Source organism: Stenotrophomonas sp. YJH_SMC_101-4 (assembly GCF_059370395.1).
The window spans coordinates 675,138-731,568 of sequence record NZ_JCAFTP010000003.1 but is presented as its reverse complement, the minus strand read 5'-3'; the positions used below and the strand labels follow the sequence as shown (position 1 = coordinate 731,568).

Below are 56,431 nucleotides of genomic sequence, written 5' to 3'. Positions count from 1 at the left end.
CACGATCACCTGGAAGTACAGCTGGCGATAGATCGGCAACGGCTTTGCAGGCACCGGTGCTGCGGTCGGGATGTGCATGGCGGACTCCGGAAGGGGCGTTTTCAGGCACGTACGGCCCCGGGACTGCACGGGAACCGTAACCGTGGAAACTGATCGCAGGCCCTGTGCTGCACGCGCAGGGGGTGCGACCAATGGACGCCTTTGTACGCGCCGGGCACGCTGGCGCAGATAACCTATTGGTACTAGCCCCCCGGTTCAGGTGGCCGCGATGCCTACACTGGCGCCGCACCGCCCGATCACGGGGAGGCCGGTGGCCCGGGCTGAACGGCCGGGCGCGTCATTGCGAAAGTTCCGGCCCTTGCGGCCGTTGTTGTCCTGTCCACACGCAATCTGAGAGAGCCGCACCCAACATGCGCCCGATTCCCACCTTGCTGGCCCTGTCGCTGGCCGCCCTTCCCGCCTTCGCCTCGGCTGCCGATTTCGACAACTGGCCGACCAAGTACACCTTCGGCGACGGCACCGAGCTGGCCGCCACCGCCAACATCGCCTACGACTACAACGATTTTTCCTCGGGCAGCGGTCTTGAGGACGACGACGCCGTGCGCCGCAAGGAATTCGGTGCGACGCTGAAGAAGAAGGGCGTCTATGACGCGATGGTCTACTACGACTTCCAGTCCGACACCTGGCTGGACGTGTTCGTGCGCTTCGAAAGCAAGGCCTTCTTCGGCCGCGACATCGGCCGCTTCCGCTTCGGCTACATGAAGACCCCGGTTGGCCTGGACGCGAACACGTCTTCGCGCGCCGGCAGCTTCCTGGAAACCGCACTGCCCGTGCAGGCCTTCTACGCCGGCCGCCGCACGGGTGTGGAATGGGTGCTGGAGCGCCCGCAGTACCTGCTGCAGGCCGGCGCCTATGGCGGCAAGGACCTGCAGGGTGACAACCCCGGCACCACCCAGGCCGTGCGTGCGGTGTGGACCCCGGTGAAGGCGCCGGGTGATGTAATCCACCTGGGCCTGGCCTACTCGCAGGAAAATCCGCGTGGCTACAGCGATGGCCGCGACGTGCACCACGAGGCCAGCGCGCGCCTGCGCGCACGCCCGGAGGCCGGCCTGACCGACATCCGCTATGTCGATTCCGGCGCGCTGGTCACCGCCGACCAGATCCGCCGCACCGGCCTGGAAGGCATCTGGATCCGCGGCCCGTTCTCGCTGCAGGCCGAAGCCCTGCGCGCCACGGTCACCCGTCATGACGGCAAGCCCGACTACACCGGCAGCGGCCAGTACGCGATGGCCAGCTGGGTGTTGACCGGCGAATCGCGCCCGTACAACGCAGGTGCCGTGGCCAACATCAAGCCGGCGCACGACTACGGCGCGGTGGAACTGGTGGCCCGCTACAGCCGCATGGACCTCGACGATGGCAGCATCCTCGGCGGACGCCAGCACGACCTGACCCTGGGTGCGAACTGGTACCTGACCAGCCACTTCAAGTTCCAGGCCAACTACGTCAAGGTCGACGCCAGCCGTCGTGGCGTGCACAGCACGCCGGAGATCTTCGAACTGCGCGCGCAGATGCACTTCTGACCCCTTCCACGTCAGATCCCGGCGGGCGTGCACGCCACGCCCGCCGGCCCTGCGTAGACTGCCGCCATGTACTGGCTCAGCCGCCACCGGATGCTGTTGCTGACCATCCTGGTGATGGTCGGTGGCACCGTGCTGTGTGCGGTCGCCGCCGGCCACTACGCCTGGCGGCGTGCTCTGGGCGAGGAAAGCAGCCAGGTACAACGCCAGCTGCAGTTGTATGGACAGGGCCTGCAGCAGCGCATCGACCGCTTCGGCACGTTGCCGCAGGTGCTGGCGCTGGATCCGGATCTTCTGCACGCCCTGCGCGTACCGCCCTCGCCTGCCGAACGGCAGCGGCTGAACCTCAAGCTGCAACGCGCCAATGAGGTCACCCGCGCCTCGACCCTGACCCTGGTGGGCCACGACGGCGTGGCAGTGGCAGCCAGCAACTGGGACCAGCCGACCACCAATGTCGGCGAGAACTACAGCTACCGCCCCTACTACCGCCAGGCACTGGCGCAGGGCCGCGGCCGCTTCTACGGCATCGGCATGACCACCGGCGTGCCCGGCTACTACCTGTCGCAGGCCATCGAGGAAGACGGCAAGCGGCTGGGCGTGGTGGTGATCAAGGTCGAGCTGTCCGCCCTGGAACAGGAATGGTTGAGCAGCCCCGACGTGGTGCTGGCCAGTGACGACCACGACGTGGTCTTCCTGGCCAACCGAGACAACTGGCGCTACCGCCTGCTGCGCCCATTGGGCGCCGACGAACGCCGCGAGATGCTCGATGCCCGCCAGTACGCCGACCGCGCCCTGCAGCCATTGCGTGCACGTACCGAGGACGTGCTGGCCGACGGCGGCCGCATGGTGCGACTGCTGGATCCGGCACTGCCGCAGCCGATGCTGTGGCAGAGCCTGGCGCTGCCTGCCGAAGACTGGAACCTGCATCTGCTGCACGATGCCAGTGCGGCCACCTCTGCGGGTCGCGCGGCCGCGCTTACCGGCGGTGCGGCGTGGCTTGCACTGGGCTTCCTGGTGCTGTTCGTGCAGCAGCGCCGGCGCCTGGCCAAGCACCGCCTGCGCAGCCGCCGCGAACTGGAAACCCTGCTCAAGCAGCATGCCCAAGAACTGCGCACCGCACAGGATGGCCTGCTGCAGGCTGCAACCGACGCTGACAGCGGCCTCAGCCGCAGCCTGGCGCACCTGCCGCAGGGCGTGGTGGTGATCGACCGCGAACTGCGGCTGGTGGCATGGAATGCACGCTATCTGGAACTGTTCCGGTTCCCGGCAGACCTGGTGCGCGTGGGCCGGCCGATCGAGGAACTGTTTCGCTTCAACGCGCGCCGCGGCCTGCTCGGACCCGGCCCAGTGGACGAGGCCATCGAGCGTCGCCTGAACCACCTTCGCAGCGGCCGCCCGCACATGCGCGAGAGCGAGAAGGACGACGGCACGGTGCTGGAGATCCGCGGCAATCCCCTGCCTGATGGCGGCTTCGTCACCAGCTACGCCGACATCACCAGCTACAAGAACGCGGCGCGCGAACTGCGTTCGCTGGCCGACGCGCTGGAGCACCGTATCGCCGAGCGCACCCATGATCTGGATGAGGCACGCCGCGAAGCCGAGCAGGCCAACCGCTACAAGACCCGTTTCGTCGCCTCGGCGGTGCACGACCTGCTGCAGCCACTCAACGCAGCGCGCATGTTCGTCTCGGTGCTGCGCGGCAAGCTGAGTGATCCGGCGCAGCAGCAGACCAGTGACCACATCGACGCCGCACTGGCCGCGCAGGACGCGATCCTCAACAGCCTGCTGGATATCTCGCGACTGGAATCAGGATCGTTGCAGATCCGCGTACGCACGTTCGCACTTTCTCCGCTGCTAGAGACGCTGGCGCGCGAGTTCGGCATCGCCGCCCAGAGCCGTGGCCTGCAGCTTGACTGGGTGGATACCCGCGCAGTGGTGGTCAGCGACGAAGCCCTGCTGCGGCGGATCCTGCAGAATTTTCTGTCCAACGCGTTGCGCTACACCCCACGTGGGCGCGTGCTGATCGGCTGCCGGCGTGCAGGCGATCAACTGCGCATCGAAGTGCATGACCAGGGCCCGGGCATTCCGGAAAGCCTGCAGGGTGAGATTTTCGAGGAGTTCCGCCGGCTGAACGACGGCGTGGAACAGGAACGTGGCGCCGGCCTGGGCCTGGCCATCGTCGAACGCATCGGCCGCCTGCTCGGCCACCGCATCAGCCTGCGCTCTACACTGGGCAAGGGCAGCGTCTTCGCCGTGAGCGTAGCACTCGGGCGCGCCGACGATGTGATCGCACCTGCCGCAGCGCCGGTCATCGCGAGCGAACCCTCCGACGACAGCCCACTGCGAAAGTGCCGGGTGTGGAGCATCGACGATGATCCCCACGTCTGTGCGGCGACCCGTGCGCTGCTGGAGCGCTGGGGTTGCCAGGTGGAACTTGCCGACGGTCCGCAGGGGGCACTGGAAATCGCCAGTGCATTGAACGCACCGCAGTTGCTGCTGCTGGACGTGCGCATGGGGCAATGGCACGGACCGGACCTGTATGAAACGCTGTGCACGCTGTGGAAGGCGCGCCCGCCGGTGATCCTGGTGACCGCCGAGCGTGACGAGGCACTGAAAGCGCATGCCGCCGAGAACGGCTGGGGCTTCCTGCTCAAGCCGGTGCGGCCGCCCGCGTTGCGGGCATTGATGACGCAGATGCTGTTGCGGCATCGGGGGTAGGACGGCTCGGCCACGCGGGCGTCGCGTTGCCGGCGCACGGCTGGCTTTGCTCCTCGTTGATTCCGTACCGAATCCCCAAACCTCTTCGCGCGACAGCCACGGCCAAGAAGGAAATGGATGCGCCGCGTCATTGCGTAGGGCATGGAGAAATTCCGAGTGGAGAGAGAGCAGTCTCCTGACTGACCGGCGCTGCTGAGGATCAGTAGATTTCAATGTTCGGCTGATCGGCAGATCGTACTGAAGACAGCCACAGCCTACGGCCAAGGATCCAGCATGCCCTGCCATCACCTATCTATCGCCCCTCTCCGATACCTCCATCGAATCACAGCAATGCTCTTCTGCCTGTCCTGCGCGGGATGCATCGCTGACAGCACACCAGATCCGGACGTCAGCCTCAGGAGGGCCGCGACAGAAGCACAGGTTCCTCCAGCCATATCGAACGCGGACGCCTCACCGAACCCCGGCGTTCCGACAGCGTCCACGCATCGCGCAGCATCGTCGCTCGCGCTGCTTCGGTCAGAATCCGCACTCATGTTCAAGGACGGCATCTCGATCCTGGCCGCCGAGGACCTCCTGCAGTCAAGCAGAAAAATGTCGGATGCGATCAACCGCATGACACAGGATGCGGCTTCCAGCCCCGAGGCGCAGGACCTGACCCGGCACTATCGATCATCACTTGAACGTGCAATGGGTCAAGAAGGTGTACTTGAACGCTTTTCGTGTGGCCTGAGCATCTGCATCGGTATCGCCCGGACCCGAAGCAGCGCGGATCATGAGGCGTGGGGTCACAGGTTTGCGTCAGATGCATCCTCTCCCACTTACAGCTATGCCGAAGCGTCTGAGCATTCTTGGATGGGATACGAGAACAGGTTCATCTTCTCGACCGACCCGGAGATGAGTTCGATCAGCGGCAACTGACGCGCCAGACTCCGTTTTCGCGTTTGCGCAGTTGTTTCGAGCAGCTCAGAATGCTCTCGCCGGAGCCAAGTGCCCTGCCCAGGTCATCCATCCATCCCTGCCCGCGGGTCGCCTTCCGGCTCCAGCGCCTTCACCAGCACCGCGGCCTGTGTGCGGCTATGGCATTCGAGCTTCTTCAGGATTGCAGTGACGTGCACCTTCACCGTGTTCTCGGCCAGACCCAGCTCGTAGGCGATCTGCTTGTTGAGCAGGCCATCGGCCAGGCACAGCAGCACGCGGAACTGCTGCGGGGTCAGCTGGGCCAGGCGGCTGGCCAGCAGTGCGTCGGCCTCCGAACGCTCGGCCGCCATCGCCGGGAACCACAGGCCGCCATCCAGCACTGCCTGCACGGCCTCGCCAATGGTCTCGGCCGGGGCCGACTTCGGGATGAAGCCGGCGGCGCCGAACTGCTGCGCGCGGCGGATCACCCGCGGATGATCGTTGGACGAGAGGATTACCACCGGGATGTCCGGATGCGAGCCGCGCACATGCAGCAGCGCGGAGAAACCGTGTGCGCCTGGCATGGTCAGGTCGAGCAGCACCAGGTCCACATCCGGGTGCGCGTCGAGTGCTTCGGCCAATGCCTCGGCGCTGGCGACCTCGCGCACCTGCGCCAGCGGCAGGCTCTGCCGCAATGACTGCACCACCGCCGAACGCAGCAGCGGGTGGTCATCGGCGATCAGGATGGTGTATTCGCTCATGCGGCCATTGTACGGGCAGGCCGGAGCCTCAGCGCCCTGCCGGTTCCACGCTGCTGCGCCAGGCATCGAGGAACTGGCGGCGCTTGAGCGCGTCCAGATACACCAGCAGGCCCGGACCCAGCTGGATCGGGCGGCGGCTGCGGCCCGGCGCATCATCGCCGCGCGCGTTGCCGGTCACGATCGGCATCAGCCGTGCCTCGCGCGACAGCACCTGCTGGCCGCGTGGCGACAGCAGGTAGTCGAGGAAGCGCCGGGCTTCTTCCGGGTGCGGGCCGGTGCGCGGAATCACTGCGGTGCGCAGCACCACCAGCGTGTAGTCCTCGGGCTCCACAATGCCCAGCGGCGCGCCGGCATCAACGCGCGCCTGCGCGTAGGAGCCGAGCACGTTGTAGACCAGCGACAGCTGTCCGCTGGCCACCTTGTCCAGCAGCACGCCGGTGCGCTCCTCGCGCACCACGTCGTTGTCGCCCAGCGCGCCCAGCAACGCACCGGCGATGCTGCCACGCTGCGCATCCTGGGTAGACAGCAGGTAGCCGACGCTGCTGCGCTCGATGTCATAGGTGCCGACCCTGCCGCGCAGCGGTGCTCCCTCGGCGCGCAGCCGGTCCAGCAGCTGCCGACGCGTGTGCGGCACCTTCGCGGCCGGCAACATGCGGGTGTTGTAGACCATCACCACCGGCTCGTAGCTGATGCCGAAGGCCTCGTTGCGCCACTGTGCCCAGGCCGGCAGTGCAGCGGTCTGCGCCGAACGGTGTGGCAGCGCGTGGCCATCGTTGACCAGCTTGGTCTGCAGATCCATGCCGCTGGAGATCAGCAGGTCCGGCGATGCCGGCCCGCCGCGGTCGTGCAGGTAACGCGCGTACAGGTCCTGGGTGATGATGTCCTCGTACACCACCTCGGTGCCGGGATGCAGGCGCTGGTAATCGGCGATCACCACCGCGAACACTTCGATGTCGGTGGTGCCGTGAATGCGCAGCTGCGCAGTGGCCTTTGCCTGGGCCGGGAAACGGCGTACGTCGCCGGGCGCGGCCAGTACCGGCAGGGCCAGCAGCAAGGCAACGGCAGCAGCGAACAGGCGGATCATGGACTGCTCCGTGGCAGGCGGATGGTGGCGATCAGCCCGCCCTGCGGGCGGTTGCTGAGGTCGATGCGGCCGCCATGGCTGTCGACCACGCGCTTGACGATGGCCAGGCCCAGACCGGCGCCGCCGGACGGCGCGCCTTCGCCACGGGCGAAGCGCTCGAACACGCGTTCTGCATCAGCGGGGGCGATGCCTGCGCCATGGTCGGCAATGGTCAGCACCGCCTGACCGCCTTCCACGGTCAGCGCGATCTGCAACGGGCCCTCGCCGCCGTACTTCAGTGCGTTGTCGACCAGGTTCTTGATCGCCTCGCGCAGCAGCAGCGCGTCGCCGTGCACCTGCACCGGCTCGGCGGTCATCGCAAGTTGCACGCGCGGTGCCGGGCCGGCCTGCGGCAGGGCTTCATGCAGGGCCTGGTGCACGGTCTCGGCCAGGTCCACCGCCGCAAAGCGCTGCAGGTGCGAGCGATGGATCACGCTGGCATCGCTGAGCAGCTGGTTCAGCAACCGGCTCATGTGGGTGGCATTGCGCTCGATCGCCTGCAGGCTGCGCCGCATGTCTTCGGGGTCGTCGTCGTCCAGCGCAAGCTGTGCCTGCGCGCGCAGGGCAGCCAACGGCGTGCGCATCTGGTGCGCGGCCTCGGCCATGAATGCGCGCAGTGTCTCGTTGCTGCTGGACAGGCGTTCCATGAAGCGGTTCAACGCCGCCACCATCTGGTCCATCTCGCGCGGCACGCGCGCGTCGAGGGGCTTCAGGTCGGACGGTTCGCGGCGCGACAGCTCGCGTTCCACCCGCACCAGTGGGCGGAACGCGCGGTGCACGCCAAACGCCACCAGCGCCAGCAGCAGGCCGGACAGCACGCCGATCGCCAGCAGTGCGCGATTGACCATGTCCTGCGCCACGGCTTCGCGGGCACGCCGGGTCTGGCCCACCTGCACCTGCACCTCGCCCTGCGCCGAGGCCGCGGCGAAACTGCGGCCGACCACCACGAAGCGCACCGTTTCGCCGCTGTAGGCGGCGTCGAACAGCTGCGGTTGCGTGCCCTGACGGCGCGGCGGCGACGGCAGATCGCCATAACCTGTGATCAGGTTGCCGCGGCTGTCGGCCACCCGATAGAACACGCGGTCTTCCGGGGCCATCGCCAGCAGGTCCAGCGCGGCATAGGGCAGATCGACCTGCCACTGGCCGTCGACCAGCGCCACCGAATCGGCGATGGACAGCGCCGAAGACACCAGCAGGTGATCGTAGGAACGGTTCGCCGCACGCTGGCCATAGTCGCGCGCGGCGAACAGCAGCGCCACCGCGAACACCGCCAGCAGCGCGCCGAGGTAGAGCAGCAGCGTTCGCCGCAGCGAACCTGGCGCCGCGTTCGCAGCGCGTGCGTCAGCCATCGGCGTCGGCGCTGCCATCGCTGGCTTCCAGCAGGTAGCCGACACCGCGCACCGTGGTGATGCGCAGCGGTGCGCCGGCCAGCTTTCTCCGCAGGCGACCGACGTACAGCTCGATCGCATTCGGGCCGGCTTCGTCGTCGAAGCCGAACAGGCAGTTGCCGATCTCGTCCTTGCCGACCACCTGACCGAGGCGGCCGACCAGAATCTCCAGCAGCCGGTACTCGCGGTTGGGTAGCTCGATAGTCTCGCCGTCGAGACTGACCCGATGCGCGGCATTATCGAACTGGAAGCCGCCGATCTGCACCACTTCGCTGGCCTGGCCACGTGCACGCCGCAGCAGCACGCGGCAGCGCGCTTCGAACTCGCGGAAATCGAACGGTTTGCCCAGGTAGTCGTCGGCGCCGACATCCAGGGCCTGCACGCGGTCTTCAATGCCATCGCGCGCGGTCAGCATCAGTACCGGTGTGCTGTCGCCGCGCTCGCGCATGCCGGCCAGCACGCGCAGGCCATCGAGCTTGGGCAGGCCGATATCCAGTACCACCAGGTCGAAGCTCTGGTAACGCAGCACGCTGGCCGCCGCCAGGCCATCGGCCTGCCAGTCCACGGCGTGCCCACTGCGGCGCATGCGGCGGATGATCGCATCGGCCAGATCCGGGTTGTCTTCGACCAGCAGCAGGCGCATGGGCACACGTGTAGGAGCGGAACCAAATGCTACCGCATGCCGCCGGGTCCGCCCGCCGGTCATGGACCGGCGCTACCGGGATACGCCGCATGGGTAGCACAGGGTCGTGCCCGGCGGTGTTTTACGCTGCACCGCACAATCCGTTGACAGGACGATGACAGCTTGCCCGACCCAGACTGCGGCCGCGCACCGTCCGGTGCCCACGATTGCCGCGCGCCTGGCGCGCACCTGGGAGGGTTTGTGGAATTCACGTTTGCCTGGCGGCGTCCTGCCGCCATGATGGCGCTGGCTGCCCTGTCGGCGCCGGCCTTCGCTGCCGAAGACGACCGTCCGGTCACCGCCACCTTGGGTGGCCGCCTGCATCTGGACTTCGCTACCTTCGACAACGACAACCGCGGCACCCCGAACAAGGACGACACCGAAATCCGCCGCGCGTGGGTTGACGTATCCGGCAAGTTCTTCGTGGTCGACTACAAGCTGGAGGCCGATTTCTCCGGCGACCGCGTCGAGGCCAAGGACGTGTACCTGGCGCGCAGCTTCGGCAAGGCCGGCAAGCTCACCGTCGGCCAGTTCAAGCAGTACTTCTCGCTGGATGACCGCACCAGTTCCAACTACGGCAGCTTCCTGGAGCGCGGCAACGCCGGCACCACGCTGGCGCCGCTGTACCGCCTGGGCGCTTCGTGGCAGGCCAACCCGGGTGACTTCACCTGGGCCGCCAGCATCTACAGCCTGGAAAGCATCGACGCCTGGCAGGTGAAGGGGCGTGCTGCCGGTGGCCGTGTCACCTGGGCGCCCTCGCCCGCCGATGGCGACGTGCTGCACCTGGGCCTGTCGCTGGCCCGCGAGGCCTATGACAACCCCGGCGCGAACGGCGTTCCGGGCCTGAAGATCCGACCACGCCCGGCCGGCCACCTGTCCGATGAAAGCCGCCTGACCCTTGTCGACTTCTCCGCCGGCCGCGATACCGACGTCAACAAGTGGTCGCTGGAATACGCGCAGGTGCGCGGCCCGCTGTCGTGGCAGGGCGAGTTCAGTGGCGCCACCTTCGATGACGGTGCGCAGCGTGGCGACGTGATGGCCGCCTACGGCATGGTCAGCTGGTTCGTCACTGGCGAAAGCCGTGCCTACGACCGCAAGACCGGCCGCTTTGCGCGGGTGAAGGACATCCGCCACAAGGCCGGCGCGTTCGAAGTAGCGCTGCGCTACGACCAGATGTGGGGCGCGCAGCATCTCGATGGTGCGCCGGACCTGCGCCGCGGCAGCACCGAGGCGTGGACGCTGGGTGGCAACTGGTACCTGCGCGACAACCTGCGCTTCATGCTCAACGTGATCGAAAGCCGCAACCGCGACCGCTTGGCCGGGGTGACGGTGGACCGCACGCGCGCGGTCACCGGACGCCTGCAGTACGACTTCTAAGCCCGAATTCCCGGGCATGCCGCCCGGGCCCCTTCCACTCCCCCACGTCCTGTATTCGCAAGGAGTCCGCAGATGATGCTGAGCATCCTCGGCTTTGGCATGGTCATTACGTTCATGTACTTGATCATGAGCAAACGCCTGTCGCCGCTCGTCGCCCTGATCACCATTCCCATCCTGTTCGCGCTGATCGGCGGCTTCGGCGCCGGCATCGACGAGATGATGCTGGAAGGCATCAAGAAGATCGCACCGACCGGCGTGATGCTGATGTTCGCGATCCTCTACTTCGGGGTGATGATCGATGCCGGCCTGTTCGACCCGCTGGTGCGGGTGATCCTGCGCTTCGTCAAGGGCGATCCGATGAAGATCGTGCTCGGCACCGCGGTGCTGGCGATGCTGATCTCGCTTGATGGCGATGGCTCGACCACCTACATGATCACCGTCTCGGCGATGCTGCCGCTGTACCAGCGTCTCGGCATGAACGCGCTGAACATGACCTGCGTGACCATCCTGGCCGGCGGCGTGATGAACCTGACCCCGTGGGGCGGCCCGACCGCACGCGCGGCCACCGCGCTGCACGTGGACCCGGCCGATGTGTTCGTGCCGCTGATCCCGTCGATGGTGATCGCCTGCGCCGGCGTGCTGCTGCTGGCCTGGTACCTGGGCCTGAAGGAACGCCGTCGCCTGGGTGTTGTGACCCTGCCCAAGGGCGGCAGCTGGATGGACAACAGCGTGTCCGACGACAGCAACGCGCTGCCGACCGTGGAAGATGCCGAAGACATCAAGCGGCCGAAGCTGCTGTGGGTGAACCTGGCACTGACCGTGGCGCTGATGACCGCGCTGATCATCGGCGTGCTGCCGATGCCGGTGCTGTTCATGGTCGGCTTCGCCATCGCCCTGGTCATCAACTACCCGAACCTGGCCGAGCAGCGCCGCCGTGTGGTCAACCACGCCGGCAACGTGCTGTCGGTGGTGTCGCTGATCTTCGCCGCGGGCATCTTCACCGGCATCCTCAACAACACCGGCATGGTCGAAGCGATGTCGCACAGCTTCCTGGCGGTGATTCCGGAGTCGTGGGGCCCGTACCTGGCGGTGATCACGGCGGTGGCGTCGATGCCGTTCACCTTCTTCATGTCCAACGACGCGTTCTACTTCGGCGTGCTGCCGATCCTGTCCGAGGCGGCCAGCAACTACGGCATCACCCCGGTGGAAATGGCGCGCGCCTCGCTGGCCGGCCAGCCGGTGCACCTGCTCAGCCCGCTGGTGCCCTCCACCTACCTGCTGGTGGGCCTGGCCAAGGTCGAGTTCGCCGACCACCAGAAGTTCACCCTGAAGTGGGCCATCGCCATCTCGATGCTGCTGATGATCGGCAGCCTGCTGTTCGGCCTGTATCCCCTCGCCGCCTGACCCTTTGCCAAGGAGCCTTCTGCAATGACGCTTCGAATCGCTTACGTCACCAGTGGAATGGGCAGTGTCGGCACTGCCATCTGCCAGAGCCTGGCCCGCAGTGGCCACACCGTGGTCGCCGGTTGCGCGCCGAACTCGCCGCGCAAGGCCAACTGGCTGCGCGAGCAGCGCGAACAGGGCTTCGATTTCATCGCCTCGGAAGGCAACGCCACCGACTGGGCTTCGACCAGCGCCGCGTTTGCCAAGGTGCGAGCGGAAGTGGGCGAGGTCGATGTGCTGGTCAACAACTCCGGCGGCAGCCGTGATCTGCTGTTCCGGCAGATGACGGTGGAAGACTGGAACGCGGTGATCGCCTCCAACCTCAATGCGCTGTTCAACCTTACCAAGCAGGTGGTGGACGGCATGGCCACGCGTGGCTGGGGCCGCATCATCAACATCGGTTCGGTCAGCGCCCACAAGGGCCAGATCGGGCAGGTGAACTACGCCACCGCCAAGGCCGCGATGCACGGTTTCAGCCGTGCACTGGCTGCCGAAGTGGCCTCGCGCGGCGTCACCGTCAACACGCTGTCGCCGGGCTACATCGCCAGCCAGGCGATCAGCAGCTTCCCGCCGGATGTGCTGGACCGGCTGGCGGCGTCGGTACCGGTGCGTCGCCTGGGCCGCCCCGAGGAAGTGGCCGGCCTGTGCGCCTGGCTGGCCTCGGATGAAGCCTCGTATGTGACCGGTGCCGACTATCCGGTCAACGGCGGTCTGTACATGGGTTGAGCCCGTCTCCACGCAAGGCGTGGACCGCCTCCCCCACGGAGTGCGCGGGGCCGGTGAACCTTCGCTTGCGAGGGGGATCCGGCCCCTTTTTGTTTCTGCATTTTCGGGACGTATTGCCCGATACATCGGCAGAACCGGTGCTATACCTGCCAACGCTCGCCGAGCCCGATGGATGAACGGCCGGAATCGCGGATCAAGGAGGTTGGCATGCGTGCATTGCTGATTGCGCTTCTCGTGGTCGCCACCCCGCCACTGGCGGCCACCCCACCTGCTGCCACTGCGGATGAGGCGGATGCAACCTGGCGGCTCGTGGAACGCTGGTCCTTGCAGCTGGCACGCTCTGACCTTGTCGCGCAGCTATCACCCCTGGCTCCGGCCGGCTCGCGTTCGGAAGCAAGAATGGGCCGGGGCGACAGCGCCACCATCGATCTGGCGCCATTCGTGGTCGCTGGGAGGATCAAGGGGCCCTCTGGCCAGATCTACACCGACGCGTCGGGGCGAATCATCAAAGGCATTACGCTGCGGCTGAGCGGCGCCTGCATCTCGCGAAAGCAGATGGGTCGTCGCTACCCCGACTTCAATGTCCTTTCCGTGCCGTCAGGGCATAGCCTGGACGAGTCGACGGTGTTCGGCACAGTAGTGAACGGCATCCAGATCGGGTTCTCATTCTCCGAACATGACCGCGACTGCATGGACCAGCTCAAATTGAGCTGGCCTGGGGAGCGCTTCTGATTCCCACCGGCCTACCACCATGACGAACATGTTGCAGGACACGCACCACTGCCCTGCATCGTTCGTTGGTTTTTCGTAAAGAAGGTTTCATGTTCCGTTCGCATAGTGGCCATGCACCGCGCACGCGTGCCGGTGACCACCCCCAATGCAACGGACCACCATGCAGACCCGACACCTGACGATCGCCGTGGCGATCGCGCTCTCCGCCGCCGCCAGCGCCCATGCCGCCACCGCCGCCGATACCGGCGCCAGCACCGATGCCGCGCTGAGCGCGCAGACGCTGGATACCGTCTCCGTGATCGGCCAGGGCGAGACCCGCCAGGTGCAGCGCATCACCACCGTCGACAAGCAGGTGCTGCCGCCGGGCACCAGCGGCCAGAAGATCCTCGACCGCCTGCCGGGCGTGTCGGTGCAGTCCAACGACGCCTTCGGTGCCAACGAAGAATCGCAGACCATCAGCCTGCGCGGCTTCGACAAGAGCCGCCTCGGCTATACGCTGGACGGCATTCCGCTGGGTGACAACAGCTACGGCAACTACAACGGCCTGAGCATTGCCCGCGCGATCATCGCCGAGAACCTGGCCGGCGCAGAGTTGTCGCAGGGCATCGGCTCGCTGGGCGTAGCGTCGACGAGCAACCTGGGCGGCACCATCCAGTACTTCTCGATGGACCCGTCCACCGAATTCGGTGGACGCGCCAGCGTCACCGTGGGTGACAACAACCAGCGTCGCGGCTACCTGCGCGTGGATACAGGCGACATCAATGGTTTCTCGGCCTACGTGTCCGGCGTGCACCAGGACCAGGACATGTGGGCCGCGCCGTACCAGAACCAGACCACCCGCCAGTTCAACGCCAAGGCCGTGTGGAATGTCGGCGACCACCGCTTCGGTGCGTTCGTGGCGACCTCGCGCGCCAGCCAGGCCAACTACGCCTACCTGTCCAAGGACATGCTGGCACGTGGCCTGGGCTACGACTGGAACATCTATGCACCGGACTGGGATCGCGCTGTCGCTGCCGCGTACTGCGCACCGGGCACCTACAACAAGGCACGCTGCAAGTTCAGCGGCGGCGTCAACAGCATCGACGATGCCTACTACCAGAGCCGCGCGCTGCGCGACGACAACCTCTATTCGGTCGATGCCGACCTGCGCCTGGGCGAGCAGGGCCGCCTGAAGCTGCTGGCCTACCACCACGACAACCGTGGCCAGGGCCACTGGTGGGCACCGGGCCAGCCGTCCTACCCGGGTACCGACAAGATGCTGCCGATCTCGATCCGCAGCACCAACTACACGATCAACCGCGATGGCCTGACCGCCGCGCTGTCGTGGACGGTGGGCATCCACGAACTGGAAGCCGGCCTGTGGTACGAGCAGAACGACCATAACGTGTCGCGCAACTTCTACTACATCAGCGGCCCGTTCCTGGACGACCTGTACCTGAAGAACCCGGACCGCCTGCTGTTCAACCAGGACTTCGACATCCGCACGCGCCAGTTCTACGTGCAGGACCGCATGCGCTTCCTGGACCAGCGCCTGACCGTGGATGTCGGTATCAAGAGCCCGAACACCCGCATGCGCGCCATCGCCCAGCCGGGCGTGGAAACCCGCATCGCCTCGGGCACGCTGACCGCCAAGAAGTCGGTGCTGCCGCAGGTGGGCCTGGGCTTCAAGCTCAACGCCAACAACGAGCTGTTCGCTTCGTACGCAGAGAACATCGCCGCCTTCGTCGGTGGCGGCAGCGGTGGCCCGTTGCAGGTGTCGCCGGAATCGTTCGCGGCCAGCGCCGGCCTGGAGCCGGAGAAGTCCAAGAGCCTTGAAGCCGGCTTCCGTACCTTCGGCGAGAAGTACCAGGCCTCGATCGCCGCCTACAACGTGAAGTTCGACAACCGCCTGCTGTCGCTGAACCCGTGCTCGAGCATCGAAGTCGGCACGCGTCCGGAGTGCGTGACGCGCTTCATCAACGTCGGTTCGGTGAAGAGCCACGGTGCGGAGCTGACCTTCATCCTCAAGCCGATCGACGGCCTGCAGTGGTACAACGCGCTGTCCTGGAACAAGACCACCTACGAGGATGACTACACCTCGGGCGGCGCGATCGTGCCGGTGGCCGGCAAGATCACGGTGGATACGCCGCAGCGCATGGCCTCCAGCGAGATCAGCTGGAACCGCGATGGCTTCTTCGCCAGCCTGCGTGCCAAGTACACCGGCAAGCGCTACTACACCTACACCAACGACCAGTCGGTGCCGGGCGTGACCACCTTCGACGCCGGTGCGGGCTACGACTTCGGCCCGGGCCTTGGCCTGCGCAACGTGCGGGTGTCGTTGAACGCGACCAACCTGACCAACAAGCGCTATGCCGGCCAGCTGAGTTCGTTCGCGCCGACCGATCCGAAGGGCACGCGGTATGCGATCCACGCGAGCGCGCCGCGGCAGCTGTTCATGACGGTGGCGGCGGAGTTCTAAGTCAAAAGCGGGCGCTGCGGCGCGTTGATTGTTCCTGCATGGCGCGGGTAGGCAGGCCCATGCAGGACACGCCGTAAACCCATCCATGGGGGCTCGATCGGCGCATCCATGCGCCTCACGGTCCTGCATGGGCCTGCCTACCCCCGCTGGACAGTTCCCCGCGCCGGCGCGGAGGGAATGGAAAGCAAGAGCAACAGCAAAAGCAAAGAGCCGGGCAATGCCCGGCTCTTTGCTTTTCAAGCGCAATCCCTCTGGTGGACCTGCTGCCGCGCCCGCAGGAAATTGTCTGGAGGAGGCGGGGCACCCTGGTCAGGACCGTTGGCGCCATGGATGGCGCCATCGAGCACCATGGAGGGGCTTTTGCGTGTCCTGACCAGGGTGCCCCGCCTCCTCCCAGCCGATAGCAGGCAGGCGCAGGAGGATCCGCCAACGCATTTCATTCCGGCGCCAGCTGGTCCATCCGTATCCGGTTGGCGAACAGCGAGAACGCCAGCATGCCGGCCAGGCCGTTCGCCCGGCTCACCCAGTGCGGCAGCCAGCGCGGCGGCTTCAGCACACCCGCTTCGAACAGCGGCGCGAACGCGATCGCATCGGCCAGGCTCATCTTGCCGGCGAACAACCAGCGGCAGACCTGCAGGCGGTCCTCGGCCAGCATGTGGCGGAAGAAGGTATGCACCGACACCAGGCCGCGCAGGTACACCGTGTCCTTGGTGAAGGCCAGGCCGCCACTCGGCGGCACCCCACGGAACACGCGCTGTGCCGACGCAAAGCTCTCTTCGGCGTTCTGCCCGGCATCGCAGAAGTAGCGGAACACCTCGATGAAGTCGGCGCCTTCGCGGGCCATCGCGATCGCTTCGGTGCGCAGACTGATGCGCTTCAGGCGCTCGATGTCGATGCTGCCGGTGATCTGTTCGGCGAAGGTAGCCAGCCCTTCCTGGGTGGCCGTCACCCGCGGCGAGGACAACGCCAGGCTGGGCAGCACCGGTTGTTCGCGGCCATTCAAGGCGGTCAGCGAATGCACCAGCGCTTCGTGGTGGAACAGCTGCGCGCGGTCGTAGGCACTGAAGCGCGCACTGGTGCGCAGGCGGATGCGGGTCGGTCCGGCAGCGGCCTTGGACACCAGCTCTGGATCGAGCTGCACCTGGATGATGCGCGATTCGAAGAACGCATCCAGGTCATTCTGCAGCTGCAGCTGCAGGGCAATGGCCGAGACCGGCACCTGCTCTTCCGGCGCCAGCAGTTCGTGATCGAGTTCGGCAGCAATCTGGATGAAATGACGCGCCGCCTCGCGCGTGCTTGGGCCATTGCCCGGCAGTGGCTGCTCGGGGGCGCCGAACAGCTGCACCGAACAGGTATCGACCGCCGCCGTGCCCAGCCCTTCCAGCAGCTGTGCGGCCAGGTCCCAGCTCTGCGCCGACTGGCGCACGTAGTGGCCCAGCGGATGAGTGTCATCGCAGTCGGCGGCGATCGCAGCCAGTGCGCGGCGCTCCTCGCTGAAATCCAGCCTCGGGTAATCCACCTTCGGCAGCACCGGTTGCCCACGTGCCACGCTGTCCAGGAACGGTGCCTGCAGCGTGGCCGGCCAGCTGGTCAGGCCCAGCAGGCGGATGCCCCCCACGGCCTCGACCAGGCGCGCATCGAGCGCTGCATGGTGGGCCACGTCACGGTCCAGCGTCGCGGTCGGTTCCATGGGCGGACTATAGCGCCCTGCTGTGTCCGGCGCAGCGCGCCGCCGCCCGAGCATCGGCTCGGGCGCTACAGGAAATGACTCCGCCGCGGACCCACTGTAGAGCCGAGCCCACGCTCGGCTGCTGTGCTACCGCCGGCGGTTCTTGCTCGCCGGGCGGAACTGCTGGCCCTTGCCCTTCCTGCCACCACGCTCCTGCGCGGTCTCGGCCTGGCGAACAGCCAGCTTGGCGGCGGCGGCGGCCACTTCTTCCTTCAGCTTGAAGTAGTTCAGCAGTCGGCTCTCTTCGATCTCGCCGGCCTCGATCGCGGCACGTACCGCACAGCCCGGTTCCTGCTGGTGCTTGCAGTCGTTGAAACGGCACTGTGCGGCCAACGCTTCGATATCGGCGAAGCCACCTTCCGACAGCGTCTCTTCACCGGTCGGCTTCAACTCGCGCATGCCGGGGGTGTCGATCAGGCAGGCGCCCGTCGGCAGCGGCATCAGCGCGCGATGGGTGGTGGTGTGGCGTCCGCGCGAATCGTTGGCACGCACCGCGTTGGTCTTCATCCGCTGCTCGCCGAGCAGCGTGTTGGTCAACGTGGACTTGCCGGCACCGGACGAGCCCACCAGCACCACGGTGCGGCCCGGGCCCAGCCACGGTTGCAGCACGGCAACGCTGTCGGCATCCAGGCCGTTGATCGCATGCAGCGCGATGCCCTGCATCTCCAGCTCTTCCAGCACCGCCAGCGCATCCTCGCTGTATTCGGTCTGGTCGGCCTTGGTCAGCACCACCACCGGTTCGGCACCGCCACCGCCGACCAGCAGCAGGTAGCGCTCGATGCGGCGCGGATTGAAGTCAGCGTCCAGGCCACAGACGATGAACACCGTATCGATGTTGGCCGCGATCACCTGCTGGTGGTAGTGCTCACCCGCGGCACCACGCTTGATCGCGGTGCGCCGTGGCAGCAGGGCGACGATGCGGATGCCATCGAGCAGCACCCAGTCGCCCACCGCCGGCCGCTCATGGCTAGGGAAGCGCGGGCGCTGCCATTCGGGCAGCGACTCGGCCTTGATCGATGCATCCGGGCCATCGGCCACCACGTAGTGGGTGCGGTGCTGTTCGATCACCCGTGCCGGGCGGGCCTGCGGGTGCGCGGCCATCGCGGCCTGCCAGTCGGCCTGCTGTGGCGGGCCCGGCCAGGGCCAGCCGATGGTCTGCAGGGCGATGAAATCGGGGGTCTGGGTCATCGCCGCCATTCTACCTGTGCCAGCGCCCTGCCAGCCCAGCAGTGACGGGCCCGGAGCCCTTGCCATGCAGTGCAGCAATTCCGGTAGGATGGAAGCCCCATGCCTTTTGACGGCCCAGCTCCCATGTCCACCACCTCGCCCAAGCCCCTGGCCATCCGCGAGCGCCTTTCCGAAGTGCGCTACGAAATCCGCGGAGAACTGGCGCGGCGAGCCCGAGAGCTGGAGGCGCAGGGCCGCAAGCTGATCAAGCTCAACATCGGAAACCCGGGCGCTTTCGGCTTCCGCGCGCCGGAGCACCTGCAACGCGCGATCGCCGACGACATGGGCCGCACCGACCCATACACCCACCAGCAGGGCCTGCCGGTGGCGCGCGAAGCCATCGCCAGCTACTACGCCCGCCGTGGCGCGCCCGATGCGCACCCGGACCGCGTCTTCCTCGGCAACGGCGTCAGCGAGCTGATCGACCTGTCGCTGCGTGCGCTGCTCAACCCGGGCGACGAAGTGCTGGTGCCCTCGCCCGACTACCCGCTGTGGTCGGCTTCGACCATCCTCAACGATGGCCGCCCGGTGTACTACCGCTGCGCGCCGGAGAACGGCTTCCAGCCGGACCCGAGCGAGATCGAGACGCTGGTCTCTTCGCGCACCCGCGCCATCGTGCTGATCAATCCGAACAATCCCAGCGGCGCCAGCTACCCGCGCGAACTGCTGGAGCGCGTGGTGGAAATCGCGCGCCGCCACAACCTGCTGCTGCTGGTCGATGAGATCTACGACCAGATCCTGTACGACGACGCGGTGTTCCAGCCGGTCGCGCCGCTGGCCGGTGATCATCCGTGCCTGACCTTCAGTGGCCTGAGCAAGGTGCACCGCGCCTGCGGCTGGCGTGTGGGCTGGGCCCACCTCAGCGGTGACGATGCCCGCCTGGGCGACTTCCGCGCCGCGCTGGACCTGTTGGGCGCACTGCGCCTGTGCGCCAACGTGCCGGGCCAGTACGCCATCGAGGCGGCGGTGAACGGTCCGGACACCATCTCCGAGCTGTGCACGCCGGGCGGCCGCCTGTATGAAACCCGCCGCGCGGTGATCGAGGCCTGCGAAGCCAGCGAGCACCTGTCACTGGTCGCGCCGGCCGGCGCGCTGTATGCGTTCCCGGCCGTGGTCGGTGCCGCTGCGAAGGGCTTCGACGACCACGATTTCGCGCTGGACCTGATGAACAACGAAGGCGTGCTGGTGGTGCCGGGCTCAAGCTTCAACGTGCCCTACCGCCATCATTTCCGCGTGACCCTGATGCCGGAAGCTTCGGTGATGCGCGATGTGTTCGCCCGCATCGACCGCGTGCTGGCGCGGCGTGCCGAGGATGCGACCAAGGTCGTGCCCCTGAAGCCGCGCCGTTCGGTGGCCTGAGCCGTGGCATTGTCCTACCTGGCGCTGGGCGATTCGTACACCATCGGTGAAGCGGTTGCAGTCGAAGGCCGCTGGCCGCACCAGCTGGCCGCCGCCCTGCGTGCGCAGGGCATCGACCTGTCCAACCCGCAGACCATTGCGACCACCGGCTGGACCACTGACGAGCTCGATGCGGGTATCGACGCGACCGCACCGCAGGGTCCGTTCGATTTCGTCAGCCTGCTGATCGGCGTCAACAACCAGTACCGCGGGCGTCCTCTGGACGAATACCGCAGCCAGTTCCAGGCCCTGCTGCAGCGGGCGATCGGCTTCGCCGGCGGTGATGCCGGCCGCGTGCTGGTGCTGTCCTTCCCCGATTGGGGTGCCACCCCGTTCGGTGCCGGCAGTGGCCGCGACCTGGCCGCGATCGAGATCCAGACCGACGAGTTCAATGCCGCCGCCGAGGTGATCAGTACCCGGCACGGCGTGGCCTTCGTCGACATCACCGACATCAGCCGCGCACAGGGCGAAGACCCGACGATGATTGCCGAGGACGGCCTGCATCCTTCAGCGCGGATGTACGCGCTGTGGAGCGCACGCGCCCTTCCGGTGGCCACGCATCTGCTTGGCGGCACGGACTGAAGCGATGGACGGCACGCCACGGAACGGCCCGCCCCTGCCCTGTACTCCCCTGACGTCCCCGCAGGCGCGCTTGATCGCCGAAGCGTTCCGCCCGGCGCAGGCCTGGGGCAGCCGCCGCGACTACTACTACACCCGTAGCAAGCTCGGCAGCGATCCGCTGTACGACGGCGTGCTGCAGCATCTGCCTGAGGACGGGCAGCCGGTGCTGGACCTCGGCTGCGGGTTGGGCCTGTTCGCCCATGTACTGCGCCAGCGCGGCGGCACCCAACGCTACCTGGGCGTGGATGTGGATGCGGGCAAGATCACCCGCGCGCAACGTGCTGCCGTCGAACTGCATGACGTGCGCTTCGACTGCGTGGATGTGCAGGCGCCACTACCGGCGCAGGCCGGGCACGTCCTGCTGCTGGACGTGCTGCAGTACCTGGACGCGGGCCCGCAGCAGGCACTGCTGCGCGCGGCCAGTGCGCGGGTGGCCCCCGGCGGCTGCCTGCTGCTGCGCACGCCGCTGGCCACCGGCGATGGCCGCGACCGCACCACGCGGGTGGCGGACCGGCTGGCCTGGCTGGTCGGCTGGATGGGCACGCGCCCGCGCCACTACCCCGATCCAGAGGTGCTGCAGACGACGCTTGCCGAAGCGGGATTGCAGGTGACCGCCCCCCGGCCGCTGCATGGGCGTACGCCGTTCAACAGCTGGCTGCTGGTGGCACGCCGGAACCTGTAGCGCCGGGCCATGCCCGGCGAGCGCAGCGGCACCTGTGGCATCCGCCGGGCATGGCCCGGCGCTACCGCATACGTATCAGCCGGTAGGCAGCTGCGCCTTCAAGCCGCGCTCTTCCAACGCCTGCAGCACGCGCTCGATGATCACCAGATTGTGGCCGTGGGCGGCGCCTTCGTGCAGCAGCACGATGGCTCCTGGCCGCAGGTCGGGCAGCAAACGCGCCAGCACGCCCTCCGGCGTGCAGCCGACGCCGTCGTAACCGCGTGCACTCCAGCCCACGCGCACCAGGCCGAGCGCCTTCAACACCGGCGCCACGAACGGGTTGGTCATGCCCACCACCGAGCGATACCAGCGCACCGGATGCCCGCTCAGGGCCTGCAATGCATGCTGGCAGCCTTCGATCTCGGCCCGCATCGCCGCTGGGCCCAGGCGCCAGAAGCGGGCCTGCGGGTGGCTGTGGCTGTGATTGCCGAGGTCGTGGCCACGGCGCAGGATCTCGGCCACCAGTTCCGGCTGCGCCAGCGCACGGTCCCCCACCAGGAAGAAGGTCGCACGCGCCTGGTGGCGGTCCAGGAGGTCGAGCACGGCACGGGTTTCCGGGCCGGGGCCGTCATCGATCGTCAGCCAGACACTGTTGCCAGCGTCCGGCACCCGGCTCAATACCGGCGCGTAGAAACGGCTGTTGGGCAGGAATATCGGCACCATGAACAGCGCGTGGCTGGCCACCATCAGCGGCAGGGCCCAGTGCCAGCCTGCCAGTACCCATACCAGGATCACGGCCAACTGCGACGCCACCAGCCAGGGCAGCCAGCGCCAGGGCCGGGTCGGGATGCGATGCAATGTTCCTGCGTTGCTCATCCCCCATGATGCCATGGGGGTAGAATTGATGATTCGAATTCCCGGAACCCCGACGTCCATGTCCCTCGATCCCGCCCTGCGTTCGCGCATCGAATCCATCCTCAACGCCAACCGCGTCGTGCTGTTCATGAAGGGCCAGCCGTCGATGCCGCAGTGTGGCTTCTCGGCCAAGGCCGTGGGCGCGCTGCAGGACCTCGGTGTCGAGTTCGCCCACGTCAACGTGCTGGCCGACCAGGAAATCCGTGAAGGCATCAAGGCCTACGGCGACTGGCCGACCATCCCGCAGCTGTACATCGACGGCGAACTGGTCGGCGGCAGCGACATCGTGCTGCAGATGGCCGCCAGCGGCGAACTGAGCAGCGTGCTGGGCCTGGCCGCACCGGACCGCACCCCGCCGAGCATCACCGTCACCCCGGCCGCTGTGGAAATGCTCAAGGGCGCGCTGGCCGACGCCCCGGGCGCTGCCCTGCAGCTGACCATCGACGCCGGCTTCCAGCCGAACTTCCAGCTGGCCCCGCATGACGAAGGCGCGATCGCTGCCGAGTCCAATGGCCTGCGCGTGCAGTTCGACCTGTCCAGCGCCCGGCGCGCCAACGGCATCACCATCGACTGGGTGGACGACATCCGCGGCAAGGGCCTGGCCATCGACAACCCGAACGCGCCGAAGCCGGTACAGGAAATCAGCGTGCGTGATGCCGATGACATGGTGCGTGCCGGCAACATCACCCTGGTGGACGTGCGCCCGGCCGACGAGCGTGAGATCGCCGCCGTGGGCGTTCCGTTCAAGACCTTCGACGGCAACGGACGTGCCGAGCTGGAAGCCCTGCCCAAGGACACCGCACTGGCCTTCATGTGCCACCACGGTGGCCGCAGCGCGCAGGCCGCCGAGCAGTTCCGCGCCCTCGGCTTCACCAAGGTGTTCAACGTCACCGGCGGCATCAACGCCTGGTCCGAAGACGTCGACAACGGCGTGCCGAAGTACTGATCGGCACTGAAAAAGGGGACGGAGGGGATTAAGTCGTTTGTGCCATAAACGTCTTAATCCCCTCCGTCCCCATTTTCTTAGCCGGCAAACCCGCCTTCGGCCAGGTAATCCAGCTCTTCCGCCGTGGGCAAGCGACCGAGCACGGCATTGCGATGCGGGAAGCGCCCGAAGCGGCGGATGATGTCGCGGTGCAGTTCGGCGTACTGCAGGTATTCCTTGTCACCCAGCACGTCGAACATCGCCACCGAACGATCCTGGTCCAGCGGATCCTCGGAGTGCTCGAACGGCAGGTAGATGAAGGCGCGCAGCTTCGGCACCAGCTGCAGGTCCAGGCCTTCCTCGATGGCGCGCATGGCGTAATGCCGAGCCAGGCCATCGGTGGCGTAGGAGTGGGCGGTACCGCGGAAGCAGTTGCGCGGGAACTGGTCCAGCAGCAGCATCAGGGCCAGCGCCCCTTCGGCACTGCCCAGCCAATGCTCACGCCCGCGCGAAGCGGCGGCGAAATGCTCATCCAGAAACAACTGGCGGAACTGCGCGTCGAACGCATCATCGCGGGCGAACCACTTTGCAGGGCCCGCCTCGTTCCAGAATTCCACCACTTGCGCGGCAACGTCCATTACCTACTCCCAGGCCCGGACGCCCCGCGCCCGGCCTTCATCATCATTCGTCGAAGCGCAGGTGGCGGACCGACTTGCCGTTGCGCCGGATAAGCTTAAGCGCCTCGATACCGATCTGGATATGGTTTTCCACGAACTGGGAGCTGACCTTGGCATCGGAGGCTTCGGTCTTGACCCCGTCGGGGATCATCGGCTGGTCCGAGACCAGCAGCAGCGCGCCACTGGGGATGTGGTTGGCGAAGCCGGCGGCGAACACCGTGGCCGTTTCCATGTCGATGGCCATGCAGCGCATCGCCCGCAGCCGTTCCTTGAAGGCCTCGTCGTGTTCCCAGACCCGGCGGTTGGTGGTGTAGACCGTGCCGGTCCAGTAGTCGTGGCCGAGGTCGCGGATCATGGTCGAAACCGCACGCTGCAGCGCGAAGGCCGGCAGGGCCGGGACTTCCGGCGGCAGGTAATCGCCCGAGGTACCCTCGCCACGGATCGCAGCGATCGGCAGCACCAGGTCACCCAGCTGGTTCTTGCGCTTGAGGCCACCGCACTTGCCCAGGAACAGCACCGCCTTGGGCATCACCGCCGACAGCAGGTCCATGATGATCGCGGCATTGGGGCTGCCCATGCCGAAGTTGATCATGGTGATGCCATCAATGGTGGCACTGGCCATCGGCCGGTCCAGGCCGATGACCGGCGCGCCGGTCAGCTCGGAGAACGTATGCAGGTAGCCCCCGAAGTTGGTCAGCAGGATGTGCTGGCCGAACTGGTCCAAGGGCACGCCGGTATACCGGGGCAGCCAGTTGTCGACGATTTCCTGCTTGCTCTTCATGGGCGGTCCGGTACGGCGGGGGACCGGGTATTTTCAGCCACCCGGCCGGTGCCGTCGAGCTACCGTCGGCAGGCCTGTGAAGAAGGTCACTTGGCAAGCCCGCCGCCTCCGGGCTAGCGTCGGCGGTTGGACCAGGCTGCAAGGGGAACTGCATGGCATCGACGTTGTTGCGCGCTGGGGTAGCCCTGGCACTGCTTTCATTGAGCACGGCTCCGGCGGTGGGCGCCTCGCGCTTCGTCGCCGATCCCTACTCCAGCACCTACCAGGCCCATCCTGATGCGCCGATACTGATCCAGAACGCCACGGTGCTGACCGGTACCGGCCAGCGCCTGGACAACGCCGACGTGCTGCTGCGCGACGGCCGCATCGTCGCCGTCGGCCGCCAGCTGCAGGCCGATGCCGGTGTCACCCGCATCGATGCGCAGGGCAAGTGGGTCACCCCCGGCCTGATCGACGTGCATTCGCATCTGGGCGTGTACCCCAGCCCCGGCGTCGGCGCGCACAGCGACGGCAACGAGATGACCGCACCGGTCACCGCCAACGTCTGGGCCGAACACTCGGTGTGGCCGCAGGACCCAGGCTTCGCCACGGCACTGGCCGGCGGCGTGACCAGCATGCAGGTGCTGCCGGGCTCGGCCAACCTGGTGGGTGGCCGCGGCGTGACCCTGAAGAACGTCCCGGCCATCACCTACCAGGCGATGAAGTTCCCCGGCGCACCGTGGGGCCTGAAGATGGCCTGCGGCGAGAACCCCAAGCGGGTCTATGGCGAAGGCAAGGGCGTCACACCGGCCACGCGCATGGGCAACGTGGCCGGCTACCGTGCCGCCTTCATCGATGCCGCGGACTACATCGCCAAGAACAAGCCCAAGCCGGCCAAGCGCAAGGGCTGGTTCGGCAGCGACAAGGGCGACAGCGCCGGGGATGCAGGCGGCAAGCGCGATCTCAAGCTGGACACGCTGGCCGGCGCCATCGAAGGCGACATCCGCGTGCACATCCACTGCTACCGCGCCGACGAGATGGCCACCATGCTCGATCTGGCCAAGGAATTCGGCTTCAAGGTGGCCGCTTTCCACCACGGCGTGGAGGCCTACAAGCTGGCCGACCGGCTGGCCGCCGACGGCGTCTGCGGCGCACTCTGGGCCGACTGGTGGGGCTTCAAGATGGAAGCCTTCGACGGCATTCCCGAGAACATCGCGCTGGTCGACCGGCCGAAGAACAGCTGTGCCATCGTCCATTCCGATTCACCCGAAGGCATCCAGCGCCTGAACCAGGAAGCGGCCAAGGTAATGGCGTCCGCGCGCCGCGCGCGCATGCCGGAGATCACGCCCGAGCACGCCATCACCTGGATGACCGCCAACGCCGCCAAGGCGCTGGGCATCGAGGGCCAGACCGGCACCCTGGAGGCCGGCAAGATGGCCGATGTGGTGGTGTGGAACGGCAACCCCTTCAGTTCGTATGCACTGGCTGAGCAGGTCTTCATTGATGGCCGCAGGTTGTACGACCGCAGTGCACCGGCAGCGACGCCGCGTTCTGATTTCCAGCTTGGCCAGGAGGTGCGCTGATGGTGGTGCTCAAGCAGTTGACGCAGTCTGCCGCGAAGGGCAGCCGAGCATGGTTCGGCGCTACTGTCATGGTGCTGGCCTGCATCTCCGCATCCGCACAGGCACAGGACCTGCTGGTGCGCAACGCGACGGTGCATACGGCCAGCGCGCGCGGCAGCCTGCAGAACGCGGACGTGCTGGTGCAGGGCGGCATCATCCGCGCGGTGGGCAACGGCCTGTCAGCGCCTGCCGGCGCCACCGTGATCGAGGCCAATGGCCGCCCCCTGACGCCGGCGCTGTTCGGCGGTATCACCGAAACCGGCATCGAAGAGGTCTCGGGTGAATCGAGCACGGTGGACAGTTCGTTGAAGCTCGGCGAGCAACCACTGCGTCCGGAATTCGACGTCACCCTCGCCTACAACCCGGCCTCGGTGCTGATTCCGGTCACGCGCCTGGAAGGCATCGGCTTCACTGCGTTGGGCGCTGCCACCGGCGGTGGTTTCGTGGCTGGCCAGGGCGGCGTGATGCGGTTGGACGGCAGCGCCGACCCGATCGGCCCGCGCGCCCTGTTCCTGCGCATTGGCGCAGCGGCATCCGAGCTGACCGGGCATTCGCGCGCCGCGCAATGGATGCTGCTGCAGCAGATGGTCGACGAAGCACGCGGACAGGTGGCTGCGGACTCGCCGCATGCGCTGCTGACCCCGGCCGGGCGCCGCACGCTCAGCCGCTATCTGGCCGGCCAAGGCCGCATCGTGGTGGAGGTCGATCGTGCCTCGGACATCCGCCAGCTGCTGCGCTGGGCCGCGCGCGAGAAGGTGAAGATCGCCATCGCTGGTGCCAGCGAAGCGTGGCAGGTGGCGCCGGAGTTGGCCGCCGCACAGGTGCCGGTGTTCGTCGACGTGCTGGCCAACCTGCCGGCCAGCTTCGACCAGATCGGCGCCACCCTGGAAAATGCCGCACGCCTGCAACGCGCCGGCGTGCCGGTGTCGTTCGTGCAGCGCGGCGACGCCACCCACAACGCGCGCAAGATGCGCCAGCTGGCCGGCAACGCGGTGGCCAACGGTTTGCCGTGGGCCGATGGCCTGGCCGGGCTGACCCGGGTGCCGGCGCAGGCGTTCGGGGTGGCCGACCAGATCGGCAGCATCGAGCCTGGAAAACGCGCCGACCTGGTGCTGTGGGAAGGCGACCCGCTGGACGTGGCGCACTATGCCGAGCAGGTCTGGCTGGGCGGCCGTGCGATGCCGATGCGCTCGCGCCAGACCGACCTGCGCGACCGCTACCTGCAGCGCAACGCGCAGCCCTGACCGCACACGAGGACACACCGATGGCGACACTGCGCTGGTACTTCGACTTCGTTTCGCCCTACTCCTACCTGCACTGGCAGAAGCTGAAGCAGCTGCCGCAGTTCGCGCAGATCCAGACCGTGCCGATCGCCTTCGGTGCGGTGCTGCATCACCTGGGCAACCTCGGGCCGGCCGAGATTCCGGCCAAGCGCCGCTTCATCTACCGCCAGCTGCTGTGGACCGCACAGGCCGAGGGCACACCACTGCGGTTCCCGCCCGGCCATCCGTTCAACCCGCTGTCCGCCCTGCGCCTGTGCCTGGCCGCCGGCGCCAGCGTGCAGGCCGTGGACGTGCTGTTCGACTGGATCTGGCGCGACGGCAACGCGGCCGACAGCGCCGAAGCCCTGCGCGAACCCGGCGCACGGCTGGGCATCGAGGATGTCGCATCCGCCATCGCCGACCCGGCGGTGAAGGAGCAGCTGCGGCGCAACACAGAGGCCGCGATCGCGGCCGGCGTGTTCGGGGTACCCACCCTGGCCATCGGCGACGAGCTGTTCTGGGGCAACGACGCGCACCCGCTGATGGCAGCGGTGCTGGCCGATCCGGGCCTGCTGCGGCAGCCCGAATGGCAGCGCTTGGCCAACCTGCCGGTGGCGGTGCAGCGCAGTCGCTGAACAGGGCGTGGCGCGTTTCCCTCGCGCGCCGCGCTGGGATTTGAGATAGATTTCACGTTTCCGAACCTACAACCGCCCTGGAGGGGGAGCCGCGGATGCGCATCGGAATCGTCGTCGACTCGGCCTGCGACCTGCCGCCGGACTTCATCGCCACACACAACATCGTGCTGCTGCCGATCACCGTACGGATCGGCGAAGCCGTGCTGGCCGATCATCGCGATGAGCAGGCCACCCTGAGTTTCCTGCACGCGCATGTGGCCGAACATGGCGCCGAGGCGGAGACCATCCCCTTCAGCGTCAACCAGATCCGCGACCTGTTCCTGCAGCAGCTGGTGATCGATTACGACCACGTGTTCTGCATGACCATCACCAAGACCCGCAGCCCGATCCACGACAACGCACTGCAGGCCAGCTTCGCCATCCTCAACGACTACAAGCCGGTGCGTCAGGCAGCGGGCTACAACTCGCCGTTCGCGCTGCGCGTGCTCGACACCCAGAACCTGTTCGCTGCCCAGGCGGTAACGGCGGTGGAAGCGGTGCGCCTGCGCGACAGCAACGCCAGCGTGCAGCAGATCCGCGAACGATTGGAGGAACTGGCGGGCAACGTGCATGGCTACATGGTTACCCGCGACCTGTACTACATGCGCGCACGTGCGCGGCACAAGGGTGACCGCAGTGTCGGCCTGCTCAGTGCAGCGCTGGGCAGCGCACTGGACATCAAGCCGGTGCTGCATGGCTACCGCGGCGAGACCGGGCCGGTGGCCAAGATCAAGGGCTTCGACAACGCCGTGCAGAAGCTTTTCGCGGTGGTCGGCCAACGTGTGCGTGCCGGGCTGATGACACCGACGGTGTGCGTCAGCTACGGCGGTGAGCTGGACGAGCTGCGCACCCTGCCCGGCTACGCCCAGTTGAAGGAGGTCTGCGCCACCCATGGCGTGGCCGTGTACGAATCGGTGATGAGCCTGACCGGCATGGTCAATGTCGGCAAGGGCGCGGTCACCGTGGGCTTTGCCGATGGGCCACATCGGTTTGAATGAAGGCCAACCGTGGCGGGAATCTGCACATCGATTCCACCAAGACTGTGCCAGCCTTGCCGCACTTCAAGGAGAACTCCATGCCTGCGCAGTACCACATCAGCCTGCCCGATCCCTCCAAGGCCCGCGGCAACGACCCTGACCTGTCCTTCCATTCGCAGGGCGCCGCCGGTTTCGCCGAAGAGCTGCAGGACGCCCTGCGCAGCGGCACGCTGTTCGAGCGCTGGAAGGCCAAGCAGCCCGACCCGGATGCGGTGGAACCGCAGTGGGGCGTGACCGATCCGGATGCCACCGTAACCGGCGAACAGAAGGATCTGCGCATCAACCTGGTGGCGACCACCCGCATCGACAGCGACGTGTTCAAGCAGCGCCTGCGCCTGCTGGCCGGCAGCCATTGGGAACTGCGCGACGTGCGTTGAGGCACCCGCCCGCCGGGCATGGCCCGGCGCTACCGCCGCGATGGGTAGCGCTGGGCCATGCCCGGCGTTTCCATTGCCCTACCAGCCACCGCCCAGCGCGCGGTACAGCTCCACCCGCGCGATTGCCGCCGTAGCCTGGCTGTTGGCCAGTGCGGCCTGGTTGTCCAGTGCGATGCGCTGGGTGGTCAGCACGTCCAGCATGTCGACCACGCCGGCCTGGTACTGCCGGCGCGCCGCACCGAGCGCGGTCTCGGTTTCGTCCACCGCCACGTGCAGCTGCACGGTGCGCTGCTGTTCGGCGGCGTAGCCATCGATGGCGTCGTCCACTTCATGCCAGGCCTGCAGCACCGTGCGCTGGAACTGCAGCGACGACTGTTGCTGCTGCAGCTTGCTCAACGCGAGGTTGGCCTTGAGCCTGCCGCCCTGGAAGATCGGCAGGCTGATCGACGGCCCGATGCTGAAACGGTGTGCGTTCCAGCCATCCAGATCATCCAGCTGCTTGGCCTGGAAGCCAGCGTCGCCATTCAAGGTGATACGCGGCAGGAAACTGGCCTTGGCCACGCCGATGCCGGCCGTTGCGGCATGCAACGCCGCTTCGGCGCGACGGATGTCAGGGCGACGCTCGGCCAGTTCGCTGGGCAGCCCCACCGCCACGGCCGGCAGTGCGGGCCAGTCACGGCATGCATTCTGCAGCTGCGCATCCAGTGCCTGCGGAGGCTGCGCCAGCAGGAACGCCAGTGCATTGCGCAGCTGCGATTCACGATGCCGCAGCGGCGCGATGCGTGCCTGCAGCGATGCCACCTGCGCGGACGCGCTGGACACCTGCAGCGTGCTGGCCACGCCCTGGCGTTGGCGTGCTTCGGTCAGGCGCTTGATGTCGTGGGCGATGCCGAGGTTGTCCTCGGTGATCGCCAGCAGCTGCCGCGTCGCGCGCAGCTGCAGATAATCACGCGCGGTTTCCGCCAGCAGCGCGATGCGCACTGCGTGTGCATCCTCCTCGGCCATCTGCACGCGTGCATCGGCGGCTTCCACCTGGCGGCGCACCCGTCCCCACAGATCCAGTTCCCAGCTCAGGCCGATGCCGGCCTGGAACAGCCCATAGTCATCACGACCGCCGTTGCCGGACGGATCGTTCAAGCCCACCTCGCTGTTGCGTGCGCGTGCGCCGCTGGCGGTTGCGCTGACGCTGGGCAGACGGTTGGCGGCGCTGATGCCACGCGCGGCGCGGCTCTGCTGCACGCGGTTGGCCGCCAGCTGCAGGTCCAGGTTGGCCTCCAGCACCTGGCTGGCCAGCTGTCCGAGCAGTGGGTCGTCGAAGCCGGCCCACCAGGCGGCGTCCTGATCGATCGCGTTGCCCGCGACGGCCTCGCCCCGCCAGTGACTGGGCAGTTCCGCCTGAGGACGTACGAAGTCCGGACCCATCGTGCAGGCAGCCAGGGCCGTGCACAGGCTGGCCGCAACGAAGGTGCTGCGGAACAAGGCAACTGCGCTCATGCGCCCTCCCCGGCCGCATGGCCCGGACTGTGCTTCACGCTCTGCGCGCGCGCGCGGCTGCCCAGGTCGACACTGGCTTCCACCGACATGCCGGCACGCAGCTGGTCCAGCAGCGGCTGGCCCGGCTCCAGCACGATCTTCACCGGAATACGCTGCACCACCTTGGTGAAGTTGCCGGTGGCATTCTCCGGTGCGACAGCGGCGAAGGTGACGCCGGTGGCCGGCGCGATGCTGTCGATGTGCCCGCGCAGTGGCTTGCCCGGGAACACGTCCACCTTCAGTTCGACCTGCTGGCCGGACTGCATGCGGGTCATCTGTGTTTCCTGGAAGTTGGCGACCACGAAGGCACGCTTCAGCGGCACCACCGCGGCCACCGGTGTACCCGGGGTCAGGTAGGCACCTACGCGCACTGCTCGACGACCGACCACGCCGTCGATCGGTGCACGCAGCACGGTGTGCGACAGATCCAGTTCTGCGCGGGCCTGCGCCGCTTCCGCGCGTTGCACCGCGGCCTGCGCAGCCTGCACACCGGCGGTCAGGATGTCGGTGCGCTGGCGCGCGGTCGACAGCGCCGCCTGGCCCTGCTGCAGGTGGGCACTGGCCACGGCCTGCTTCGACTGCGCCTGCTGCGCGTTCTGCACGGTTCCGGCGCCGTCACGGGCCAGTTCGCGGTAGCGCTGCTGGTCGGCACTGGCGAGGGTCAGTTCGGAACGGCTGACATCCACACTGGCCCTGGCCTGCGCGATCAGCGAATCCTGCTGGACCAGTGCGGCCTGTGCGTTGGCGAGCTGTGCGCGGGCATTGGCAAGGTCGGCACGGGCCGCCTGCAGGGCGACCTGGTAGTCACGGTCGTCGATGCGGGCCAGCACGTCGCCGGCCTTCACCGACTGGTTGTCCTCCACCTCCACGGCACTGACGAAGCCGGGAATTTTCGGAGCCACCAGGGTGTAGTCGGCCACCACGTACGCATTGTTGGTGCTCTGGTGGCCAGAGTCGCGCAGCAGCAGCCAGGCGCCGATGGCCAGGGCCAGTACGCCCAGGCCCAGGCCGGTGTGGAGAGTGGTTCGATTGATCGTCATGAGGGGTTCCTGCGAAAGGTTCAGGCCACGGCACGTGGCGGGTGGATGCGGGTGGGCATCCAGGCAATGAGGGGAATGAAGGCCAGCGCCACCAGCGCGACCACCCAGTAAAGGTCGGCCGAGGTCAGCGCCTGCACCTGTGCATGCAGGCGCGCGCCGAGCTGCGGGCCATCGGCCAGCCACGGTTGCTCGCCCAGGCGGTCGACCAGCACGGTGGAATGGAAATGACGGCGGCCCTGGGCGACGGCATCCAGTACGCCGCTGGCAAGCACCGCGGCGAAACCCTTGACCGTGTTGAACCACGCCGAGGCGAAGGGGCCGTCCTGCGGCGCAAGGCCACCGGTGGCCAGCATCAGCAGCGGCAGCACTGCCATGGGTTGTGCGAACACCTGCAGCAGCTGCACCCACAGGAAGTTGTCACGGATCCAGGCCACGTCCAGGTGCGAGCCCAGCCAGCAGGCCAGGGCCAGCATCGCCAGGCCGGTGGCCTGCACCCAGCGGCAATCCACCGCGCGGATGTTCAACAGGGCCGCCACCAGCGGCAGCGCGATCACCTGGGGCAGCGCCACCCACAGCAGCATCGGTGCGGTCTGCAGCGGCCGGTAACCCTGCACGCTGGCCAGGAACCCTGACGGGATCGAGATCACCGCCAGCAGCACGAACAGCACGCCGCCCAGCGTCACCAGCGAGTAGCTGAGATTGCGGTTGGCCAGCAGTTGCAGCTTGAAGAACGGCAAGGGGTGGAACCATTCATTGATCATGAACAGCACCATCAGGCCGGCGCCCCCCCCGATCATCAGCGTGATCATCGGCGAGTCGAACCAGTTCAGGCGCGGGCCCTGCACCAGGCCCAGCACCAGCAGCACCAGCGCTGGCAGGCCCAGCAGCAGGCCGACCGTATCGAACTGGGCGAAGCGTTCCAGCCTCAGCGGGTCCTGTGGCAGACCCCAGCTGACCATCGCCATGGCGGCCAGGCAGTACGGCACGATCTGCCAGAACGCCCAGTGCCAGCCCACCTGCTCGACCCAGAACGCGGCCAGCGGCGTGCCCATGCTCGGGCCGAACGTCGCCGTCAGAGCGTAGCCGGCCAGGCCGTACAGCTTGATGCCCGGCGGCAGGAAGCGCAGCGCCACGCTCATCAGCAACGGCGGCAGTGCACCACCGCACAGGCCCTGCAATGCACGCAGCAGCAGGAACACCTGCAGGTTCGGGGCGAGCGGGCACAGCACGCCCAGCACCATGAAGCCACCGATCATCGCCAGCGCGAAACGACGCAGCGAGAAGGTGGCGGCACACCACGGCGCAAAGGCCATTGCGCTGACCGACATCGCGCTGTAGAGGGCGACGATCCAGCTGCCGTCATCGACGCTGAAACCCATCGCGCCACGGATGTCGGCCAATGCGACCTTGGTGATGTTCTCGTTGAAGCCCGACACCAGCACCGCCAGCAGCACGCCACACAGGCCGACCAGAATGCGGCGATCGAGCCCGGGGGCGGCGGCAGGACGGGGCGCTGCGGCGGCCGGGACAGCGGCGGCCGGCGTACTCATCGCCGGGCACCGATCCGTGCAGTGCACGGCATGTTGGGGGTCATTGGAATGCGCTCAGTGAAACTCCGGGGAGCGCAGTCTAGGGAGCCGGTACCCTGTAAAAAATGGCGTCGCCGGCATCCCAGGCGTGCGCCGGGCGCACGCATGCAGATGTCAGCGCGAGGCCTCCCCTGCGCTTTCGCACATGGTCTTGATCGAGCGCCGCAGCCACTGGTGCGCGGCGTCGTTGTCCAGGCGCGGATGCCAGGCCTGCACGATGGCCGCGGTCCGCACCGGAATCGGCAGCGGGAACAGGCGCAACGGCAGGCGCATGTTGACGATCCGCTCCAGCATCACGCTTGGCATCTGCGGCAGGATCAGGTCCGATTCGGCCGCCGCGAAGATCGCACCGTGGAAGGTCGGGCTGATCAGCGCCACGCGACGCTGCAGGCCGAGCGTGGCCAGGTCATCATCGATCGGCCCACGTGGCAGGCCACGGCGCGACACCGCGATGTGGTCGCACGCGGCAAAGCGCTCGGCACTGATCTCCTCGTCGAACAGTGGATGGTCTTCGCGCGCTGCGCCCATGAACGAGGTACTGAACAGGTTCTGCACCTTGGTATCGGGCGCATGCTTGCCGGCCGTGCTGATGTACAGGTCGATCCGGCCCTGTGCCATCGCATCGTCGTCGGTATCGCCCTCGGGCACGAAGCGCAGCACTGCGCGCGGCGCCTGCTGGCGGAACAGCTCGCGCAGGCGTCCGCCGAAACCACCGACGAACACATCATTGGCACGCACGCTGAAGGTTCGCTCGAGCACGCGCATGTCTACTTCGCGACCGGCGTTGAAGACGCGGTGGGCCTGCTCGATCACATCGCGGACCTGCTCGCGCAGCTGCAGGGCGCGGGGTGTGGGCGCCAGACCGCGGCCTGCACGCACCAGCACCGGGTCGCCCAGCGCAGTGCGGATCCGGCCCAGGGTGCGGCTCATTGCCGGCGCGCTCAGGTTCATCCGGCGCGCGGCGGCGGCCACGCTGCATTCGTCAATCAGCACGTCCAGTGCCAGCAACAGGTTCAGGTCCGGCAGGGCCATGACAGTCTCCGGTAAATCAGATGACTCTACGGCACTTGCAACCACCATGGATTGCGTTCTACGCATTCATTGACTGCCGCGCACGGCATGGGTGCGCGCGATGACATCGGCGACCATCCCCGGCCTGCAAAGGAGACATCCATGTTCAATACCCTGCTGGTCGCCCTGGACGGTGGCCCCCAGCACGCGCGCGTGCTGGACCTGGCCGCGGCCATTGCCGGCCCCCGCAGCCGCCTGCACCTGCTGTGCGTGCTCGACCCCGAATTCGCGCTGGCGGCCGATGCCAGCGAAGCCGACCGTATCGAGTACCCGGAAGCCGCCCGCCAGCGCTCCCGCGCCGAGGCGGTGCTGGCCGAAGCCCTGGCCGAGCTGCGCGAGCGCGGCGTCGATGCCATCGCGCAGATCCCCTCCGGCGACCCCGGCGAAGTCATCAGCGACCAGGCCAGGCGCCTGAAGTGCGACCTGATCGTGATCGGCCACCGCCACCTGTCCCGGCTGGAGCGCCTGTTCGAACCCTCGATCGGGCAATGGACCATCGATCACGCCCCCTGCCCCGTGCTGGTGGAAACCCGCGACCCACAACCCTAGCTGCCATGGCCTCCCGTTCCCCCTTGTTTCCCACCCGGGTCAGCTACCGTGCCTTCGGCCGCCAGTTCGGCCGTGGCGAGCAGGCGCTGCTGGCGGCGATACGCCAGCTGCGTGACCCCGATCTCGTAGCCGATGGACTCGCACAGCTGCGCGGCCTCGGCCTTGATCCTGAAGGCTGCGACGCGTTCATCAACCTGCTGCCGCTGCTGGCCGCGCCGACGGCACCGATCGACCTGTTGCCCGCCGGCTCTCCGTTCATTGCCGCCAGCGAACTGGACCTGCTGGTCTGCCTGCTGCGCATCGCACAATGGCGGCATGCGCGCCCGCGCGAAGACGACACGCTGGCACCGTTGCGCCAGCAGCTGGCGCGCTGTGCGATAGCCGTGCAGGCGGCAAAACTGCCGTTGCGACAGCGCTCGTTGTCACCGGTCGGGCTGAGGCTGCTCGATCCCACCGGCTGGCTGCGGCAGCGATGACCCGGCCGCGCCGACCGTGCGCAATCGCGCACAGGGAGCGGCTACCTGGCGCGCTCAGCAATCCATCCTGCCGTGCGCACTGCCTTCGTCGTCGAGCACGTGCGCATGCAGGATCACCTGGTTGCGACCGGCGCGCTTGGCGGCATACAGGCCGGCATCGGCGTCCGCCAGCAACTGATCGGCACTGGCCAGGGCCGGCGGATGCAGGTAGCCCACTCCGATGCTGATACTGACCGACCCTTCCGGCAGTGGCAGCGCTGCCACCGCCTCGCGCAGGCGCTCGGCCAGCGCCAGCACGCCCGAGAGCGGGCTTCCCGGCACGATCACGGCGAATTCCTCGCCGCCATAGCGAGCAACGCTGTCACCACCGCGACCGGCTATGGTCTTCAGCACCCCGGCCACCGCCTGCAGGCAACGATCACCAGCCGGATGGCCGTGCTGGTCGTTGAAGGCCTTGAAGTGGTCGATATCCACCAGCAGCAGGCCCAGCTCGGTGCCGCTGCGCCGTGCGCGATTCCACTCGGACATCAGCCGTGCGTCGAATTCGCGACGGTTGGCCACGCCGGTCAGGCCATCCTGCCGCGCAAGTTGATCCAGTGCTGCCTGGCGTTCCAGAAGATCCGCCTGGAGCAACACGCTGCGCAGGCCGAAACCAAGGGTAGCTACGACGAAGCCCGCGACCGCCAACGGCCGCGCATGATCGACCACCAACGTGCCGACCACCAGCAGCAGCAATGGCAGGATGATCGGGCCGGCGGCCTGCACCGTCCGCGCCAGCCTCGGGTGTGCCGTGGTGCCTGTGTCCGGCGCCGTGTCCAGCGCCAAGCAGGCAATCAGCAGAAAAGGTACGTCGATCAGCAGATCGTTGAACGCACCGAATGCATCATCGGATGTGTAATGGTTGATGTAGTAGGCCACCAGCAGATAGGCCAGAGCGTACAGCGCCAGTGCGCGGAAGAATCTACGCCGTTCGGGCACGTCGCCGGCCAGCCATCGCACCACGGCGAACCCGGCGATACACAGATTCTGGATGTCGAACATGCGCTGCATGTTGGACATCGCATGGGCGTCGACCTCGACACGGGCGGCAAACGATGCGGTGTGCACGAAGAACAGCACCCCCAGCAACGCCGCCATCGCCGCGTCGATCAGGCTGATGCTCAAGCGCTCGCGGCGTGCCCGGGCCAGGATGAACACCAGCGGCACGCCATACAGCACGTACAACAACAGGCTGACGCGCGGGGTGAAGTCAGCCCGGCCGGCGCCCAGCGCATCCACCATGTTGAACGTCATGCCGCCGGCCCACAGCAGCAGTGCCATCGCGGTAGCACGCCAGCCCAGAGCGGCGCGGTCACGTTGCGCCCGCACCAGGCACGCGGCAGCGGCCAGCAGCGGCGCACCGGTCAGGAATACGAAAGAGCCTACGCCCGCCGGGCTCGGCCAGAACGCCACGACCAGCCCATGGCAAAGCACGTACAGCATCGCCAGCACTACCGGCATGCATCCCCCCGATCCGCAAGGCCGTATGGCCGCACCATAGCGCGCCTGCACGCCACAGCGGCGTGATCCACTGCGGCAAAACGACACTCCGCGTGCACCACCAGGGTAGTGCCGGCTGCTGCCGGCAATCCCAGGGAATCACAGGGCGGCAGGTAGCCGGCCAGCAGCCGGCACCACCGGAACGCCCTCAGCCGTGCAGGGCGCGGGCGTGGTGGGCGATGTGCTCCCCGATGAAACTGGCGATGAAGTAGTAGCTGTGGTCGTAGCCGGGCTGCAGGCGAAGGGTCAGCGGATGGCCGGCGGCATCGCAGGCCTGCTGCAGGCGCTGCGGCTGCAGCTGGGTCTGCAGGAATTCGTCCGCCTCGCCCTGGTCGACCAGCAACGGCAGGCGCTCACGGGCCACGGCGACCAGCTCGCTGGCGTCCCATTGCGCCCAGTCCGCCGGGTTGTCGCCCAGGTAGGCATGGAAGGCCTTCTGCCCCCACGGCACGTGGCTGGGTGCAACGATCGGCGAGAACGCCGACACGCTGCGGTAGCGCCCCGGGTTGCGCAGCGCGATCACCAGCGCACCGTGACCGCCCATCGAGTGGCCGCTGATGCCACGCGCATCGGTGACCGGGAAATTCGCCTCGATCAGTGCCGGCAGTTCCTGTGCCACGTAGTCGTGCATGCGGTAGTGCTTCGCCCACGGCGCACGGGTGGCATTGAGGTAGAACCCCGCCCCCTTGCCCAGGTCATAGCCTTCGGCATCGGCCACGTCATCGCCGCGCGGGCTGGTATCAGGCGCAACGATGATCACACCGTGCTCGGCCGCATAGCGCTGCGCGCCGGCCTTGGTGATGACGTTCTGCTCGGTGCAGGTCAGGCCGCTCAACCAGTACAGCACCGGCAGCGCCTGCGTTTCCGCCTGCGGCGGCAGGTACACGGCGAACTGCATGTCGCAGCCCAGCGTGGTGGAATGATGGCGGTAGACGTCCTGCCAGCCGCCGAAACAGGCGCGGTGTTCAATGCGTTCCATGGTGCTCTCCTGCGCGGCGCGCCAGCGCACGCGTACTTCTGGTAGATGCCGACCTTGGTCGGCTTATCCACGCGCGGCGTGGATGCCTTTGTTGATCCGTTCATCCAGCTGCGCCAGCAGGCGCAGCAATGGTTCGACGCCAGGCTGGCCATCAAGATTGCGAGAGGCCGCCACCGCCACATCGCTGCGCGGCGGCCACTGCCCGGCCGCGCGCGCCTCGTAGAGGCGCGGCAGGAATACCTGCGCAAGCCATTGCTCGAATGGCATGCCATCGTCGCTGCCGAAGGCCGAGGTCACCGTACGCGCTGGCCGCACCTCGCCCACTACCCAGCCCAGCGCACGCAACGCCTGCTCGATCGGGGCCACCAGCGCCGCGCGCGGGTCTTCCGCACGCGGTCGGCGCAGGGCATCCAGCCAGCCCATGACGCGGCTCAGTAGTGCACCACCGAACGGATCGACTTGCCTTCATGCATCAGGTCGAAGGCGTCGTTGATCCTGTCCAGGTCCATGGTGTGGGTGACGAACGGGGCCAGTTCGATATCGCCCTTTATCGCGTCTTCCACCATGCCCGGCAGCTGGCTGCGGCCCTTCACGCCACCAAACGCGGTGCCCATCCACTTGCGGCCGGTCACCAGCTGGAACGGACGGGTGGAGATCTCCTGGCCCGAACCGGCCACGCCGATCACCACGCTCTGGCCCCAGCCACGGTGCGCGCATTCCAGCGCCGCGCGCATCACGTTGACGTTGCCGATGCACTCGAAACTGTGGTCCACACCCCAGGTGGTCATCTCGACGATGACCTGCTGGATCGGCTTGTCGTAGTCCTTCGGATTGATGCAGTCGGTGGCGCCGAATTCGCGCGCCAGCTCGAACTTGGACGGGTTGGTGTCCACCGCGATGATGCGGCCGGCCTTGGCCTGGCGCGCGCCCTGGATCACCGCCAGGCCGATGCCGCCGAGGCCGAACACCGCCACGCTGTCGCCTTCCTGCACCTTGGCGGTGTTGTGCACCGCGCCGATGCCGGTGGTGACGCCGCAGCCGAGCAGGCAGACGTGTTCCGGGTTCGCTTCCGGGTTGATCTTCGCCAGCGACACCTCGGCCACCACGGTGTACTCGCTGAAGGTCGAGCAGCCCATGTAGTGGTACAGCGGCTCGCCGTTGTAGCTGAAGCGGCTGGTGCCGTCGGGCATCACGCCCTTGCCCTGGGTGGCGCGCACCGACACGCACAGGTTGGTCTTGCCGCTCTTGCAGAACAGGCATTCGCCGCACTCGGCGGTGTACAGCGGAATCACGTGGTCGCCGGGCTTGACGCTGGTCACGCCCTCGCCCACGTCCACCACGATGCCGGCGCCTTCATGGCCCAGCACCACCGGGAACAGGCCTTCCGGGTCATCGCCGGACAGGGTGAACGCATCGGTGTGGCAGACACCGGTGTGGGTGATCTTGACCAGCACTTCGCCCTTCTTCGGCGGGGCGACGTCGATCTCGACGATCTGCAGCGGCTGGCCGGGACCAAAGGCGACGGCGGCACGGGACTTCATGGTGGCTTCTCCAGGATCAGGCGGGAATGGGATGGCAGGACGATCGACGCGATGTGGCGCCGATGCTTATTTCAGGTACGAGCGGATCAACGCGCTCATGTCGCGCACGCGTTCGGCGCGTTGTTCGTCGGAGGCTGCGGGTTGCCCGAACTCCTCGCGCAGATGGGCCTCCATCACTTCGGACATCAGGCCGTTGACCGCGCCACGGATGGCCGCGATCTGCTGCAGCACCGGCCCGCAGTCGGCACCGGCTTCCAGCGCGCGGTCCAGCGCATCGCACTGGCCGCGGATGCGGCGCACGCGGGCCAGGACCTTCTTCTTCTCCTCGGGGGAGTGCGGCATGACGGGGCCACCTCGGAACTATACTGGGGGATAGTATACATGCGCGGACGGATGAAGCCACATCATGCATGCCGGGGCATGCGCTACGGACAGATCAGCCCGCAAATATGAATGAATAGTAAATAGATTCAATTGTTACTTTTTCATGGCCTAGGGTGTCGCATTCGCCCTTGCGTTTATCCCTGAGTCACATTGGCGTGACCAGGGAGAGATCATGTACCGACCGTTGTTCGCCCGCAGTCGCTTGTCTGTCGCGTTGGGTTCGGCATTGGTGCTGGTGGCCGCCGCACCGGCCATGGCGCAGCAGGCCGCCACGCAGGAACAGGAGGCCGAGCCCGCCAGCAGCAAGACCCCCGTGCAGCTGGACCGGATGACCGTCACCGGCTCACGCATCTACCGCGCCGGCTTCGACACGCTGGAACCCGCTGCGGTGGTCAGCCGTGAATCGATCGAGAACTATGGCGACACCAACCTCATCGACGCGGTGACCCGGATTCCCGGGGTCAGTGCCGGCGTCAGTTCGCGCGGCGACCAGGCCGGTTTCGGTGCGGGCGTCAACTTCGCCAGCAAGTTCGGCCTGGGCAGCAATCGCCTGCTGACCCTGGTCAATGGACGCCGCTTCGTGACCTCTACCCCGCCCACCATCTTCGGTGCCGGCGGCGGCTCGGGTATCCAGGTGGACATGAACGCCATTCCCAGCGTCATGGTGCAACGCATTGAAAGTCTGAGCGTTGGCGGTGCCCCCACCTATGGCTCGGATGCGATCTCCGGCGTCAACAACATCATCCTGCGCGACAAGTTCGATGGCGCCGAAGTCGAACTGGGCTATGGCAGAACCAGCAAGAACGACAACGAGCGCTACTCCTGGTCGGCCATCTTCGGTACCGGATTCGCCGATGGGCGGGGCCACATCGTGGTGGCGGCGGAACTGGACAATGCCGACGGCGTGAACGCGCTGCAACGTGATTTCTACCGCCAGGGCTACAGCCTGCAGGCCAACCCCACTGCAGCCAACGCTGGCAACTTCCAGCCCCTGCGCCGGCCAACCAATGATGGCCGCATCGACGGCAGCATTCCCTTCAATACCGGACCGGCCGACGGCATCCCCGACCAGGTCTGGATCCGCAACCGGCGCATCGCCAGCATGACCTTCGGTGGCCTGGTGATGCCGGCGACCGGCAGCTACACGCGCAACGGCCTGGGCGACATCCTTGGCTTCGGCCCGAACAAAGACAAACTGTGGCAGTTCAACAACGAGGGCAAGCTGGTCGAGTTCAATCCCGGTACCAGCTATGCGGGCGGCAACGCCTCCGGCGGTGACGGCCTGAACCTGTTCGAGACGGTGCCGCTGATCGCCGACCTCGAACGACGCTCGGTGTTCTCCACCGGCAGCTTCGACTTCACCGACAACGTGCGCGGCTTCTTCGAGCTATCGCGATACGAAGCGACCGCCCGCGAAACCCTGGACCAGAACGTCTACAACGCCGTGTCCTTCGGCAATGCACGCCTGGATGGCGGCGGTACCGCCAGCGGTGCGCTGACCTTCAGCGCCAGCAATCCGTTCCTGAGTGCGGAAACCCGCAAGATCCTCGCCGACAACGGCATCACCTCGTTCCGCCTGTCGCGCTCTTCGCGCGACCTGTCGATGAACAACGCCAGCACCGAGACCCGCCTGACCCGCGCGGTGCTCGGGCTGAACGGCTTCTTCGAGGTTGGAAAGCGCAGCTTCAACTGGGAAGCCAGCGTCACCCATGGCCGCGGTGACTTCGACTACCTCGGCACCGGCCTGATCCAGCAGAACTTCATCAATGCGATCAACGTCACCACCGACGCCAGCGGGCGCATCATCTGTGACGCCACCCGCCCGGGCACCACGGCCGATGCGAACTGCCGCCCGCTGAATCTGTTCGGCGAGAACCAGGCGTCGCGCGAAGCCCTGGACTACGTCTCCACCCGGACCGTGGCCAAGGCGCAGACCCGCCAGACCGTCATCAACGCGTCGGTATCCGGCGGCCTGTTCGATCTGCCCGGCGGCGAGCTGTCCGCCGCGGCCGGCTTCGAGCACCGCCGCGAAGAAGGCTCCTTCACCCCCAGCGAGTACCAGCGCCTGGGCCAGGGTCGTTCGGTGCCGACCCAGGCGGCGGAAGGCAAGTACCACACCAATGAAGTGTTCGCCGAAGTGCTGGCACCGCTGTTCAATCCCGACTGGGACATCCCGGGCCTGCATCGCCTGGACCTGACCGCCAAGTTCCGCCGCGTCGACAATTCCGTCGCCGGCGCGTTCAATGCGTTCACCTACGGCATCCAGTACGAACCGATCGCCGGCCTGCAGCTGCGCGGCAACAAGACCCAGTCACTGCGTGCGCCCTCCATCGCCGAGCTCTACACCACCCAGCAGCCGGCCTACTACAACATCCCGGAAGTGTGCTCGCTGGACAACATCAGCGGCGGCTCCAATCCGGCGGTGCGTCGCCGCAACTGCCAGGCGTTCTTCGCCGCCTACCCGGGCGCCGATCCGAACACCTTCCGCCAGCAGCCGACCAATACGCTGGGCTCGACCAACGGCAGCACCCGCCTGCAGAACGAAACGGCGAAGTCGTGGACGGCCGGCATCGTGTTCGCGCCGGAGTGGATCCCGGGCCTGCGCGTCGCCGCCGACTGGTATGACATCAAGATCAACAACGTGATCACGTCGCTGAGCGCCAACGACATCATCACCGGTTGCTTCGACACTGCCGACTTCAACGCCGCCAACGTGCCAAACGCCAACCGCTTCTGCGGCCTGGTGACGCGCGATCCGAGCACCGGCGTGGCTACCAGCATCAAGACCGAGTATGGCAACGGCCCGGTACTGATGTTCCGTGGCTGGACCGCCGAAGTCGGCTACCGTTGGGACCTGTCGCGCTTCGGCGTGCTGGACCTGGACTTCTACGGCTACATGCCGAAGAACCGTGGCCAGGCCGCGAACCGGGACGTGCCGTTCGTCGAACAGGCGGGCAGCTTCAACGAGCCCAAGCGCCAGTTCCGCTGGACCGCCCAGCATCGCATCGGCAACTGGAACTACGGCGTGGCCTCCAACTACACCAGCCGCGCCCAGTACACGATGACCGATACCCCGGAAAGCCGTCAGTACTTCTACCGCGACAGCTGGACCACCTGGGACGCCAACGTCACCTACCGCATCACCGATGCCGCACGCGTGACGCTGTCGGTAATCAACGTGGGCGACGACATCGGTCCGTTCCCCTATGTATTGGATGCACTGGGCCGTCGCTACATGGCCAGCCTGCGCTACAACTTCAAGTAGGCCAGCCACAGCGGTTTCACAGGCGGGGCCCGCTGTACGGGCCCCGCTCAATCAAACAGACCTTGTTCCGCCAACCGGGTCAGCTCGTCCACCACATAGCGCACCTTGGGCCGCAGGTGGCGCGTCGGTGGCCACAGCGCATGGATGTCGATGTGCCGCTGCATGTGCGCGTCAAGCACCAGTTGCAACGCGCCGGAATCCAGATGGCGGCGCACCAGTGAAATGGGCATCTGGCAGATGCCGAGGCCAGCGATGGCCGCTTCGATCACCGCATCGCCATCATTGAGTTGATAGGGCGCGCCGGGAATGAATGTTCCCTCGTCCTGCTCGCTGCCGATCCGCCACCAGACCGGCTGGCCATGACGGAAGCCGACGATGCTGCGGTGCTGCGCCAGTTCCTCCACCGTGCGCGGCACGCCGTATGCCTGCAGGTACTCCGGCGATGCGCAGGTGACCAGCCGCTGGCGCCCCAGCCGCCGCGCCACCAGATGCTCTGCCTGGTGCAGCCCACCGAAACGGATCAGCAGGTCGATGCCTTCCTCGACCGGATCGACGAAGTGATCGGTGAAGGTCATCGTCAACTGCAGGTCCGGGTACTGCCGGCACAGTCGCAACAGCACCGGCAGCACCACCAGCCGCCCGAACGAGGACGGCATGTCGATGCGCAGCCGCCCGCTGGGCAGGCCGGCCGACCCCAGGCAGGCCTCGGCCGCGGAGATCTCTTCCAGCGCCGCCGCACAGGAGGCGTAGTACGCCTCGCCATCGGTGGTCAGCGCGATGCGCCGCGTGGTGCGGTGGAACAGGCGCACCCCCAGCCGTGTTTCCAGCCGGGCGATGGCCTTGCCCACCGCCGAACGCGAGATGCCCAGCGCATCGGCGGCTTCGGTGAAGCTGCCCGAGCGGGCCGTGGTGACGAAGGTCACCAGGCCATTCAACGATTCCAGCGGCAGCATCCTCTACTCCACATTGGGGACAAATAGTCCCGCACACAGGGAGATCGAAGCGCTTTATGTGCCCGCATGTCAACTCCATCCTGTGTGCATCGCGCCGCTGGCGCCCCTCCCCCGCACTGAGATGACCGACATGACCGCCGCCCTGTTCCACCCCTTCGACCTGGCAGGCACCGCCCTGCGCAACCGCATCGCGATGGCCCCGATGACCCGCGCCCGCAACCCCGGCGTCGTGGCCAACGAACTGACCGCCCAGTATTACCGGCAGCGGGCCAGCGCCGGCCTGATCATCAGCGAAGGCACGCCGGTCTCGCCGCAGGGCCAGGGCTACATCGACGTGCCGGGCATCTGGTCGGCCGAACAGGTGGCCGGCTGGAAGCTCGTCACCGAGGCGGTGCACGCCGCGCAGGGCACGATCTTCGCCCAGCTCTGGCATGTCGGCCGCATGTCGCACAGCTTGCTGCAACCCGATGGTGGGCAACCGGTCAGCGCCGGCACCCGCCCGGTGGCCAGCGCACCGAAGAACACCTCGTTCGTGTATCTGGCCGATGGTAGCCGCGGCCATGCCGATCCCACCCCGGCACGTGCACTGGAGACCGCCGAGATCCCCGGCATCATTGCCGACTTCGCACGGGGCGCCGACAACGCTATCAGCGCCGGCTTCGATGGCATCGAGCTGCATGCTGCCAACGGCTACCTGTTCGAACAGTTCCTCAACCCGCTCATCAACCAGCGCGAAGACCGCTACGGCGGCTCGCTGCCCAATCGTGCGCGGTTGATCCTGGACACCGTCGATGCGATGGCCCAGCGCATCGGTGCGCAGCGCATCGGCGTGCGCCTGGCACCGAACAACCTCACCTTCGACATGCCGTTCTACCCCGACAACGAAGCCACCTATCTGTACCTGGCCGAGGAACTGGGCACGCGCGGGCTGGCCTATGTGCACCTCAACGACAACCTGCAGGCGGGCCAGTCGGTGCTGGGCGAGGCCTTCCTGCAGCAGTTCAAGCAGGCCTACGGTGGCACCGTGATCCTGGCCGGCGGCATGACCCGCGAACGCGCCCTGCAGCTGGTCGAGGCCGGCACCATCGACCTGGCCGCGTTCGGCCAGCCGTTCATCGCCAACCCGGATCTGGTCGAACGCCTGCAGCGCAACATCGCGTTGGCCACGCCCGACCGCAGCACCTATTACGGTGGCGGCGAAGCAGGCTACCTCGACTACCCGCGCGCACAATAGAGCCACGCCATGCGTGGATGCGGGCGTACACTGCCCGCCCGCATCCACCGGATCTGCCCATGGATACGCCCACCGCGTCATTCATCGTCAATCTCGATGTCCCCGATCTCGCCGCTGCCGAAGACTTCTACATCCGGGCCTTCGGCCTGCGCATCGGCCGCCGTCTCGGCCCGGGCGCGGTGGAGCTGCTCGGTGGACCAGCGCCGCTCTACCTGCTGCACAACGACGCCGGCAGCGCCGCCACCGAAGACGGCGACGTGCGCGACTACGAGCGCCATTGGACGCCGCTGCACCTGGATTGGGTGGTGGATGACATCGACGCCGCGCTGGTACGTGCAGTCGCAGCCGGAGCGACGCTCGAGCAGTCCGTGCGCGAGCGTCGCTGGGGACGCATCGCCGTGCTGGCCGATCCGTTCGGCCACGGCTTCTGCCTGATCCAGTTCAGTGCTGAAGGCTACGACGCGCTGGTCGAATGACCGTTGCACCACTCACCACGGCAAAGGCACTGCCTCGCCATTGGCACGCTCGCCGTAGTACAGCGACGGCAGCAAGCGCGACAGGAAACTGAACTCCGTGTAGCAGTGCTTGAGCAGGCCCAGGCCGACCGCATCGCCGGCATCGCGGTGCGGATCAGCGCTGTCCAGGCCCAGCACGAAGCGGCTGCGCAGCACACAGCCGAACGGCGTATCGCGTGCCACGTGCAGCATCTGCCCGTCGCAGGGATCACCGTTTGCATCCAGGCGCACGTGGTCGCCGAAGCCGATGCGCGCGGCAATCACCGCCGATACATCGCCTGCATCCTGTGCCGCCTGCAGGCGCTCTGGCACCAACAACGTGCGCGGATCATGGAACCTCAGGCGCGCCGCCACCGGCGGAATGTCGGCCAGCGATTCCACCGCATGGATGCTGGCACCGTGGTAGCTGCGCCCGCGCTGCCACGCCGCGTCCCAGCCGCGATGCTCGACATGATCAACCGGATGCCACCAGCGGATGTGCTGGGTGGTCTCGAAGAAGGTGAACCACCAGTCCAGCATGCGGCCCTTGCAGCCGTGCAGATCGGTACGCACCGCCACCAGCAGAGTGCCGTCTTCGCGGCGCTGGATGCCGGTCTCCAGGTGCATCGGCGCCGGGTCGAGCAGATCGTGGTGGTCCAGCCAGGCGCGTGCGTTCACAGCGGTATCCATCGGGGTCTCCTGCGGTGTTGGGAGACCCGACAATACGGAAACGTTATTCGTTTCGCAATTAGCCGGATGCGGTAAGATGGGGGCAATGAACAGCCCCCCCCTGCCCGAGCCCACAACACCGAGCCGCCGCCGCGGCCGCCCCGCTCGACCGGAAGCCGAGGTCCGCCACGCCGTGCTGCAGGCCACGCTGGAGCTGCTGCTGGCACAGGGTTACGAGGCGACCACGATCGAAGCGGTGGCGACCCATGCCGGGGTGGCGAAGAAGACCGTGTACCGCCACGCCAGCAACCGCGAGGAACTGGTCGGGTTGGCGGTGCGCGAATGGACCGACGGCTTCGCGCCGCAGCTGCAGCGCGATGCGCACGGTGCCGACGAGGTGCTGCCGTTGCTGCAGGACATCCTGCAGGCGGTGTGCACGCAGGCACTGTCGGCGCAGGCGGTGCAGGTGTTCCGGCTGCTGGCTACCGATTTCCCCGGCAAGGATGCGCTGCTGCAGGCCTATCTGGACAACGGCATCGAACGCGGCCGTGCGCTGCTGGCTGACTGGCTGGAACGGCAGCAGCAGCGTGGGCTGCTGCGTGAGGGGGATTCCGCACGCATGGCGCGACTGATCCTGGCAATGGCCGTGGCCGAGCCGCTGCGCGAACGCGTGATCGGCGTGGTGGCCGAGGATGCGCCGGTGGAGGTGCACCTGCGTGAGTGCCTGGCGTTGTTGGCGCCGGTGTTGCGGGGGCCGTAGGGTTGCCCCATCCGCGCATGGACGACAGTGGGTGGTGGGTGCCGTCCGTTGGTCCGCACCACATCATCCATCGCAACTCATTCGCGCAGCATATCCACGAACGCGCGCAGCGCACCGGGCATCTGCCGCTGCTTCGGGTAGTACAGCGCGAAGCCGGCGAACGGTTCGCTCCAGTCTTCCAGCACCGCCACCATCTGCCCCGAATCAATGTAGGGCCTTGCCGTGTCTTCCAGCACGTAGGCCAGGCCGATGCCATCAAGCACTGCACCCACGACGGTGCCCTGCTCACTCAACGTGAGCCGGCCCGGCACATCGATCTCCAGCGCTTGCCCGCTACGCTCGAACTGCCACTTGTAGAGATGCCCGCTGGCGAAGCGGAAGCGGATGCATTCGTGTGCCGCCAGGTCCCGCGGATGCTGTGGTGCCGGGTGTCGCCGCAGGTAGTCCGGCGAGCCGACAATCAGCCCGCGCAGCGGTGGCCCCATCGGCACCGCCACCATGTCCTCGGGCACGAACTCGTGCAGGCGCACGCCGGCGTCGTAGCCCTCGGCGACGATGTCGACCAGGCCATCGTTCTCGGTCAGCTCCACCCGCACGTCGGGGTGAGCGTGCAGGAAGCGCGCCAGTCGCGGCCCCAACTGGGTCGGTACCGCCGCGCGGGTGGCGTTGATGCGCAGCAGGCCGGCCGGGGCGGCACGGAACTGGTTCATCTCTTCCAGCGCGTCATGCACCTGGCCCAGCGCCGGCTGCAGGCGCTCCAGCAGGCGCTGCCCGGCCTCGGTCAGGGCCACGCTGCGGGTGGTGCGATGGAACAGGCCCACCCCCAACCGTTCTTCCAGCGCGCGGATCGCATAGCTCACCGCCGAGGTCGACAGCGCCAGCTCGGCACCGGCGCGGCGGAAGCTGCGGTGGCGGGCGACCGCGGCAAACGCGGCCAGGTGGGTGAGGTTGTCAGTGGCCATGATTGTGTAGTTCCACTTGATGAATCATGCCGATATCCGCGATTCCTGCCGCTGGGAACGGGGCGTATTGTAAAACGCCTTTCGATAAACCCTGCCAAGGATTCCCCATGTCCCTCGCCCGTGGTTACGCCGCCCATTCACATACCGACCCGCTGATTCCGTACGAGTTCGAACGCCGCGCGGTCGGCCCGGACGATGTGCGCATCGAGATCCTCTACAGCGGCATCTGCCACTCCGACCTGCACCAGGCCCGCGACGACTGGGGTGGCTCGATCTACCCGATGGTGCCGGGCCACGAGATCATCGGCCGCGTGACCGAGGTCGGCAGCAACGTCACCCGCTTCAAGGTCGGCGACCACGCCGGCGTGGGCTGCATGGTCGACTCGTGCCGCCACTGCGACGCCTGCGAGCACGACCTGGAGCAGTACTGCGCCGAAGGCGCGACCTGGACCTACAACGGCCGTGAACGCGAAAGCGGCGCACCGACCTACGGCGGCTATTCCGACCACGTGGTGGTCGAGCAGCGCTTCGTGGTGAAGGTATCCGACACCCTCGACCTGAAGGCGGCCGCCCCGCTGCTGTGCGCCGGCATCACCACCTGGTCGCCGCTGCGCCACTGGAAGGTCGGCCCGGGCCAGAAGGTTGGCGTGATCGGTCTGGGTGGCCTCGGCCACATGGGCGTGAAGTTCGCCAAGGCACTGGGCGCGCACGTGGTGATGATCACCACCACCCCGGAAAAGGGTGCCGATGCCAAGCGCCTGGGCGCCGATGAGGTACTGGTCTCGCGCGATGCCGCGCAGATGAAGGCGCACGCCGGCAGCTTCGACTTCCTGCTCAACACCATCCCGGTCGGCCATGACACCAACCCGTACATGGGCCTGCTCAAGCGCGAGGCGACCATGTGCCTGGTCGGCGTACTGACCGAACTGGACCCGCCGCTGACCGGTGGCAGCGTGATCTTCGGCCGCAAGCACCTGACCGGCTCGGCGATCGGCGGCATGGCCGAGACCCAGGAAATGATGGACTTCTGTGCCGAGCACGGCATCGTCAGCGATGTCGAGATGATCGACATCAAGAACGTCAACGAAGCCTGGGAACGCATGGCGAAGAACGATGTGCGCTACCGCTTCGTGATCGACATGGCGACGATGAAGAACGCCGCCTGATCGCCCGGCGACTGTGAGCGAAGAACCCCGGCACTGCCGGGGTTTCTTTTGGGTCGTGCGTTGGGCATGACGAAGGTCAAGGAAGCAGCCACCGCCCCGGCGCAGACTCGCTGCATGGCCCGCCTGCCCTCCCCTGCGATGCTGATGCGTGCGCCGCACCGGCTGCTGTTCTTCATCGGCGCCAGCAACCTGCTGCTGGCGATGTTGTGGTGGGCCTTGTGGCTGGGCGCGCTGCGCGGGCTGTGGACGCCGGTGCCGCCGCCGCTGCCACCGGCCTGGCTGCACGCACTGCTGATGCAGTATCTAGTGCTGCCCAGTTTCATCTTCGGCTTCCTGCTCACCGTGTTCCCGCGCTGGATGGGGCAACCCGAGCTGCCACGCAGCCGTTATGCGCCGGTCGGTATCGGGCTGTTTGGCGGGCAGGCGCTGCTGATTGCCGCCGCCTGCGGGTGGACACCCGGGCTGTGGCCTGGCCTGCTGCTGGCACTGGCCGGCTGGAGCGCCGGGTTGATCGTGCTGGGACGCGTGCTCAAGGCCGCCGGCCCCAACCGCAACTGGCATGCGCGCGCCTGCTATGCCGCACTGCTGCTGGGTTGGCTGGGGCTGCTGCTGTTCATGGCGATGGTACGCGGCCACGCCACGCTGATGCCGGTCACTGTGGCACTCGGCACCTTCGGCCTGCTGCTGCCGGTCTACCTCACCGTCGCGCACCGGATGATCCCGTTCTTCGCCAACAACGTGGTGGATGGCTATGTGGCCTGGCGACCACTGCGCTGGCTGGCCGCGATGTGGGCGCTGCTGATGCTGCGCCTGTTGTTGAGCGCGTTGCAGGTCGACCACCTGCTGTGGCTGGCCGATGCGCCGCTGCTGCTGTTGTCGCTGCAGGCGCTATGGCACTGGTGGCCACGCGGGCCGATGCCGGGCCTGCTTGCCGCCCTGTTCCTGGCGCTGGCGTGGCTGCCGATCAGCTTCGGGCTGTATCTGCTGCAGGACATCGGTCAGCTGCTTGGCCATCCGCAACTGCTCGGCCGCGCGCCGCTGCATGCTCTTGCCGTGGGGCTGTTCGGCAGCCTGCTGGTGGCGATGGTGACCCGGGTCACCCAGGGCCATTCCGGGCGACCGCTGGTGATGCCGGCAGTGGCCTGGTTCGCGTTCGTCGCGCTGCAGGCAGTGGCGATCATGCGCATCCTCGCCGAGCTGATGCCCGATGCCTATGCGTGGCATTTCGCCGCTGCCATCGGCTGGTTGCTGGCCTTGGCCCCGTGGGTGGCGCGGCTGGGCTGGATCTACCTGAGCCCACGGCGCGACGGCAAGCCGGGCTGACATCAACGCCGGGCATGGCACCATGGCGGGCATGTCCGATATCGCACTAGACCCCACCGCAATCACTACCTTTGCCGATGGCGACCCTGACGAGAATCCCTGGGTTCTCGGCGCACCGCAGCCGGAAGTGCTGCAGGTGGTGCCCTGGTCCGCGCTGTGGGCCGACCAGTTCGAGCAGCAGCGCACGCAGCTGCAGGCGGCACTAGGCAACATCGCGCTAGGCATTGAACACGTCGGCTCCACCGCGGTGCCAGGCCTGCCGGCCAAACCGGTACTGGACATCGACCTGCTGGTTGCCGATCCCGCCGACGAAGCGGCCTGGCTGCCACCGCTGCAGGCACTGGGCTACGTGCTCACCATCCGCGAACCTTCGTGGTATCAGCACCGCATGCTGCGGCTGGGCGTGCCGCGCGTGAACCTGCATGTGTTCGCCCCTGGTTGCGCCGAGCACATCCGCCACCGGCTGTTCCGCGATTGGCTGCGCAGCCATGAAGATGACCGCAGGCGCTATGCGCAGGCCAAGCAGGCAGCACTACAGGGCAATGCCAACGTGCAGGCCTACAATCGCACCAAGCAGGATGTGGTGCGCGGCATTTACTCGCGCCTGTTCGCAGCGCGCGGGTGGTAACGCAACGGCAGGTGCCGGGGTCGGCACCTGCCGAACAGTGTCAATACGCGAACTCGCGGAACACCGGATCGACGTCACCGTGCCAGCGGCCATGGAACAGCGCCAGCTTGCGCTCGGCCGGGGTCAGGCCGGATTCGACGATCTCCTGCAGCACGTCCAGGAACTTGCTCTCGTCCTGGCCGTCGGCATTGCGCGCCGCGCGGCGCTTGAGGCCTTCGACGGAAATCTTCACCGCTTCGCGGGCCAGGTCGCGCACGCTGCCACTGCGGAACGGCAGGTTCATTGCATGCTTCGGCACGCCGTCGCGCAGTGCATGGCGCTCGGCCAGGGTGAAGTCACGCACCAGGTCCCAGGCGGCATCCAGTGCGGTGTCGTCGTACAGCAGGCCGACCCAGAACGCCGGCAGCGCGCACAGGCGGCTCCACGGGCCACCGTCGGCGCCGCGCATTTCCAGGTACTTCTTCAGGCGCACTTCCGGGAACGCGGTGGTCATGTGATCCGACCAGTCGCGCAGGGTCGGCAGCGCACCCGGCAGCACCGGCAGCCTGGCCTGCATGAAATCGCGGAAGCTCTGCCCGCTGGCGTCGTGATAGATGCCATCGCGGTAGGAGAAATACATCGGCACGTCGAGCAGGTAATCGACATAGCGCTCGTAACCGAAGCCATCCTCGAACACGAAGTCGAGCATGCCGGTGCGGTCGGCATCGGTATCGGTCCAGATGTGCGAGCGGTAGCTCAGGTAGCCGTTGGGCTTGCCTTCGGTGAACGGCGAATCGGCGAACAGCGCGGTGGCGATCGGCTGCAGCGCCAACGACACGCGGAACTTCTTCACCATGTCCGCTTCGGTGGCGTAGTCCAGGTTCACCTGCACCGTGCAGGTGCGGGTCATCATGTCCAGGCCCAGCGAGCCGACCTTGGGCATGTACGACCGCATGATCTTGTAGCGGCCCTTGGGCATCCACGGCATCTCGTCGCGCTTCCACTTGGGCTGGAAGCCCATGCCGAGGAAGCCCAGCTGAAGTTCGCCAGCCACCTGCGCCACTTCGTTGAGGTGGGTGCCGGTCTCCACGCAAGTCTGGTGGATGGTCTCCAGCGCCGCGCCGGACAGTTCCAGCTGACCGGCCGGTTCCAGCGTCACCGAGGCGCCATCGCGCAGCAGGGCAATCGTGCTGCCGTTCTCCTGCACGGGCTCCCAGCCGAAGCGGACCAGGCCGTTGAGCAGCGCTTCGATGCCGCGCTCGCCCTCGAAGGTCGGCGGGCGCAGGTCATCCAGGCGGAACCCGAACTTCTCGTGCTCGGTGCCGATGCGCCACTGCGCGCGGGGCTTCTCGCCGGAGGCGATCACCTCCACCAGCTGCGAGCGGTCGGTAATGGGGGTATCGGCGACGTGGCTGGGGCTCGACAAGGGAGAGGCTCGCTGGACGGTGGCGGGGGATGTGGGGCTCGCGGCCTTCCATCGCAAGGGCGCACTATAGCGTGGCACCCCGTCGCGTCATGCGACGGTGACGGGTTTCAGCATCCTACCGACGCCCTCTTGACCCTCGTACACTCAACGTCATGAGCCGCCATTCACGACACCCCGAACTGCACCGCTCCGAACGCGTCGGCTGGCTGCGCGCCGCCGTGCTGGGCGCCAACGATGGCATCGTCTCGGTGGCCGGGCTGGTGGTCGGCGTGGCGGCCAGCGGCGCCTCGGCTGCGACCATCCTGGCCACCGGCGTGGCCGGCACCGTGGCCGGCGCGATGTCGATGGCGGCCGGCGAGTATGTCTCGGTGCAGACCCAGGCCGACACCGAAGACGCCGACCTGGCGATGGAAAAACGCGAACTGCACGAAGATCCGCACAGCGAGCTGGAAGAGCTGGCCGCGATCTACCGCCACCGTGGCCTGGAGCCGGCGCTGGCACGGCAGGTGGCCGAACAGCTCACCGCCCACGACGCACTGGGCGCCCACGCCCGCGACGAGCTGGGCATTACCGATACCCTGCGCGCCCGCCCGCTGCAGGCAGCGCTGGCCTCGGCCGGCGCCTTCACCTGCGGTGCGGCACTGCCGGTGCTGACCGCGCTGCTGGCGCCGGTCGACAAGGTCGCGATGATGACCACCGCCAGCACCCTGCTCGGCCTGTGCCTGACCGGCGCAATGGCAGCCCAGGCCGGCGGCGCACCGCCGGTACGCGGCGCGATCCGGGTGATGTTCTGGGGCGCGCTGGCGATGGCCGCAGCCGCCGGCGTCGGTCGCCTGCTCGGCGCACACGTGACATGACCGCCATGCTGCCCGCGGCCACCGCACTGCTGGCTGAGATGGCCAGTCTGGCCGGCTGCGAGCGCGCCGACGGCTATGCCTGCATCACCGCACGTCGCGAGCATGGCGCCAGCTCGGTGGAGATTCCGCAACCGCAGTTCGCGATCCTGCTGGAAGGCCGCAAGCAGGTGCGTACCGCTCATCAGTCTCTGGCGTTCGTTCCCGGCGACATCCTGCTGCTGACCCAGCGCTGCCGCATCGATGTGGTCAACACCCCCGACCCGCGCAGTGGCCGTTACCTCAGCGCCATCGTGCCGCTGTGTGCCGAAGTGCTGGCGGCCGCTCGCACGCTGTGGATCGAGGGGCTTCCCGCGCCTGGCCAGGCGATGGCGCGGTTGCCGTTGATCGAACATGGCGCGGTACTGCGCCAATGGCGGCAATCGCTGCAGGACGGGCGTTACAGCGAAGCACGATTGGCGCTGGCCTCGCTGGTACTGACCTTGTGCCGGCAGGGCCACGGCAACCTGCTGCTGCCGCAGGCGCCGAGCCTGGGCGAACAGATCCGCGACCGCATCGCCGCCGAACCGGCACGCGACTGGCAGTCGCGCGATGTGGAAGAACAGTTCGCGCTGAGCGGCGCGACCCTGCGCCGCCGGCTCGCTGCCGAGGACACCAGCCTGCGCCAGCTGCTCACCGAGGCACGGCTGGCGCATGGCATGCAGCTGCTCTACACCACGGACCTGCCGTTGAAGACCGTGGCCGCACGCGCGGGCTATCGGTCTGCGGCGAGTTTCAGCAAGCGCTTCGCCGAGCAGTACGGGCTGGCTCCCACAGACATTTGAGGGGGTTCGGCAGGGCTGCGCCCTGCACCTGCCGAAGCGAGTGCAAGAGCCAAAGCAACAGCAAAAGCGGGCTATCCGCGGGATGGCGGGGCACTGTGGGTTTGCGGGGACGCCGTAAACCCCCAGGCCGGCCCAGCCGCTGGCGGCTGTGCGTTCGGGCGCTTGCGAAGCAGTGCTTCGCAAGCAAAGCGCCCTCACCCATGGGGGCTTGGTCGCCGCATCCATGCGGCTCACACCCCGCAAACCCACAGTGCCCCGCCTTCGACAGATTCCGGCGGCTGTAGCTAGGTGTCGACCTTGGTCGACATATCTGTCAGATATCGATAACAAAAATGGGGTCAGATCCGTTTTTCTGCGGAAAACGGATCTGACCCCAAGAGCATTTCCAACAGATCGCGTAAAACTGTCGAAGGCGGGGTGGGTCCGGTTGCGGGGGCGTGAGCCGCATGGATGCGGCGACCGAGCTTACAGGGACGTACTTGCAGCGGCCCCCGCAACCGGACCCACCCCGCCATCCCACGGATAGCCCGCTGTTGCTGTTGCTTCGGCTGTTGCCGTTGCCTCTGCGGGTGCAGGGCGCAGCCCTGCAGCCCCCCCTTCCCTGAGCATTCCACGTAGTGGTTTGAGCGCCGCGCACACGCCAGCCACGGCACGCTAGGCCAACGGAACCACCCGTCATCCACCGAGAACCACCATGACCCTGCGCCACCTGCCCCTGCGCTCCGCCCTGCTGCTGGCCCTGTCGTCCCTGCCGCTGGCCGCGCTGGCCGAGGCTACTTCACCCGCCCCCACCCAGCAGGTGCCTGGCGTCTATCACCAGCGCGTCGGCGCACTGCAGGTCACCGCCCTGTTCGACGGCGTGGTCGCGCTGGGCCGGCAGGAAGTAGTGGACGTGCCGCCGACGCTGGTCAGCCGCCTGCTGGAAGGCCGCTACGTACCTGAGGACAAGAAAGGCCTGCAGACAGCGATCAACGCGTTCCTGATCCGCCAAGGCAACCACCTGACGCTGGTCGATACCGGCACCGCGCAGTGCTTTGGCCCCGGCCTGGGCCAGGTGCTGGGCAATCTGCGCGCCTCCGGCGTGGACCCGGCCGAGGTGGACGAGGTGCTGCTGACCCACGCCCATCCGGACCATCTGTGCGGGGTGCTCGACGCGCAGGGCAAGCCGGCCTATCCCAATGCCACGGTGTGGCTGTCCAAGGCCGATGCCGATTACTGGCTCAACCCGGCCAGCGAGGCCACCGCACCGAAGGGCGTGCGCTTCGCCTTCCCGTTGGCGCGCAACGCGGTGGCGCCGTACCAGGCCAGCGGCCACCTGCGCACCTTCAGCCCCGGCGATGCCCTGCCCGGTGGCGCGGTGGCGATGGACACCCATGGCCATACGCCCGGCCATGTCTCCTACCGGTTCGACAGCCAGGGCGAGTCA

General features: G+C 67.3%; 52 protein-coding genes (2 of these 52 only partly in view). 29 read left to right on the top strand and 23 right to left on the bottom strand.

All coding sequences use genetic code 11. The annotated features are described in order from the left end of the window. Positions 1-78, bottom strand: partial view of a dicarboxylate/amino acid:cation symporter gene (locus tag AC5P8D_RS14205; RefSeq protein WP_010480813.1) — the start only. 1,266 nt of this gene lie to the left of the window's left edge; only the first 78 of its 1,344 coding nucleotides appear in the window; the start codon lies at positions 76-78; the stop codon falls past the left edge of the window. Between the two features lie 332 nt (positions 79-410). Here AC5P8D_RS14205 and AC5P8D_RS14200 point away from each other — a divergent pair, with 332 nt between their 5' ends. The 3 genes from AC5P8D_RS14200 to AC5P8D_RS14190 all read left to right on the top strand — a co-directional run bounded on the left by AC5P8D_RS14200 (position 411) and on the right by AC5P8D_RS14190 (position 5,213). After that, a complete protein-coding gene (locus tag AC5P8D_RS14200; RefSeq protein ID WP_049435327.1) occupies positions 411-1,580 on the top strand; it encodes an OprO/OprP family phosphate-selective porin in 1,170 nt (389 codons plus the stop codon). A gap of 66 nt (positions 1,581-1,646) precedes the next feature. Further along, entirely contained in the window at positions 1,647-4,295 is a 2,649-nt protein-coding gene (locus AC5P8D_RS14195) for a hybrid sensor histidine kinase/response regulator (RefSeq protein WP_312383537.1), read from the top strand. A 531-nt stretch (positions 4,296-4,826) separates the two neighbouring features. Then, positions 4,827-5,213, top strand: a complete 387-nt coding sequence (locus tag AC5P8D_RS14190; RefSeq protein WP_071305841.1) for a hypothetical protein — start codon at positions 4,827-4,829, stop codon at positions 5,211-5,213. A gap of 83 nt (positions 5,214-5,296) precedes the next feature. On the opposite strand, the gene AC5P8D_RS14185 is transcribed toward AC5P8D_RS14190, so the two are convergent. From AC5P8D_RS14185 to AC5P8D_RS14170, 4 genes are read right to left on the bottom strand one after another with little or no spacing between them, the layout of a single operon-like run. Then, positions 5,297-5,953: a response regulator gene (locus tag AC5P8D_RS14185; RefSeq protein ID WP_010480821.1), complete on the bottom strand. Its 657-nt coding sequence runs from the start codon at positions 5,951-5,953 to the stop codon at positions 5,297-5,299. A 28-nt stretch (positions 5,954-5,981) separates the two neighbouring features. Beyond that, positions 5,982-7,037 carry an ABC transporter substrate-binding protein gene (locus tag AC5P8D_RS14180; RefSeq protein ID WP_010480822.1) on the bottom strand — a complete coding sequence of 352 codons (1,056 nt, stop codon included), beginning with the start codon at positions 7,035-7,037 and terminating at the stop codon, positions 5,982-5,984. Further along, positions 7,034-8,425 carry a sensor histidine kinase N-terminal domain-containing protein gene (locus AC5P8D_RS14175; RefSeq protein ID WP_495203426.1) on the bottom strand — a complete coding sequence of 464 codons (1,392 nt, stop codon included), beginning with the start codon at positions 8,423-8,425 and terminating at the stop codon, positions 7,034-7,036. Before AC5P8D_RS14175 ends, AC5P8D_RS14180 begins: the two co-directional genes overlap by 4 nt. Further along, positions 8,418-9,107, bottom strand: coding sequence for a response regulator (locus tag AC5P8D_RS14170; protein WP_099560031.1), 690 nt, complete (start codon positions 9,105-9,107; stop codon positions 8,418-8,420). The genes AC5P8D_RS14175 and AC5P8D_RS14170 overlap by 8 nt, the downstream gene beginning before the upstream one ends. A 276-nt stretch (positions 9,108-9,383) precedes the next feature. Between AC5P8D_RS14170 and AC5P8D_RS14165 the strand changes: the two genes are divergently transcribed. The 5 genes from AC5P8D_RS14165 (at position 9,384) to AC5P8D_RS14145 (ending at position 15,882) form a co-directional block, all read left to right on the top strand. Then, positions 9,384-10,523, top strand: coding sequence for an OprO/OprP family phosphate-selective porin (locus AC5P8D_RS14165; RefSeq protein WP_065178330.1), 1,140 nt, complete (start codon positions 9,384-9,386; stop codon positions 10,521-10,523). Between the two features lie 75 nt (positions 10,524-10,598). Further along, entirely contained in the window at positions 10,599-11,927 is a 1,329-nt protein-coding gene (locus AC5P8D_RS14160; protein ID WP_049411738.1) for a CitMHS family transporter, read from the top strand. A 24-nt stretch (positions 11,928-11,951) separates the two neighbouring features. Continuing rightward, positions 11,952-12,692, top strand: a complete 741-nt coding sequence (gene phbB, locus AC5P8D_RS14155; protein WP_005419193.1) for an acetoacetyl-CoA reductase — start codon at positions 11,952-11,954, stop codon at positions 12,690-12,692. 207 nt (positions 12,693-12,899) lie between these two features. Next, positions 12,900-13,424: a hypothetical protein gene (locus AC5P8D_RS14150; RefSeq protein ID WP_019337118.1), complete on the top strand. Its 525-nt coding sequence runs from the start codon at positions 12,900-12,902 to the stop codon at positions 13,422-13,424. Positions 13,425-13,584: 160 nt separating this feature from the next. After that, complete coding sequence (locus AC5P8D_RS14145) at positions 13,585-15,882, top strand: TonB-dependent receptor (RefSeq protein ID WP_053443495.1); 2,298 nt, start codon at positions 13,585-13,587, stop codon at positions 15,880-15,882. 436 nt (positions 15,883-16,318) lie between these two features. Here the strand turns inward: AC5P8D_RS14145 and AC5P8D_RS14140 are convergent, their stop codons facing one another. Together AC5P8D_RS14140 and rsgA are read right to left on the bottom strand one after the other, a co-directional pair. Further along, positions 16,319-17,572, bottom strand: coding sequence for a flavohemoglobin expression-modulating QEGLA motif protein (locus AC5P8D_RS14140; protein ID WP_049411678.1), 1,254 nt, complete (start codon positions 17,570-17,572; stop codon positions 16,319-16,321). 126 nt (positions 17,573-17,698) lie between these two features. Continuing rightward, complete coding sequence (gene rsgA / locus AC5P8D_RS14135) at positions 17,699-18,808, bottom strand: ribosome small subunit-dependent GTPase A (RefSeq protein WP_053443496.1); 1,110 nt, start codon at positions 18,806-18,808, stop codon at positions 17,699-17,701. Positions 18,809-18,922: 114 nt separating this feature from the next. Between rsgA and AC5P8D_RS14130 the strand changes: the two genes are divergently transcribed. Genes AC5P8D_RS14130 through AC5P8D_RS14120 form a run of 3 tightly spaced genes read left to right on the top strand, consistent with a single transcriptional unit; the run spans position 18,923 to position 21,539 of the window. After that, positions 18,923-20,197 carry a pyridoxal phosphate-dependent aminotransferase gene (locus tag AC5P8D_RS14130; RefSeq protein ID WP_010480840.1) on the top strand — a complete coding sequence of 425 codons (1,275 nt, stop codon included), beginning with the start codon at positions 18,923-18,925 and terminating at the stop codon, positions 20,195-20,197. A 3-nt stretch (positions 20,198-20,200) separates the two neighbouring features. After that, entirely contained in the window at positions 20,201-20,818 is a 618-nt protein-coding gene (locus tag AC5P8D_RS14125; protein ID WP_019338543.1) for an SGNH/GDSL hydrolase family protein, read from the top strand. A 4-nt stretch (positions 20,819-20,822) separates the two neighbouring features. Then, the gene (locus AC5P8D_RS14120) at positions 20,823-21,539 is read left to right on the top strand and encodes a class I SAM-dependent methyltransferase (protein ID WP_241873317.1); all 717 of its coding nucleotides are present in this window, start codon (positions 20,823-20,825) and stop codon (positions 21,537-21,539) included. A gap of 75 nt (positions 21,540-21,614) precedes the next feature. Here the strand turns inward: AC5P8D_RS14120 and AC5P8D_RS14115 are convergent, their stop codons facing one another. Continuing rightward, a complete protein-coding gene (locus AC5P8D_RS14115) occupies positions 21,615-22,394 on the bottom strand; it encodes a polysaccharide deacetylase family protein (protein WP_241873318.1) in 780 nt (259 codons plus the stop codon). 58 nt (positions 22,395-22,452) lie between these two features. Here AC5P8D_RS14115 and grxD point away from each other — a divergent pair, with 58 nt between their 5' ends. Then, positions 22,453-23,379, top strand: a complete 927-nt coding sequence (gene grxD, locus AC5P8D_RS14110; protein WP_010480849.1) for a Grx4 family monothiol glutaredoxin — start codon at positions 22,453-22,455, stop codon at positions 23,377-23,379. 77 nt (positions 23,380-23,456) lie between these two features. Here grxD and AC5P8D_RS14105 read toward each other — a convergent pair whose 3' ends face one another. Further along, on the bottom strand, positions 23,457-23,996 hold the full coding sequence (locus AC5P8D_RS14105) for a DUF924 family protein (protein WP_019336483.1): 540 nt from the start codon (positions 23,994-23,996) through the stop codon (positions 23,457-23,459). Between the two features lie 43 nt (positions 23,997-24,039). Beyond that, entirely contained in the window at positions 24,040-24,816 is a 777-nt protein-coding gene (locus AC5P8D_RS14100; protein ID WP_005414446.1) for an AMP nucleosidase, read from the bottom strand. 152 nt (positions 24,817-24,968) lie between these two features. Between AC5P8D_RS14100 and AC5P8D_RS14095 the strand changes: the two genes are divergently transcribed. From AC5P8D_RS14095 to AC5P8D_RS14075, 5 genes are all read left to right on the top strand, one after another. Next, entirely contained in the window at positions 24,969-26,378 is a 1,410-nt protein-coding gene (locus AC5P8D_RS14095) for an amidohydrolase (protein WP_495203417.1), read from the top strand. Further along, the gene (locus AC5P8D_RS14090) at positions 26,378-27,661 is read left to right on the top strand and encodes an amidohydrolase family protein (protein ID WP_019336481.1); all 1,284 of its coding nucleotides are present in this window, start codon (positions 26,378-26,380) and stop codon (positions 27,659-27,661) included. The genes AC5P8D_RS14095 and AC5P8D_RS14090 overlap by 1 nt, the downstream gene beginning before the upstream one ends. Before the next feature lie 20 nt (positions 27,662-27,681). Beyond that, complete coding sequence (locus AC5P8D_RS14085) at positions 27,682-28,314, top strand: DsbA family protein (RefSeq protein ID WP_099560025.1); 633 nt, start codon at positions 27,682-27,684, stop codon at positions 28,312-28,314. Between the two features lie 95 nt (positions 28,315-28,409). After that, on the top strand, positions 28,410-29,351 hold the full coding sequence (locus AC5P8D_RS14080) for a DegV family protein (protein WP_071305844.1): 942 nt from the start codon (positions 28,410-28,412) through the stop codon (positions 29,349-29,351). A gap of 77 nt (positions 29,352-29,428) precedes the next feature. Further along, entirely contained in the window at positions 29,429-29,767 is a 339-nt protein-coding gene (locus AC5P8D_RS14075) for a hypothetical protein (RefSeq protein WP_005414449.1), read from the top strand. 78 nt (positions 29,768-29,845) lie between these two features. Here the strand turns inward: AC5P8D_RS14075 and AC5P8D_RS14070 are convergent, their stop codons facing one another. The 4 genes from AC5P8D_RS14070 to AC5P8D_RS14055 form a co-directional block, all read right to left on the bottom strand. Continuing rightward, on the bottom strand, positions 29,846-31,261 hold the full coding sequence (locus tag AC5P8D_RS14070; RefSeq protein WP_329760011.1) for an efflux transporter outer membrane subunit: 1,416 nt from the start codon (positions 31,259-31,261) through the stop codon (positions 29,846-29,848). Beyond that, positions 31,258-32,340 carry an HlyD family secretion protein gene (locus tag AC5P8D_RS14065; RefSeq protein ID WP_313269473.1) on the bottom strand — a complete coding sequence of 361 codons (1,083 nt, stop codon included), beginning with the start codon at positions 32,338-32,340 and terminating at the stop codon, positions 31,258-31,260. The genes AC5P8D_RS14070 and AC5P8D_RS14065 overlap by 4 nt, the downstream gene beginning before the upstream one ends. A 20-nt stretch (positions 32,341-32,360) precedes the next feature. Next, positions 32,361-33,890, bottom strand: coding sequence for an MFS transporter (locus tag AC5P8D_RS14060; RefSeq protein WP_043400107.1), 1,530 nt, complete (start codon positions 33,888-33,890; stop codon positions 32,361-32,363). A 153-nt stretch (positions 33,891-34,043) separates the two neighbouring features. Beyond that, a complete protein-coding gene (locus tag AC5P8D_RS14055) occupies positions 34,044-34,961 on the bottom strand; it encodes a LysR family transcriptional regulator (protein ID WP_049480539.1) in 918 nt (305 codons plus the stop codon). A gap of 141 nt (positions 34,962-35,102) precedes the next feature. Here AC5P8D_RS14055 and AC5P8D_RS14050 point away from each other — a divergent pair, with 141 nt between their 5' ends. Then, positions 35,103-35,549, top strand: a complete 447-nt coding sequence (locus AC5P8D_RS14050) for a universal stress protein (RefSeq protein WP_043400104.1) — start codon at positions 35,103-35,105, stop codon at positions 35,547-35,549. 5 nt (positions 35,550-35,554) lie between these two features. Continuing rightward, positions 35,555-36,025, top strand: coding sequence for a hypothetical protein (locus AC5P8D_RS14045; protein ID WP_049480536.1), 471 nt, complete (start codon positions 35,555-35,557; stop codon positions 36,023-36,025). Between the two features lie 54 nt (positions 36,026-36,079). On the opposite strand, the gene AC5P8D_RS14040 is transcribed toward AC5P8D_RS14045, so the two are convergent. From AC5P8D_RS14040 to frmR, 5 genes are all read right to left on the bottom strand, one after another. Then, the gene (locus tag AC5P8D_RS14040; RefSeq protein ID WP_329766298.1) at positions 36,080-37,525 is read right to left on the bottom strand and encodes a GGDEF domain-containing protein; all 1,446 of its coding nucleotides are present in this window, start codon (positions 37,523-37,525) and stop codon (positions 36,080-36,082) included. 187 nt (positions 37,526-37,712) lie between these two features. After that, positions 37,713-38,543 carry an S-formylglutathione hydrolase gene (gene fghA, locus AC5P8D_RS14035; RefSeq protein WP_049480534.1) on the bottom strand — a complete coding sequence of 277 codons (831 nt, stop codon included), beginning with the start codon at positions 38,541-38,543 and terminating at the stop codon, positions 37,713-37,715. A 63-nt stretch (positions 38,544-38,606) separates the two neighbouring features. Next, complete coding sequence (locus tag AC5P8D_RS14030) at positions 38,607-38,966, bottom strand: YqcC family protein (protein WP_010480873.1); 360 nt, start codon at positions 38,964-38,966, stop codon at positions 38,607-38,609. Between the two features lie 8 nt (positions 38,967-38,974). Continuing rightward, a complete protein-coding gene (locus AC5P8D_RS14025) occupies positions 38,975-40,084 on the bottom strand; it encodes an S-(hydroxymethyl)glutathione dehydrogenase/class III alcohol dehydrogenase (RefSeq protein ID WP_227199804.1) in 1,110 nt (369 codons plus the stop codon). 66 nt (positions 40,085-40,150) lie between these two features. Further along, the gene (gene frmR, locus AC5P8D_RS14020) at positions 40,151-40,426 is read right to left on the bottom strand and encodes a formaldehyde-responsive transcriptional repressor FrmR (protein ID WP_005411009.1); all 276 of its coding nucleotides are present in this window, start codon (positions 40,424-40,426) and stop codon (positions 40,151-40,153) included. A gap of 214 nt (positions 40,427-40,640) precedes the next feature. On the opposite strand from frmR, the gene AC5P8D_RS14015 reads away from it, so the two are divergent. Continuing rightward, entirely contained in the window at positions 40,641-43,733 is a 3,093-nt protein-coding gene (locus tag AC5P8D_RS14015) for a TonB-dependent receptor domain-containing protein (RefSeq protein ID WP_049411713.1), read from the top strand. Positions 43,734-43,780: 47 nt separating this feature from the next. On the opposite strand, the gene AC5P8D_RS14010 is transcribed toward AC5P8D_RS14015, so the two are convergent. After that, positions 43,781-44,686, bottom strand: a complete 906-nt coding sequence (locus AC5P8D_RS14010) for a LysR family transcriptional regulator (RefSeq protein ID WP_049411716.1) — start codon at positions 44,684-44,686, stop codon at positions 43,781-43,783. 130 nt (positions 44,687-44,816) lie between these two features. On the opposite strand from AC5P8D_RS14010, the gene AC5P8D_RS14005 reads away from it, so the two are divergent. Further along, on the top strand, positions 44,817-45,920 hold the full coding sequence (locus tag AC5P8D_RS14005; protein WP_495203416.1) for an alkene reductase: 1,104 nt from the start codon (positions 44,817-44,819) through the stop codon (positions 45,918-45,920). A 59-nt stretch (positions 45,921-45,979) separates the two neighbouring features. Next, positions 45,980-46,396 carry a VOC family protein gene (locus AC5P8D_RS14000; RefSeq protein WP_109814479.1) on the top strand — a complete coding sequence of 139 codons (417 nt, stop codon included), beginning with the start codon at positions 45,980-45,982 and terminating at the stop codon, positions 46,394-46,396. A 12-nt stretch (positions 46,397-46,408) separates the two neighbouring features. On the opposite strand, the gene AC5P8D_RS13995 is transcribed toward AC5P8D_RS14000, so the two are convergent. Further along, positions 46,409-47,104, bottom strand: coding sequence for a DAPG hydrolase family protein (locus AC5P8D_RS13995; RefSeq protein ID WP_329767026.1), 696 nt, complete (start codon positions 47,102-47,104; stop codon positions 46,409-46,411). A 76-nt stretch (positions 47,105-47,180) separates the two neighbouring features. On the opposite strand from AC5P8D_RS13995, the gene AC5P8D_RS13990 reads away from it, so the two are divergent. Further along, positions 47,181-47,843, top strand: a complete 663-nt coding sequence (locus AC5P8D_RS13990) for a TetR/AcrR family transcriptional regulator (protein ID WP_495203415.1) — start codon at positions 47,181-47,183, stop codon at positions 47,841-47,843. A gap of 77 nt (positions 47,844-47,920) precedes the next feature. Here the strand turns inward: AC5P8D_RS13990 and AC5P8D_RS13985 are convergent, their stop codons facing one another. Then, complete coding sequence (locus tag AC5P8D_RS13985; RefSeq protein ID WP_049411730.1) at positions 47,921-48,805, bottom strand: LysR family transcriptional regulator; 885 nt, start codon at positions 48,803-48,805, stop codon at positions 47,921-47,923. Between the two features lie 107 nt (positions 48,806-48,912). On the opposite strand from AC5P8D_RS13985, the gene AC5P8D_RS13980 reads away from it, so the two are divergent. From AC5P8D_RS13980 to AC5P8D_RS13970, 3 genes are all read left to right on the top strand, one after another. Beyond that, entirely contained in the window at positions 48,913-49,971 is a 1,059-nt protein-coding gene (locus AC5P8D_RS13980; protein WP_005419275.1) for an NAD(P)-dependent alcohol dehydrogenase, read from the top strand. 66 nt (positions 49,972-50,037) lie between these two features. Further along, positions 50,038-51,294 carry an NnrS family protein gene (locus tag AC5P8D_RS13975; RefSeq protein WP_029550654.1) on the top strand — a complete coding sequence of 419 codons (1,257 nt, stop codon included), beginning with the start codon at positions 50,038-50,040 and terminating at the stop codon, positions 51,292-51,294. Positions 51,295-51,325: 31 nt separating this feature from the next. Next, entirely contained in the window at positions 51,326-51,922 is a 597-nt protein-coding gene (locus tag AC5P8D_RS13970) for a GrpB family protein (protein ID WP_237706982.1), read from the top strand. A gap of 40 nt (positions 51,923-51,962) precedes the next feature. On the opposite strand, the gene AC5P8D_RS13965 is transcribed toward AC5P8D_RS13970, so the two are convergent. After that, positions 51,963-53,327 (bottom strand): glutamate--cysteine ligase, encoded by a 1,365-nt coding sequence (locus AC5P8D_RS13965; RefSeq protein ID WP_495203414.1) that lies wholly within the window; start codon positions 53,325-53,327, stop codon positions 51,963-51,965. Positions 53,328-53,479: 152 nt separating this feature from the next. On the opposite strand from AC5P8D_RS13965, the gene AC5P8D_RS13960 reads away from it, so the two are divergent. From AC5P8D_RS13960 to AC5P8D_RS13950, 3 genes are all read left to right on the top strand, one after another. Then, positions 53,480-54,184, top strand: coding sequence for a VIT1/CCC1 transporter family protein (locus tag AC5P8D_RS13960; RefSeq protein ID WP_032129894.1), 705 nt, complete (start codon positions 53,480-53,482; stop codon positions 54,182-54,184). Next, on the top strand, positions 54,181-55,005 hold the full coding sequence (locus AC5P8D_RS13955) for a helix-turn-helix transcriptional regulator (RefSeq protein ID WP_010480900.1): 825 nt from the start codon (positions 54,181-54,183) through the stop codon (positions 55,003-55,005). The genes AC5P8D_RS13960 and AC5P8D_RS13955 overlap by 4 nt, the downstream gene beginning before the upstream one ends. A 694-nt stretch (positions 55,006-55,699) precedes the next feature. Continuing rightward, positions 55,700-56,431, top strand: the 5' portion of a protein-coding gene (locus AC5P8D_RS13950; RefSeq protein ID WP_049409091.1) for an MBL fold metallo-hydrolase. It continues 243 nt past the right edge of the window; the window shows 732 of its 975 coding nt (coding positions 1-732); the start codon lies at positions 55,700-55,702; its stop codon lies beyond the right edge, outside the window.

Coding starts and splice junctions, on each gene's coding strand:
- rsgA (WP_053443496.1), bottom strand. CDS start 18,808: ATGGCGGCGATGACCCAGACCCCCGATTTCATCGCCCTGCAGACCATC.
- AC5P8D_RS14095 (WP_495203417.1), top strand. CDS start 24,969: ATGGCATCGACGTTGTTGCGCGCTGGGGTAGCCCTGGCACTGCTTTCA.
- AC5P8D_RS14055 (WP_049480539.1), bottom strand. CDS start 34,961: ATGGCCCTGCCGGACCTGAACCTGTTGCTGGCACTGGACGTGCTGATT.
- AC5P8D_RS14060 (WP_043400107.1), bottom strand. CDS start 33,890: ATGAGTACGCCGGCCGCCGCTGTCCCGGCCGCCGCAGCGCCCCGTCCT.
- frmR (WP_005411009.1), bottom strand. CDS start 40,426: ATGCCGCACTCCCCCGAGGAGAAGAAGAAGGTCCTGGCCCGCGTGCGC.
- AC5P8D_RS14015 (WP_049411713.1), top strand. CDS start 40,641: ATGTACCGACCGTTGTTCGCCCGCAGTCGCTTGTCTGTCGCGTTGGGT.
- AC5P8D_RS14200 (WP_049435327.1), top strand. CDS start 411: ATGCGCCCGATTCCCACCTTGCTGGCCCTGTCGCTGGCCGCCCTTCCC.
- AC5P8D_RS14180 (WP_010480822.1), bottom strand. CDS start 7,037: ATGATCCGCCTGTTCGCTGCTGCCGTTGCCTTGCTGCTGGCCCTGCCG.
- phbB (WP_005419193.1), top strand. CDS start 11,952: ATGACGCTTCGAATCGCTTACGTCACCAGTGGAATGGGCAGTGTCGGC.
- AC5P8D_RS14070 (WP_329760011.1), bottom strand. CDS start 31,261: ATGAGCGCAGTTGCCTTGTTCCGCAGCACCTTCGTTGCGGCCAGCCTG.
- AC5P8D_RS14000 (WP_109814479.1), top strand. CDS start 45,980: ATGGATACGCCCACCGCGTCATTCATCGTCAATCTCGATGTCCCCGAT.
- AC5P8D_RS14150 (WP_019337118.1), top strand. CDS start 12,900: ATGCGTGCATTGCTGATTGCGCTTCTCGTGGTCGCCACCCCGCCACTG.
- AC5P8D_RS14195 (WP_312383537.1), top strand. CDS start 1,647: ATGTACTGGCTCAGCCGCCACCGGATGCTGTTGCTGACCATCCTGGTG.
- AC5P8D_RS14090 (WP_019336481.1), top strand. CDS start 26,378: ATGGTGGTGCTCAAGCAGTTGACGCAGTCTGCCGCGAAGGGCAGCCGA.
- AC5P8D_RS13990 (WP_495203415.1), top strand. CDS start 47,181: ATGGGGGCAATGAACAGCCCCCCCCTGCCCGAGCCCACAACACCGAGC.
- AC5P8D_RS14025 (WP_227199804.1), bottom strand. CDS start 40,084: ATGAAGTCCCGTGCCGCCGTCGCCTTTGGTCCCGGCCAGCCGCTGCAG.
- AC5P8D_RS13975 (WP_029550654.1), top strand. CDS start 50,038: ATGACGAAGGTCAAGGAAGCAGCCACCGCCCCGGCGCAGACTCGCTGC.
- AC5P8D_RS14080 (WP_071305844.1), top strand. CDS start 28,410: ATGCGCATCGGAATCGTCGTCGACTCGGCCTGCGACCTGCCGCCGGAC.
- AC5P8D_RS14065 (WP_313269473.1), bottom strand. CDS start 32,340: ATGACGATCAATCGAACCACTCTCCACACCGGCCTGGGCCTGGGCGTA.
- AC5P8D_RS14160 (WP_049411738.1), top strand. CDS start 10,599: ATGCTGAGCATCCTCGGCTTTGGCATGGTCATTACGTTCATGTACTTG.
- AC5P8D_RS14005 (WP_495203416.1), top strand. CDS start 44,817: ATGACCGCCGCCCTGTTCCACCCCTTCGACCTGGCAGGCACCGCCCTG.
- AC5P8D_RS14190 (WP_071305841.1), top strand. CDS start 4,827: ATGTTCAAGGACGGCATCTCGATCCTGGCCGCCGAGGACCTCCTGCAG.
- AC5P8D_RS13955 (WP_010480900.1), top strand. CDS start 54,181: ATGACCGCCATGCTGCCCGCGGCCACCGCACTGCTGGCTGAGATGGCC.
- AC5P8D_RS14185 (WP_010480821.1), bottom strand. CDS start 5,953: ATGAGCGAATACACCATCCTGATCGCCGATGACCACCCGCTGCTGCGT.
- AC5P8D_RS14130 (WP_010480840.1), top strand. CDS start 18,923: ATGTCCACCACCTCGCCCAAGCCCCTGGCCATCCGCGAGCGCCTTTCC.
- AC5P8D_RS14045 (WP_049480536.1), top strand. CDS start 35,555: ATGGCCTCCCGTTCCCCCTTGTTTCCCACCCGGGTCAGCTACCGTGCC.
- AC5P8D_RS14085 (WP_099560025.1), top strand. CDS start 27,682: ATGGCGACACTGCGCTGGTACTTCGACTTCGTTTCGCCCTACTCCTAC.
- AC5P8D_RS14165 (WP_065178330.1), top strand. CDS start 9,384: ATGATGGCGCTGGCTGCCCTGTCGGCGCCGGCCTTCGCTGCCGAAGAC.
- AC5P8D_RS14040 (WP_329766298.1), bottom strand. CDS start 37,525: ATGCCGGTAGTGCTGGCGATGCTGTACGTGCTTTGCCATGGGCTGGTC.
- AC5P8D_RS14145 (WP_053443495.1), top strand. CDS start 13,585: ATGCAGACCCGACACCTGACGATCGCCGTGGCGATCGCGCTCTCCGCC.
- AC5P8D_RS14050 (WP_043400104.1), top strand. CDS start 35,103: ATGTTCAATACCCTGCTGGTCGCCCTGGACGGTGGCCCCCAGCACGCG.
- AC5P8D_RS14175 (WP_495203426.1), bottom strand. CDS start 8,425: ATGGCTGACGCACGCGCTGCGAACGCGGCGCCAGGTTCGCTGCGGCGA.
- AC5P8D_RS14170 (WP_099560031.1), bottom strand. CDS start 9,107: ATGCGCCTGCTGCTGGTCGAAGACAACCCGGATCTGGCCGATGCGATC.
- AC5P8D_RS14100 (WP_005414446.1), bottom strand. CDS start 24,816: ATGAAGAGCAAGCAGGAAATCGTCGACAACTGGCTGCCCCGGTATACC.
- AC5P8D_RS13985 (WP_049411730.1), bottom strand. CDS start 48,805: ATGGCCACTGACAACCTCACCCACCTGGCCGCGTTTGCCGCGGTCGCC.
- AC5P8D_RS13980 (WP_005419275.1), top strand. CDS start 48,913: ATGTCCCTCGCCCGTGGTTACGCCGCCCATTCACATACCGACCCGCTG.
- grxD (WP_010480849.1), top strand. CDS start 22,453: ATGTCCCTCGATCCCGCCCTGCGTTCGCGCATCGAATCCATCCTCAAC.
- AC5P8D_RS14010 (WP_049411716.1), bottom strand. CDS start 44,686: ATGCTGCCGCTGGAATCGTTGAATGGCCTGGTGACCTTCGTCACCACG.
- AC5P8D_RS13960 (WP_032129894.1), top strand. CDS start 53,480: ATGAGCCGCCATTCACGACACCCCGAACTGCACCGCTCCGAACGCGTC.
- AC5P8D_RS14105 (WP_019336483.1), bottom strand. CDS start 23,996: ATGGACGTTGCCGCGCAAGTGGTGGAATTCTGGAACGAGGCGGGCCCT.
- fghA (WP_049480534.1), bottom strand. CDS start 38,543: ATGGAACGCATTGAACACCGCGCCTGTTTCGGCGGCTGGCAGGACGTC.
- AC5P8D_RS14115 (WP_241873318.1), bottom strand. CDS start 22,394: ATGAGCAACGCAGGAACATTGCATCGCATCCCGACCCGGCCCTGGCGC.
- AC5P8D_RS14140 (WP_049411678.1), bottom strand. CDS start 17,572: ATGGAACCGACCGCGACGCTGGACCGTGACGTGGCCCACCATGCAGCG.
- AC5P8D_RS13970 (WP_237706982.1), top strand. CDS start 51,326: ATGTCCGATATCGCACTAGACCCCACCGCAATCACTACCTTTGCCGAT.
- AC5P8D_RS14030 (WP_010480873.1), bottom strand. CDS start 38,966: ATGGGCTGGCTGGATGCCCTGCGCCGACCGCGTGCGGAAGACCCGCGC.
- AC5P8D_RS14075 (WP_005414449.1), top strand. CDS start 29,429: ATGCCTGCGCAGTACCACATCAGCCTGCCCGATCCCTCCAAGGCCCGC.
- AC5P8D_RS13995 (WP_329767026.1), bottom strand. CDS start 47,104: ATGGATACCGCTGTGAACGCACGCGCCTGGCTGGACCACCACGATCTG.
- AC5P8D_RS14120 (WP_241873317.1), top strand. CDS start 20,823: ATGGACGGCACGCCACGGAACGGCCCGCCCCTGCCCTGTACTCCCCTG.